Origin of the sequence: Microbacterium sp. NFH-22A-Y, assembly GCF_021401375.1 — a bacterium.
GTDB lineage: Bacteria > Actinomycetota > Actinomycetes > Actinomycetales > Microbacteriaceae > Microbacterium > Microbacterium hominis.
Genome location: NZ_JACBGF010000003.1, coordinates 1 through 56120, shown reverse-complemented (window position 1 = coordinate 56120; position 56120 = coordinate 1). Strand labels below are relative to the sequence as shown.

At 71.4% G+C, this 56120-nt stretch carries 56 protein-coding genes and 1 riboswitch (1 of these 57 running past the window's edge); of the genes, 26 read left to right on the top strand and 30 right to left on the bottom strand.

Annotation, left to right across the window (positions count from 1 at the left end; all coding sequences use genetic code 11):
- A protein-coding gene (locus tag L0965_RS11240; RefSeq protein ID WP_101306071.1) for a PHP domain-containing protein crosses the window boundary here: on the bottom strand, positions 1–679 show its 5' portion. It extends 203 nt beyond the left edge of the window; the window shows 679 of its 882 coding nt (coding positions 1–679); the start codon lies at positions 677–679; the stop codon falls past the left edge of the window.
- Positions 680–788: 109 nt separating this feature from the next.
- On the opposite strand from L0965_RS11240, the gene L0965_RS11235 reads away from it, so the two are divergent.
- Together L0965_RS11235 and L0965_RS11230 are read left to right on the top strand one after the other, a co-directional pair.
- Positions 789–1841, top strand: coding sequence for an endonuclease/exonuclease/phosphatase family protein (locus tag L0965_RS11235; protein WP_061782243.1), 1053 nt, complete (start codon positions 789–791; stop codon positions 1839–1841).
- Positions 1842–1864: 23 nt separating this feature from the next.
- On the top strand, positions 1865–3286 hold the full coding sequence (locus L0965_RS11230) for an aminopeptidase P family protein (protein WP_101306070.1): 1422 nt from the start codon (positions 1865–1867) through the stop codon (positions 3284–3286).
- Here L0965_RS11230 and L0965_RS11225 read toward each other — a convergent pair.
- A complete protein-coding gene (locus tag L0965_RS11225; RefSeq protein WP_101306069.1) occupies positions 3276–3950 on the bottom strand; it encodes an alpha/beta family hydrolase in 675 nt (224 codons plus the stop codon). The two genes, L0965_RS11230 and L0965_RS11225, sit on opposite strands and share 11 nt — an antisense overlap.
- Positions 3950–4603, bottom strand: coding sequence for a general stress protein (locus L0965_RS11220; protein WP_232784056.1), 654 nt, complete (start codon positions 4601–4603; stop codon positions 3950–3952). Before L0965_RS11220 ends, L0965_RS11225 begins: the two co-directional genes overlap by 1 nt.
- A gap of 73 nt (positions 4604–4676) precedes the next feature.
- On the opposite strand from L0965_RS11220, the gene L0965_RS11215 reads away from it, so the two are divergent.
- From L0965_RS11215 to L0965_RS11205, 3 genes are read left to right on the top strand one after another with little or no spacing between them, the layout of a single operon-like run.
- Positions 4677–5966, top strand: coding sequence for a magnesium transporter MgtE N-terminal domain-containing protein (locus L0965_RS11215; protein ID WP_060960164.1), 1290 nt, complete (start codon positions 4677–4679; stop codon positions 5964–5966).
- Positions 5966–6517 carry a DUF1003 domain-containing protein gene (locus L0965_RS11210; RefSeq protein ID WP_101306067.1) on the top strand — a complete coding sequence of 184 codons (552 nt, stop codon included), beginning with the start codon at positions 5966–5968 and terminating at the stop codon, positions 6515–6517. Before L0965_RS11215 ends, L0965_RS11210 begins: the two co-directional genes overlap by 1 nt.
- Entirely contained in the window at positions 6514–7689 is a 1176-nt protein-coding gene (locus L0965_RS11205) for an Mrp/NBP35 family ATP-binding protein (protein WP_101306066.1), read from the top strand. The genes L0965_RS11210 and L0965_RS11205 overlap by 4 nt, the downstream gene beginning before the upstream one ends.
- 12 nt (positions 7690–7701) lie before the next feature.
- Here L0965_RS11205 and L0965_RS11200 read toward each other — a convergent pair whose 3' ends face one another.
- Positions 7702–8079, bottom strand: a complete 378-nt coding sequence (locus L0965_RS11200; RefSeq protein WP_060960161.1) for a hypothetical protein — start codon at positions 8077–8079, stop codon at positions 7702–7704.
- A 71-nt stretch (positions 8080–8150) separates the two neighbouring features.
- On the opposite strand from L0965_RS11200, the gene L0965_RS11195 reads away from it, so the two are divergent.
- Positions 8151–8792, top strand: coding sequence for an O-methyltransferase (locus tag L0965_RS11195; RefSeq protein WP_060960160.1), 642 nt, complete (start codon positions 8151–8153; stop codon positions 8790–8792).
- A 72-nt stretch (positions 8793–8864) separates the two neighbouring features.
- On the opposite strand, the gene L0965_RS11190 is transcribed toward L0965_RS11195, so the two are convergent.
- From L0965_RS11190 to dapE, 3 genes are all read right to left on the bottom strand, one after another.
- Positions 8865–9038 (bottom strand): DUF3117 domain-containing protein, encoded by a 174-nt coding sequence (locus L0965_RS11190; protein WP_082734206.1) that lies wholly within the window; start codon positions 9036–9038, stop codon positions 8865–8867.
- 88 nt (positions 9039–9126) lie between these two features.
- Positions 9127–10371: a hypothetical protein gene (locus L0965_RS11185; RefSeq protein ID WP_101306065.1), complete on the bottom strand. Its 1245-nt coding sequence runs from the start codon at positions 10369–10371 to the stop codon at positions 9127–9129.
- The gene (dapE, locus tag L0965_RS11180; protein ID WP_060960202.1) at positions 10353–11429 is read right to left on the bottom strand and encodes a succinyl-diaminopimelate desuccinylase; all 1077 of its coding nucleotides are present in this window, start codon (positions 11427–11429) and stop codon (positions 10353–10355) included. Before dapE ends, L0965_RS11185 begins: the two co-directional genes overlap by 19 nt.
- A 43-nt stretch (positions 11430–11472) precedes the next feature.
- Between dapE and dapD the strand changes: the two genes are divergently transcribed.
- Positions 11473–12426 carry a 2,3,4,5-tetrahydropyridine-2,6-dicarboxylate N-succinyltransferase gene (dapD, locus tag L0965_RS11175; protein ID WP_101306064.1) on the top strand — a complete coding sequence of 318 codons (954 nt, stop codon included), beginning with the start codon at positions 11473–11475 and terminating at the stop codon, positions 12424–12426.
- 38 nt (positions 12427–12464) lie between these two features.
- Complete coding sequence (ppk2, locus tag L0965_RS11170) at positions 12465–13250, top strand: polyphosphate kinase 2 (protein WP_060960201.1); 786 nt, start codon at positions 12465–12467, stop codon at positions 13248–13250.
- Positions 13251–13335: 85 nt separating this feature from the next.
- Here ppk2 and ddaH read toward each other — a convergent pair whose 3' ends face one another.
- The 7 genes from ddaH to L0965_RS11135 all read right to left on the bottom strand — a co-directional run bounded on the left by ddaH (position 13336) and on the right by L0965_RS11135 (position 18413).
- Positions 13336–14097, bottom strand: a complete 762-nt coding sequence (gene ddaH / locus L0965_RS11165) for a dimethylargininase (RefSeq protein ID WP_101306063.1) — start codon at positions 14095–14097, stop codon at positions 13336–13338.
- A gap of 46 nt (positions 14098–14143) precedes the next feature.
- A complete protein-coding gene (locus L0965_RS11160) occupies positions 14144–15439 on the bottom strand; it encodes a citrate synthase (protein WP_060960156.1) in 1296 nt (431 codons plus the stop codon).
- A gap of 111 nt (positions 15440–15550) precedes the next feature.
- Positions 15551–16651, bottom strand: a complete 1101-nt coding sequence (dapC, locus tag L0965_RS11155; RefSeq protein ID WP_101306062.1) for a succinyldiaminopimelate transaminase — start codon at positions 16649–16651, stop codon at positions 15551–15553.
- Positions 16651–16971, bottom strand: a complete 321-nt coding sequence (gene fdxA / locus L0965_RS11150) for a ferredoxin (RefSeq protein ID WP_060960154.1) — start codon at positions 16969–16971, stop codon at positions 16651–16653. The genes dapC and fdxA overlap by 1 nt, the downstream gene beginning before the upstream one ends.
- 9 nt (positions 16972–16980) lie before the next feature.
- The gene (locus L0965_RS11145) at positions 16981–17391 is read right to left on the bottom strand and encodes a hypothetical protein (RefSeq protein ID WP_060960153.1); all 411 of its coding nucleotides are present in this window, start codon (positions 17389–17391) and stop codon (positions 16981–16983) included.
- Between the two features lie 9 nt (positions 17392–17400).
- Positions 17401–17715, bottom strand: coding sequence for an AzlD domain-containing protein (locus tag L0965_RS11140; RefSeq protein ID WP_101306061.1), 315 nt, complete (start codon positions 17713–17715; stop codon positions 17401–17403).
- Positions 17712–18413, bottom strand: coding sequence for an AzlC family ABC transporter permease (locus L0965_RS11135; RefSeq protein ID WP_101307210.1), 702 nt, complete (start codon positions 18411–18413; stop codon positions 17712–17714). Before L0965_RS11135 ends, L0965_RS11140 begins: the two co-directional genes overlap by 4 nt.
- A 66-nt stretch (positions 18414–18479) precedes the next feature.
- Between L0965_RS11135 and L0965_RS11130 the strand changes: the two genes are divergently transcribed.
- Positions 18480–19028 (top strand): helix-turn-helix domain-containing protein, encoded by a 549-nt coding sequence (locus L0965_RS11130; protein WP_198553692.1) that lies wholly within the window; start codon positions 18480–18482, stop codon positions 19026–19028.
- 104 nt (positions 19029–19132) lie between these two features.
- Here the strand turns inward: L0965_RS11130 and typA are convergent, their stop codons facing one another.
- Positions 19133–21046: a translational GTPase TypA gene (gene typA / locus L0965_RS11125; protein ID WP_061782245.1), complete on the bottom strand. Its 1914-nt coding sequence runs from the start codon at positions 21044–21046 to the stop codon at positions 19133–19135.
- A gap of 101 nt (positions 21047–21147) precedes the next feature.
- Positions 21148–22887 (bottom strand): ABC transporter ATP-binding protein, encoded by a 1740-nt coding sequence (locus L0965_RS11120; protein ID WP_060960150.1) that lies wholly within the window; start codon positions 22885–22887, stop codon positions 21148–21150.
- 62 nt (positions 22888–22949) lie between these two features.
- Here L0965_RS11120 and L0965_RS11115 point away from each other — a divergent pair, with 62 nt between their 5' ends.
- A complete protein-coding gene (locus L0965_RS11115; RefSeq protein ID WP_101306060.1) occupies positions 22950–23558 on the top strand; it encodes a hypothetical protein in 609 nt (202 codons plus the stop codon).
- 11 nt (positions 23559–23569) lie between these two features.
- Here L0965_RS11115 and L0965_RS11110 read toward each other — a convergent pair whose 3' ends face one another.
- The 3 genes from L0965_RS11110 to L0965_RS11100 form a co-directional block, all read right to left on the bottom strand.
- The gene (locus L0965_RS11110) at positions 23570–24631 is read right to left on the bottom strand and encodes an ABC transporter permease (protein WP_060960148.1); all 1062 of its coding nucleotides are present in this window, start codon (positions 24629–24631) and stop codon (positions 23570–23572) included.
- Positions 24631–26136 carry an ABC transporter permease gene (locus L0965_RS11105; RefSeq protein ID WP_101306059.1) on the bottom strand — a complete coding sequence of 502 codons (1506 nt, stop codon included), beginning with the start codon at positions 26134–26136 and terminating at the stop codon, positions 24631–24633. Before L0965_RS11105 ends, L0965_RS11110 begins: the two co-directional genes overlap by 1 nt.
- 157 nt (positions 26137–26293) lie before the next feature.
- On the bottom strand, positions 26294–28081 hold the full coding sequence (locus tag L0965_RS11100; protein ID WP_060960146.1) for an ABC transporter family substrate-binding protein: 1788 nt from the start codon (positions 28079–28081) through the stop codon (positions 26294–26296).
- A 155-nt stretch (positions 28082–28236) separates the two neighbouring features.
- Here L0965_RS11100 and L0965_RS11095 point away from each other — a divergent pair, with 155 nt between their 5' ends.
- Entirely contained in the window at positions 28237–29025 is a 789-nt protein-coding gene (locus L0965_RS11095; protein WP_101306058.1) for a CPBP family intramembrane glutamic endopeptidase, read from the top strand.
- 135 nt (positions 29026–29160) lie between these two features.
- Here the strand turns inward: L0965_RS11095 and gcvP are convergent, their stop codons facing one another.
- The 4 genes from gcvP to L0965_RS11075 form a co-directional block, all read right to left on the bottom strand.
- Positions 29161–31971 (bottom strand): aminomethyl-transferring glycine dehydrogenase, encoded by a 2811-nt coding sequence (gene gcvP / locus L0965_RS11090; RefSeq protein WP_232784054.1) that lies wholly within the window; start codon positions 31969–31971, stop codon positions 29161–29163.
- Between the two features lie 56 nt (positions 31972–32027).
- Complete coding sequence (gene gcvH / locus L0965_RS11085; RefSeq protein ID WP_060960143.1) at positions 32028–32411, bottom strand: glycine cleavage system protein GcvH; 384 nt, start codon at positions 32409–32411, stop codon at positions 32028–32030.
- A complete protein-coding gene (locus L0965_RS11080; RefSeq protein ID WP_101306056.1) occupies positions 32408–33586 on the bottom strand; it encodes a glycine cleavage system aminomethyltransferase GcvT in 1179 nt (392 codons plus the stop codon). Before L0965_RS11080 ends, gcvH begins: the two co-directional genes overlap by 4 nt.
- 157 nt (positions 33587–33743) lie before the next feature.
- Positions 33744–33850: riboswitch (glycine riboswitch) on the bottom strand.
- A 52-nt stretch (positions 33851–33902) separates the two neighbouring features.
- On the bottom strand, positions 33903–35087 hold the full coding sequence (locus tag L0965_RS11075) for a MarP family serine protease (RefSeq protein WP_101306055.1): 1185 nt from the start codon (positions 35085–35087) through the stop codon (positions 33903–33905).
- A gap of 142 nt (positions 35088–35229) precedes the next feature.
- On the opposite strand from L0965_RS11075, the gene L0965_RS11070 reads away from it, so the two are divergent.
- The 7 genes from L0965_RS11070 to L0965_RS11040 are packed head-to-tail and all read left to right on the top strand — an operon-like array spanning position 35230 to position 42200.
- Positions 35230–35955, top strand: a complete 726-nt coding sequence (locus L0965_RS11070) for an NUDIX domain-containing protein (RefSeq protein ID WP_101307208.1) — start codon at positions 35230–35232, stop codon at positions 35953–35955.
- Complete coding sequence (gene nadA / locus L0965_RS11065; protein ID WP_101306054.1) at positions 35952–37274, top strand: quinolinate synthase NadA; 1323 nt, start codon at positions 35952–35954, stop codon at positions 37272–37274. Before L0965_RS11070 ends, nadA begins: the two co-directional genes overlap by 4 nt.
- On the top strand, positions 37271–38920 hold the full coding sequence (gene nadB, locus L0965_RS11060) for an L-aspartate oxidase (RefSeq protein ID WP_232784027.1): 1650 nt from the start codon (positions 37271–37273) through the stop codon (positions 38918–38920). Before nadA ends, nadB begins: the two co-directional genes overlap by 4 nt.
- Entirely contained in the window at positions 38914–39822 is a 909-nt protein-coding gene (nadC, locus tag L0965_RS11055) for a carboxylating nicotinate-nucleotide diphosphorylase (RefSeq protein WP_101306053.1), read from the top strand. Before nadB ends, nadC begins: the two co-directional genes overlap by 7 nt.
- Before the next feature lie 13 nt (positions 39823–39835).
- On the top strand, positions 39836–41002 hold the full coding sequence (locus L0965_RS11050; RefSeq protein ID WP_101306052.1) for a cysteine desulfurase family protein: 1167 nt from the start codon (positions 39836–39838) through the stop codon (positions 41000–41002).
- A complete protein-coding gene (locus L0965_RS11045; RefSeq protein WP_101306051.1) occupies positions 40999–41961 on the top strand; it encodes a glycosyltransferase family 2 protein in 963 nt (320 codons plus the stop codon). Before L0965_RS11050 ends, L0965_RS11045 begins: the two co-directional genes overlap by 4 nt.
- Before the next feature lie 41 nt (positions 41962–42002).
- Positions 42003–42200, top strand: coding sequence for a hypothetical protein (locus L0965_RS11040; protein WP_060959141.1), 198 nt, complete (start codon positions 42003–42005; stop codon positions 42198–42200).
- A gap of 11 nt (positions 42201–42211) precedes the next feature.
- On the opposite strand, the gene L0965_RS11035 is transcribed toward L0965_RS11040, so the two are convergent.
- Both L0965_RS11035 and L0965_RS11030 read right to left on the bottom strand, forming a co-directional pair.
- Entirely contained in the window at positions 42212–44140 is a 1929-nt protein-coding gene (locus L0965_RS11035; RefSeq protein ID WP_101306050.1) for an ABC transporter ATP-binding protein, read from the bottom strand.
- A 50-nt stretch (positions 44141–44190) separates the two neighbouring features.
- Positions 44191–44844 carry a DUF1345 domain-containing protein gene (locus tag L0965_RS11030; RefSeq protein ID WP_060959134.1) on the bottom strand — a complete coding sequence of 218 codons (654 nt, stop codon included), beginning with the start codon at positions 44842–44844 and terminating at the stop codon, positions 44191–44193.
- A gap of 166 nt (positions 44845–45010) precedes the next feature.
- On the opposite strand from L0965_RS11030, the gene L0965_RS11025 reads away from it, so the two are divergent.
- Complete coding sequence (locus L0965_RS11025) at positions 45011–46489, top strand: DHA2 family efflux MFS transporter permease subunit (RefSeq protein ID WP_101306049.1); 1479 nt, start codon at positions 45011–45013, stop codon at positions 46487–46489.
- A gap of 8 nt (positions 46490–46497) precedes the next feature.
- On the opposite strand, the gene L0965_RS11020 is transcribed toward L0965_RS11025, so the two are convergent.
- Positions 46498–46644, bottom strand: coding sequence for a hypothetical protein (locus L0965_RS11020; RefSeq protein ID WP_167626529.1), 147 nt, complete (start codon positions 46642–46644; stop codon positions 46498–46500).
- Positions 46645–46709: 65 nt separating this feature from the next.
- Here L0965_RS11020 and L0965_RS11015 point away from each other — a divergent pair, with 65 nt between their 5' ends.
- Positions 46710–47258, top strand: coding sequence for a type 1 glutamine amidotransferase domain-containing protein (locus tag L0965_RS11015; protein WP_101306048.1), 549 nt, complete (start codon positions 46710–46712; stop codon positions 47256–47258).
- A gap of 22 nt (positions 47259–47280) precedes the next feature.
- Here L0965_RS11015 and L0965_RS11010 read toward each other — a convergent pair whose 3' ends face one another.
- Positions 47281–47967, bottom strand: coding sequence for an alpha/beta fold hydrolase (locus L0965_RS11010; protein WP_101306047.1), 687 nt, complete (start codon positions 47965–47967; stop codon positions 47281–47283).
- 123 nt (positions 47968–48090) lie between these two features.
- Between L0965_RS11010 and L0965_RS11005 the strand changes: the two genes are divergently transcribed.
- Genes L0965_RS11005 through L0965_RS10980 form a run of 6 tightly spaced genes read left to right on the top strand, consistent with a single transcriptional unit; the run spans position 48091 to position 53271 of the window.
- The gene (locus tag L0965_RS11005; RefSeq protein ID WP_101306046.1) at positions 48091–49017 is read left to right on the top strand and encodes an ABC transporter substrate-binding protein; all 927 of its coding nucleotides are present in this window, start codon (positions 48091–48093) and stop codon (positions 49015–49017) included.
- Positions 49014–50075: an iron chelate uptake ABC transporter family permease subunit gene (locus tag L0965_RS11000; protein WP_232784026.1), complete on the top strand. Its 1062-nt coding sequence runs from the start codon at positions 49014–49016 to the stop codon at positions 50073–50075. The genes L0965_RS11005 and L0965_RS11000 overlap by 4 nt, the downstream gene beginning before the upstream one ends.
- 8 nt (positions 50076–50083) lie before the next feature.
- The gene (locus L0965_RS10995) at positions 50084–51154 is read left to right on the top strand and encodes an iron chelate uptake ABC transporter family permease subunit (RefSeq protein WP_101307205.1); all 1071 of its coding nucleotides are present in this window, start codon (positions 50084–50086) and stop codon (positions 51152–51154) included.
- A complete protein-coding gene (locus tag L0965_RS10990) occupies positions 51147–51980 on the top strand; it encodes an ABC transporter ATP-binding protein (RefSeq protein ID WP_101306045.1) in 834 nt (277 codons plus the stop codon). Before L0965_RS10995 ends, L0965_RS10990 begins: the two co-directional genes overlap by 8 nt.
- A complete protein-coding gene (locus L0965_RS10985; protein ID WP_101306044.1) occupies positions 51977–52858 on the top strand; it encodes a siderophore-interacting protein in 882 nt (293 codons plus the stop codon). The genes L0965_RS10990 and L0965_RS10985 overlap by 4 nt, the downstream gene beginning before the upstream one ends.
- Before the next feature lie 56 nt (positions 52859–52914).
- Complete coding sequence (locus L0965_RS10980; protein WP_231735002.1) at positions 52915–53271, top strand: hypothetical protein; 357 nt, start codon at positions 52915–52917, stop codon at positions 53269–53271.
- A gap of 18 nt (positions 53272–53289) precedes the next feature.
- On the opposite strand, the gene L0965_RS10975 is transcribed toward L0965_RS10980, so the two are convergent.
- The 3 genes from L0965_RS10975 to L0965_RS10965 form a co-directional block, all read right to left on the bottom strand.
- Positions 53290–53499: a hypothetical protein gene (locus L0965_RS10975; RefSeq protein WP_060959125.1), complete on the bottom strand. Its 210-nt coding sequence runs from the start codon at positions 53497–53499 to the stop codon at positions 53290–53292.
- A 97-nt stretch (positions 53500–53596) separates the two neighbouring features.
- Complete coding sequence (locus L0965_RS10970; RefSeq protein WP_101306043.1) at positions 53597–54634, bottom strand: HAD-IIA family hydrolase; 1038 nt, start codon at positions 54632–54634, stop codon at positions 53597–53599.
- A complete protein-coding gene (locus L0965_RS10965) occupies positions 54634–56103 on the bottom strand; it encodes a primosomal protein (RefSeq protein ID WP_232784025.1) in 1470 nt (489 codons plus the stop codon). Before L0965_RS10965 ends, L0965_RS10970 begins: the two co-directional genes overlap by 1 nt.
- Positions 56104–56120: the final 17 nt, after the last annotated feature.

Below are 56120 nucleotides of genomic sequence, written 5' to 3'. Positions count from 1 at the left end.
AGCCGGCCAGGCCGGCCGCGAGCATCCGGTCCATGAGCGGCTCGGGCAGGAGCCCGCCGCGCCCCGCGGGGTGCGCGATCACGGGGACACCACCGGCATCCACCACCGTCGCGACCGCGGTCACGGGGTCGGGGGCGTAGAGGTCGACGTAGTAGTCGCTGCCCGGATGCAGGATGCCGGCGAAGGCCTCACCGCGGTCGCGCACGTAGCCGCGCGCGACGAGCGCATCGGCCAGGTGCGGACGCCCCACGGTGGCCCCCACGGCCGTCTGGGCGACGATGTCGTCCCAGGTCAGCTCGTAGTCGCGGCCGATGCGCTCCGCCATCGTCTGCGCCCGCGTCAGGCGCGAGTGGCGGATGCGGTCGGTGAGGGCGCGCAGGCCGGGGTGCTCGGGGTCGAACAGGTAGGCCAGCACATGGATGCTGCGCCACTCGTGCCGTGCCGACAGCTCCATGCCGGGGAGGAACGTCATCCCGAGCGAGCCGGCCGCCTCGGCCGCCTCGGTCCAGCCGGAGGTCGTGTCGTGATCGGTCAGCGCCACGGTATGCAGTCCGGCGGCGTGCGCGGCGGCCATCACCCGGGCCGGCGGCTCCGTGCCGTCGGAGTGGTCCGAGTGCAGGTGGAGGTCGCTCGGCCCGCGGAATCGGAGCGCCCGATGCTCCCCCTGCGACACGACCATGCCACGAGCGTACCGTCGGCGCGGACACGAGGCCGGGACGAAGCGGCGCGTAGCCAGAGTCGAGGCGACGGTCCGGGAACTCTCAGGGGCACTGTCGTAGAGTCCTGACGTGCTGCGCCTGTTCGGAATCCTGATCACCGTGGCCGCGGCGATCGCCGCGGCCGTCGTCACCTGGCCGCAGTTCTTCCGCCTCGAGCAGACCTTCCCGTTCGCGCAGATCGTCTCCCTGCGCGGGGTCGTCGTCATCGTCTTCGGCGTCGTCTTCGTGCTCGGGCTGCTGCTGGCCCTCGCGCGGCCGCTGCGGGCGTTCGCCGGGACGATCGCGATCATCGCCCTCGTCGCCGGCCTCGTGAACGGCGGCATCCTGCTGTCGCGGGGCCTCGGGTCGGGCACGCTCCCCGAGCCCACCGACACGTCCATCCGCGTGATGACCTGGAACACCGCCGGCGCCGCGACCGACGCGCAGCTGATCGCCCAGACGGCCGTCGCGATGCGCGCCGACATCGTGGCCCTCCCCGAGACGACGATCGAGACGGGCGAGGCGGTCGCCATCGCGATGCGCGAGATGGGCTCGCCCATGTGGGCCCACCACGAGAACTACGGGGAGCGTCCCGGCTACCCCGACTGGGCCGCCAACTCGACGACGCTGCTCATCTCGCCCACGCTCGGCGACTACGCCGTCGTCGCGTCCACCTCCGACGGCGCGACCAACACCTCCGCGGTGCCCAGCGTGGTGGCGATGCCGGTCGACGGCAGCGGGCCGACGATCGTCGCCGTGCACGCGGTCGCTCCGCGCCAGGACCGCATGGAGGACTGGCGGGGCGACCTGGAGTGGGTCGCGAACCAGTGCGCCAGCGACGACGTGATCATGGCGGGCGACTTCAATGCGACGGTCGATCACATGGCGCGACTGGGCGTCGACGGGGGCGACCTCGGACGCTGCACGGATGCCGCGGCGCAGACCGGCTCGGGCGGGGTCGGCACCTGGTCGACGGCGTGGCCCGCCCTCCTCGGCACGCCGATCGATCACATCATGGCGACCGACCGCTGGGAGGCGACCGGATCGGTCGTGCTCGGCTCCCTCGACGCGAGCGGCAGCGACCACCGCCCCCTGATCGTGCAATACGACGTGCGCGACGCCACACAGCCCGCCGACGGGTGAGCGGAGGTGCGAGACTGGAGGGCATGAGCACGAGCGAGAGCGCCACGACCGACACCGCCGTCACCTCCACCGAGAACACCAACCGCAAGCAGCCGTTCCCGCGGGGCTTCCTCGAGACGATCTCGACCGGGTGGGCGGATCGCCCCGACCTCACTCCCCCGCCGCGCGAGCAGGCGCCCTACACCGCCGCACGCCGCGCGGCCGTGTCCGCCGCGTTCCCCGGGCGCCGCCTCGTGCTGCCCGCCGGCACCTACAAGCAGCGGTCGAACGACACCGACTACCCGTTCCGCGCCCATTCGGCCTTCACGCACCTGACCGGCTGGGCGAGCGACAGCGTGCCCGAGTCGGTGCTCGTCTTCGACCCGCGGGCCGATGGCTCGGGCCACGATGTCACCCTCTACCTGCGCGAGCGCGCCGACCGCACCACCGCGGAGTTCTACGGCGATGCGACGATCGGCGAGTTCTGGATCGGGCCGCGGCCGGCGCTGGACGGCGTCGCGAGCGACCTCGGCATCGCGACCGCCCACATCGACGCGTTCGCGCCCGGGGAGGGCGACCTCGTCCTGGACGAGGACGACGAGCTGACCCGCTTCGTGTCCGAGCTGAGACTCATCAAGGACGAGTACGAGATCGCCCAGCTGCGCCTCGCGGTGGAGGTGACCGCCCGCGGATTCGACGACATCGTCGCCGACCTGCCGCGCATCATCGCCACGCCGCGCGGAGAGCGCGCCGTCGAGGGCGTGTTCCACCACCGCGCACGCGTCGACGGCAACGGCGAGGGCTACGACACGATCGCCGCGTCCGGCCCGCACGCCTGCTACCTGCACTGGACGCGCAACGACGGCGCCGTCGTGCCCGGCGATCTCATCCTCATCGACGCCGGCGTCGAGGTCGACAGCCTCTACACGGCCGACATCACCCGCACGCTTCCCGTGAACGGCACCTTCTCCCCCATCCAGCGCACGATCTACGAGACCGTCCGTGAAGCCGCCGACGCCGCCTTCGCGGCGGCCCGACCCGGCGTGAAGTTCCGCGCGGTGCACGAGGCCGCGATGCGCGTGATCGCCGCGCGCGTCGCCGAGTGGGGTCTGCTTCCCGTCACCGCCGAGGAAGCCCTCGACGCCGACGCCGGTGGGCAGCACCGCCGCTACATGGTGCACGGCACGAGCCACCACCTCGGTCTCGACGTGCACGACTGCGCGCAGGCACGCCGCGAGATGTACTACGACGGCGTGCTCGAGCCGGGGATGGTGTTCACCATCGAACCGGGCCTGTACTTCCAGATCGACGACCTCACCGTTCCGGAGGAGTACCGCGGCATCGGCGTGCGCATCGAGGACGACGTCCTCATGACCGCGGACGGCCCCGTGAACCTCTCGGCCGCGATCCCGCGCACGGCGGACGAGGTCGAGGCCTGGATCGCGGGACGCGCCGTCACGAGCTGATCGCGGCATCCCGCGCCTGCGCGCGCAGCCACGGCACCACCGACGCCGCGAGGCCGGCGCCCACCTCGGCGGCCGGACGTCGGCGTCCCTTCACCTCGAAGGAGTGCCCGCCGCCGTCTACCCACACGACCGAGGCGTCGCGGCACGTCGCGACGACCTCCTCGAACTGCGCCCGCGGCTGGATGAACGGGTCGACCGTCCCCTCGACGAACAGCTGCGGCGCCGCGACGGACGGCAGGTGCGCCGCCCGCAGCTTCTCCGGGGCGCCCGGCGGATGCAGCGGGTAGCCGAGGTAGACGAGTCCGGCGGGCGAGATCACGCCGTCGGCGGCCGCCATCGACGCCATGCGCCCCCCGTAGGACTTTCCCGCCGCGAACAGCGGGACCCCGGCGACCGCCGCGCCGGCGGCGGCGACGGCCGCGGTCCACGCGGCGACGGCATGAGCGGCCGGTCCCGGCATCCGCCGCCCCGCCTGCGCATACGGGAACGCGAAGCGGAGGACGCCGACCCCCTCCGCGGCCAGCGCATCGGCGAACCCGATCAGGAACGGATGGTCCATGCCCGCGCCCGCGCCGTGAGCCAGGGCCATGACCGCCCAGGGGCTCTCCGCCGCCGACAGCGCGGTCGAGACGGTGACGACGCCCGCGGGCAGCGCGACCTCCATCACCGCTCCGCGGCGGCCGACCCCGTGTCGCGGTCCTCGTCGGAAGGGGGTGCGTCCGGCGCGGCGGCCGGACGGCCCTCGCCGTCGATGCGCTCGCCATACTGCGGCGGATCGATCCGTTCTCCGTACTGGGGAGGTGCGGCCGGCCCGGGTGCGGGCGCGGCCGGCGAGGGGTGCACGGGGTGCGCCGGCGCGGGCGCGACCGTCCGGCCCACGACCTCACGCGCACGATGGATGCTGCGTGGCAGCACGGTGACCTCGTACCGGTCGGCGAGCACCTGCGTGACGGAGGTGTAGTCGCGACGGCGGCGCACGATCGAGTAGGTGACGATGCTCATCAGCATCCCGAGGGCGATGCCGACGAGCATGACGCCCACGAAGAGCTGGATCGCGGCGTTCGGCGTGCCCAGCACGAAGATCGCGGAGAAGAGGAGACCGAGCAGGATGCCGTTGATGGCGCCCGATCGCGCGGCGGCGGCGTAGCCGAGGCGGCCGGTGACGGTCTCCACCGATCGCAGGCCATGGCCGACGATCGCGATGTCGCGCGCCGGGATGTCTGCTTCGACGAGCTGCGAGACGGCCTTCTGCGCGGCGGGATACGTCGCGTAGTCGGCGATCTTCTCGCCCTGCTCCTGGGGGATTCCGCCCAACATGCTCACCCGACCATCTTGTCATGCGCACGCTGCGCGTCGGCCTCGCGGAGGGCGCGCGGACTACGCTGGTCGAGTGAGTACGCAGAGGGTTTTCGTGGCACGGCTGGTGGGCTGCACCGTCTTCGACCCCGCGGGCGATCGTCTCGGCAAGGTCCGGGACGTCGTCGTCATCTACCGAAAAGACGACCCGCCGCGTGTCGTGGGGCTCGTCGTCGAGATCCCCGGGCGTCGGCACGTCTTCCTCTCGATCGGACGCGTCACCTCGATCCAGTCCGGACAGGTCATCACGACGGGCCTCATCAACGTGCGCCGCTTCCAGCAGCGCGGCGGCGAGGTGCGCGTGATGAGCGAGATGCTCGGGCGCAAGGTGTACTTCACCGACGGCTCCGGCCACGCCGTCATCGAGGACGCGGCGATCGAGCGCAACCGCCTCGGCGAGTGGGACATCGGGCAGCTCTTCCTGCGCAAGCCCCGGACGAGCGCCTCCCCGTTCGCGAAGGGTCCGACGACCTTCGCCAACTGGGGCGACGTCCGCGAGCAGGCCGTGCCCGGCGAAGCGCAGTCCGCCGAGCAGCTCGTCGCGACGTTCTCGGAGCTCAAGCCCGCCGACCTCGCCAACACACTCCTCGACCTTCCCGAGGAACGGCTGCTCGAGGTCGCCGAGGAGTTGTCTGACGACCGTCTCGCGGACGCGCTGGAGGAGATGCCGGAGGACGAGCAGGTCCACATCCTCGAGGCGCTCGGCGATGAGCGCGCCGCGGACATCCTCGATCAGATGGAGCCGGACGACGCCGCCGATGTCCTCGCGCAGCTGCCCGAGGACCAGCGTGAGGAGCTCCTCGAGCTGATGGAGCCCGAGGAGGCGGAAGACGTCCGCGCCCTGCTCAAGTACGGGCCCGACACCGCCGGCGGTCTGATGACGAGCGAGCCGATCGTGCTGTCGGCCGATGCGACCGTGGCCGAGGCGCTCGCGCTCATCCGCCGCCACGAGCTGCACCCCGCCCTCGCGGCGGCCGTCTTCGTCACCCTTCCGCCGTACGAGACACCGACCGGCCGGCTGCTGGGAACCGTCCATTTCCAGCGGATGCTGCGCTATCCCCCGCACGAACGGCTCGGCGCCATCATCGACGACACGCTCGATCCCGTGCCGGTGACCGCCTCCGCCGCCGAGGTCGCGCGCCTGCTCGCGAGCTACAACCTCGTCTCCCTGCCGGTGGTCGACCCGGCGCATCGGCTCGTCGGCGCCGTGAGCGTCGACGACGTGCTCGACTACCTGCTGCCGGAGGACTGGCGTTCCCATGACGGCACCGACGATCCGCTCGTCGTCCCCGCCACCACCGCGACGATCCCGAGGAGGCCCTGATGGCCAAGGCGAAAGACCGCCGCATCCCCTCGCTGGACGCGCCGCGCGGGCGCGCCGGCATGCTCAACCGCACGCCCCAGCCCTCGCGCGACCGGTTCGGCCGGTTCTCGGAGGCGTTCGCGCGGGCGATGGGCACCTCCGGCTTCCTCATCGGCATGTCGGTGTTCGTCATCGTGTGGCTGTGGTGGAACTCGGTGATGCCGCGCGACATCCAATTCGACGCGGCGGAGAACAACTTCACGCTGCTGACGCTCATCCTGTCGCTGCAGGCCTCCTACGCGGCCCCGCTGATCCTTCTCGCGCAGAACCGGCAGGACGACCGCGACCGCGTCCAGATCGAGCAGGACCGCCAGCGCGCCGAGCGCAATCTCGCCGACACGGAGTACCTGGCGCGCGAGGTCGTCGCGTTGCGGATGGCGATGACGGACGTCTCGGAGCACGTGGTCACCCGCGACGTGCTGCGTCAGGAGCTCAAGGCGCTGCTCGAGTCGCTCGAGGAGTCGCGCGAGACGTCGCCGTCGACCCCGGGCACGGCCCCCGAGCCCTCATGACGGCGCCGCAGGCGCACGACGATCCGGACGCGCTCCGCCGCGACGCCGTGCAGCGCGCGGTCGGGGCGGTCATGGACCCCGAGCTGCGCCGTCCGCTCTCGGAGCTCGACATGGTGCGAGATGTGCGCGTCGTCGGCGACCGCGCCGACGTCGGGATCGCGCTGACGATCGTCGGCTGCCCCGCCGCCGACCGGATCGAGCGCGAGGTGCGATCCGCCGCGGCGAGCGTGCCGGGCATCGCGACCGTCGAGATCGCGGTCGGGGTCATGACGCCCGCGGAGCGCCAGGAGCTCACGGCGCGCCTGCGCGGAGGCCGCGCGGCGCGCACCATGCCGTTCGGCCCCGACTCGCTGACCCGCGTCATCGCGGTCACCAGCGGCAAGGGCGGCGTGGGAAAGTCGAGTCTCACGGCGAACCTCGCCGTCGGCCTGGCCGCCCGCGGTCTCGCCGTCGGTCTCATCGATGCGGACGTGCACGGCTTCTCGATCCCGGCGCTGCTGGGTCTCGTGGATGCCGAGGGTCGCCCGCCCGCGCCGACCCGGATCGACGACCTCATGCTCCCGCCGGTGGCCTTCGGCGTGAAGGCCATCTCCATCGGGATGTTCCTGCCGCGCGACCAACCGGTCTCGGCGGCGGTCGCGTGGCGCGGGCCGATGCTCCATCGCACCGTGCAGCAGTTCCTCACCGACGTCTACTTCGGCGACCTCGACATCCTCCTCATCGACATGCCCCCGGGAACGGGAGACGTGGCCATCTCGGTGGGCCAGCTGCTCCCCCACGCCGAGGTCCTCGTCGTCACGACGCCGCAGACCGCCGCCTCCGACGTCGCGGTGCGCAGCGGACTCGTCGCGGCGCAGACCGGGCAGCGCGTCATCGGCGTCGTCGAGAACATGGCCGCGATGACGCTCCCCGACGGCAGCGTGCTCGACCTGTTCGGCGCCGGCGGCGGCGCGGCGGTCGCGGCATCCCTGTCGGGCGGCGGACACGACGTGCCGCTGCTCGCCTCCGTTCCGCTGAGCGTGGGGCTGCGCCGCGGCGGCGACGAGGGCGTGCCGATCGTGGTCGCCGATCCGGACGATCCCGCCGCGCGGGCCATCACGGCGGTGGCCGACGCTCTGGCGCGCGCTCCGCGAGGCCTCGCCGGCAGATCGTTGCCGCTCACCCTGCGCTGAGCGGCCGGCCGGTCAGGTGGCCTCGTCGTCGTAGGGGACGTCGAGCTCGGGATCGAAGGCGGGGGTGAGCGGCGTCGGCGAGGTGGCGGCGATCGCCGTGCCGACGGCGGCCGCGCGGACGGCGGGAACCGGAGCGTCGTCGAGGAGCGCGTCGCGGATGATGCGGCGCGGGTCGTACTGGCGGGGATCGAGCTTGCGCCACTCGACGTCGTCGAAGTCCTCGCCCAGCTCGTCCTTGACGCGCGTCTTCGCACCGCTCAGCCACTCGCGGGCGCGCACGGTCAGCTTGGCGAGCGTCTCGGCGTAATGCGGCAGCCGCTCGGGTCCGACCAGGAGGGCGGCCACGATCAGGATCAGGACGAGCTTGTCCCAGTCGAGGCCGAAGAACATGACTCCAGGTTACCCGTGCGCCTGCCCGCCGCGACGCGACCGGCACCGTACGCTGGGGGCGGAGGATGAACATGGCCGATCAGGACGCGATCCGCAGGTACGTCGACGAGATCACCGTCGAACCCGAGGCGATCGAGCGCGCCCGTGCACACGCGCTCGAGCTCGGCGCCGATCCGATCAGCCCCGCCGTCGGCGCGCAGATCGCCGTCATCGCCGCCACGACCGCCGCCCTCAACATCGTCGAGATCGGCACGGGGGCCGGCGTCTCCGGCCTCTGGCTGCTGCACGGCGCCCCCCGGGCGACGCTGACGACGATCGACAAGGAGCCGGAGCATCTCGCCGCCGCCCGCGTCGCCTTCGCGGATGCGAAGGTCCCGCCAGCACGCGCGCGCTTCATCGCCGGACGGGCGACGGAGGTCCTCCCCCGCATGAACGAGGCGTCCTACGACATCGTGCTCGTGGATGCCGATCCGGAAGGCGTCATCGACCACGTCGAGCACGGCCTGCGCCTCGTGCGGGCCGGGGGCACCGTGCTGATCCCGCGCGTGCTCGCCGGCGGAGCGGTCGCCGACCCCGTGCGTCGCGACCCGGTGACGACCGCGTTCCGCACCCTCATCCAGGAGACCCAGTCCTCCCCCGCCGTGCTGGGCGCGCTGTCGATCGTGGGCGAGGGGCTCCTGCAGCTGACGACCGTCGCCGCCGACGCGCGCTGAGCGCGCGGTCCGGCACCGGGGGACGGAAAAGGGTCGGTCCGAAGACCGACCCTTCTCTCGTATCGGAGGAACTCAGGCCGCGCCGACCACGCCGCCGAGCACGCCGTGCAGTTCCTTGGCCTCTTCGTCATTGACCGAGACGACGAGTCGACCGCCGCCCTCGAGGGGAACGCGCACGATGATCAGGCGCCCCTCCTTCACGGCCTCCATCGGTCCGTCACCGGTTCGCGGCTTCATGGCTGCCATCGCGGGCTCCTTTTCGTCATCGGACTACCTGTCAAGTTTATCGGTAAGCCGAGACAGTGGCCGAACGCGGCGTGCCGCGGCGTCATTCTCACGGGATCTGTGTGTACGTGTTCCCGAGTGCGAGCATCTGGTAGATCCACCACCACTGGCCGACGAGACCGAGCACCAGCATCCCCACACGCCAGAGCCGGTGCGGCGGCAGCGCCAGCGCTCCGTAGAGCGGTGCGAGCGGCAGGAGCAGTCGGAAGATGCTCGACTGCGGGAAGAACACGAGCAGCAGGTACAGCAGATACGCGCCGGACCACAGCCGCACCTCGACGCCCAGACGGCGCACGTGCGGCTCGAACAGCAGCAGCGCCGCGACGGCCACGACCGCCACGACGAGTGCGATGTAGCCGAGCAGCTCGGGCAGGCCCCACAGCCGGAACCACAGGGCCGCCGCCTGGACGAACCCGTCGAAGGGGACGAAGCCGCCCTCGCCGATCCAGCCGCGCCGCCACGACAGCTCCGTCTCCATGTACGCACTCGGGTCACCGGTGACGACGCCGGCGATGAACTGCCAGGAGAAGCCGACCGCGACGGCGAGAAGACCCAGCAGCACGATGTGCACGACCTCGACGGCGGCGAGCGGGTCGGTGCGCCGCCGCACCCACCGGTACACCCCGTAGGCGCCCAGCAGGAGGGCGAACGCGAGCACCCCCGGGCGGGTGTAGCCCATCGCCGGGATCAGCAGGTACAGCCATCCGAACCGCCGCAGCTGCAGGCACCGCAGAGCCAGGAACAGCCAGAGCAGGAAGAGCGACTCGGCATAGCCCATCTGAAAGAGGGCCGCCAGCGGGGATGCCGCCAGCAGCGCGACCGCCCACAGCGCCGCCGCCGCGTCGATCCGTGCGCGGAGCAGGTGGAAGAGCACCAGGCAGGCGAGGTAGCCGGCGACGATCGCGAGGACGACGGCGGCGAGCGGGTAGTTGCCGCCCAGCACGACCGACAGGGCGCGCGTGAGCGCGGGGTACAGCGGCATGAACGCCCACGCGTTCTGCATGACGTGCCCGGTTCCATCGACCGGGAGCTGATCGGGATAGCCCGCCGTGCCGACGACCCAGTACCACTGGGCGTCCCACCCCATCGACAGCGTGCCGATGTTCGCGTCGGCCCCGAACCGCGAGGTCGGACCCGACAGCTCCGCCGCGATCGCCAGGAACACCGTCGTGACGACCCGCGCCGCGACGTACACCACGGCCACCGCCAGAGCGGGCCGGAGCCTGCCGAGACGGTCGACGGGCGACCATCCGCGCGCCGGTACCCCGGCGTCGGTCAGGGCGCGCTCAGCCACGCGCGCAGCCCACGTTCGACGTCCTCGATCTGCGCGTAGGAGACACGCTCCTCGTCATGGTGCGCGAGGCTCGGATCGCCCGGGCCGTAGTTGACGGCCGGCACGCCCAGCGCCGCGAAGCGCGCCACGTCGGTCCAGCCGTACTTGGGCCGGGCCTCGGCGCCGACGGCCGCCAGGAACTCCTGAGCGAGCGGCGCATCCAGCCCGGGCCGCGCGCCGGCGGCGGCATCGACGATCTCGACGTCGAAGCCCTCCAGCACGCGGCGCACGTGCGCCTCCGCATCCGCGACGCTCCGGCTCGGGGCGAAGCGGAAGTTCACCTCGACCTCGCACAGGTCGGGGATGACGTTGCCCGCGACGCCGCCCGAGATGCGGACGGCGTTGAGCCCTTCGCGGTACACGAGCCCGTCGACCGCGATCTCCCGCGGACGGTACTCGGCAAGGCGCGCGAGGATCGGCGCCGCACGGTGGATGGCGTTCTCCCCCATCCAGGCGCGGGCGCTGTGGGCGCGCACCCCGTGGGTGCGGGCGATGGCGCGGAGCGTGCCGTTGCAGCCGCCCTCGACCTGGCCGTTGGACGGCTCGCCCAGGATGGCGAAGTCGGCGGCGAAGAGATCGGGGCGGGTGCGGGCGAGACGGGTGAGGCCGTTGCGGTCGGAATCGACCTCCTCGTTGTCGTACCAGAGCCACGTGATGTCCACGCGCGGCGCGATCAGCTCGGCGGCGAGTTTGAGCTGCACCGCGGTGCCGCCCTTCATGTCCACCGTGCCGCGGCCCCAGAGATGGGGCCGCCCGTCGACCTCGATGTCGCGGGTCGGCAGGTTGGCGTTGATCGGCACGGTGTCGATGTGCCCGGCGATCGCGACCCGACGGTCGCGTCCGAGATCGGTGCGCGCGACGATCGTGTCGCCGTCGCGATACACCTCCAGGTGCGCGAGGGGCGAGATCGCCGCGAAGATGGCGTCGGCGAGCGTGGCCTCGTCGCCGGAGACGCTCGGGATGTCGCAGATCGTGCGCGTGAGGTCGACGGACGAGGCGGACAGATCGAGCACGGGCATGGGCCGAGTCTATCGAGGCCCGCCGCTTCGATAGCCTGGACGCATGAGTGAGCAGCGGACGGTATGGGGCATCGGCCTGGCGACGACGAGCGGCGACGGGACGGTGCTGGACACCTGGTTCCCGGAGGTGCGCCTCGGCGCTCCCACCGACGCCGACGTCGCGGCGGCCGCCGCGACGTGGGGTTCCTTCGCCGAGCCCGACGAGCGCCGCGCGGTCGGGGTCGAGCTCGTCACCATCGCGGTGGACCTCGATGCGGCGCCCGCCTCGACGCCCGATGCGTACCTGCGCCTGCACGCACTGTCGCACCGCGTCGTCGCGCCCAACGACCTCAACCTCGACGGCATCTTCGGGCACCTGCCGATCGTCGCGTGGACCACCGCGGGTCCCATGCATCCGGGCGATGCGGAGCGGCTCCGGCCGGCCCTGCAGCGCGCCGGCATCCAGGTGCACGGCCTCGACAAGTTCCCGCGCCTGCTCGACTACGTCACGCCGCCGGGCGTACGCATCGCGGACGCCTCCCGGGTGCGCCTCGGCGCGTACCTCTCCCCCGGCACCACGGTCATGCACGAGGGATTCGTCAACTTCAACGCCGGCACCCTCGGCGCGTCCATGGTGGAGGGCCGCATCTCGCAGGGCGTCGTCGTGGGCGACGGCTCGGACATCGGCGGCGGCGCGTCGATCATGGGCACCCTGTCCGGCGGCGGGACCCACCGGGTGTCCATCGGCGCGCGGACGCTCCTGGGCGCCAACGCGGGCATCGGCATCTCCCTCGGCGACGACTGCATCGTCGAGGCCGGCCTCTACGTGACGGCGGGCACCAAGATCGTGCTCTCGAACGAGGCGCCGCTGCACGACGGGTCGCGCCCGGTCGTCAAGGGCGGGCAGCTGTCGGGGCAGAACAGCCTGCTCTTCCGGCGGAACTCGCTCACGGGCGCCGTCGAGGCCGTGCGCCGCGAGGGCGTGGGGGTCACCCTCAACGAGGCGCTGCACGCCTGAGAGCCGGCGGCGGCTACGATCTGGTCATGAGCGACCGGATGCCGAAGAAGCCGTACGAACGCGAACTGAAGCGGCTGCAGGCGCAGCTGGTCGACATGCAGGCGTGGGTCCAGTCCACGGGCGCGCGCATCGTCGTCATCTTCGAGGGGCGTGACGCGGCCGGCAAGGGATCCACGATCAGTCGCGTCTCCCAATACCTCAATCCGCGCGTCACCCGCGTGGTCGCCCTGCCGACGCCGACCGAGCGCGAGAAGTCGGAGTGGTACTTCCAGCGCTACATCGCCCACCTCCCGGCCGCCGGCGAGATCGTCCTGATGGACCGCTCCTGGTACAACCGCGCGGGCGTCGAGCACGTGATGGGGTACTGCACCAACGCCGAATACCATCGCTTCCTGCACCAGGTGCCGATCTTCGAGCGGATGCTGGTGGAAGACGGCATCCTGCTGAAGAAGTACTGGTTCAGCGTCTCCGACGTGGAGCAGGAGAAGCGGTTCCGCTCGCGCAACGACGACCCGATGCGACGGTGGAAGCTCTCGCCCAACGACGTCCTGTCCATCACGAAGTGGGAGGACTACTCGCGCGCGAAGGACACGATGTTCGTCCACACCGACATCCCCGAGTCGCCGTGGTTCGAGGTCGACAACGAGGACAAGCGCCGCGGACGGATCAACATGATCCACCACCTGCTGACGCAGATCCCCTACGAGGACGTCGAGCGGGCTCCCATCGACATCCCGCCGCGCCCCGCCTCCGGCGGCTATGAGCGGCCCCCGCGCGAACTGCAGAACTACGTGCCGGATTACGCCGCGACGATCGCGCACTGACCCGCGTCGCAGAATCGGAGTTCGACGACAGCATCGGATGCCGCGGCTCGCGCCGACCGCATCCGTTGCGCGGCTCCGATTCCGTTCAGTCGCGGATGCGGACCGAGAGGCACGTCACGCAGCCCTCGAGCTTCTCGAACTCGGTGATCGGCGTCGCGACCACCGTCAGCCCGCGCGCGGCGTAGCGCTCGGCGGTCTCCGGGGCGTCCGCCGACATCAGCACCTCCGTCGGGCCGAGCACGACCACCGCCGTGCCGTGCTCCTCCGGCACCGCCTCGAAGACGGGGAACGCCGACGGATCGTCGACGAGCGGCTCGTACCCCACCACCGTGCCGTCGGGCAGCGCCGTCACACCGCTCTTGAGGTGCAGCACGCGCTCGACCGGCACCGCGACCACCGACCACCCGCGCGGGGCGAGCAGCGCGGTCAGCTGGGCGATGCCGTCCGCGTTCGTGCGGGCGGACGCGCCGACGTACACGGTCCGGCCGACCTTCAGGACGTCACCGCCGTCGAGGGTGCCCGGCGCCACGATCTCGGCCGTCTGCAGTCCGGTGTCCGCCAGGGCATCCCGCACCGACGCCGCCTCACCGCGGCGCGACGGCGCGCCGGCCCGGCACAGCACCGCGAGGTCGTCGAAGACGACCACCGCATCCTCGACGAAGACCCCGTCGGGCTGGTCGTCCGCGGGTGCGATCTCCTGGATCTGCCAACCGCGCGAACGGAAGACGTCGACGTACGCCTCCCACTGCCGCTGGGCGAGGCCGGCGTCGACCGACGTGCGACCGATGTGCGTGACCTCGCCGTCGGCGAGGCGGGGCGAGGGACGGCGGACCAGCAGACGCGACATGGCTCGACCCTAGTGGATCCCGCCGAGGCGTCCGCCGGCTGCCGCGTCAGCGTGCGCCGGGATAGTCCCGCTCGGCCGCGCCGACGTACAGCTGCTGCGGACGGCCGATCTTCGTCTGCGGATCGTGCTGCATCTCGCGCCAGTGCGCGAGCCATCCCGGGAGCCGCCCGATCGCGAACAGCGGCGTGAACATGCGCGTGGGAAAGCCCATCGCCTTGTAGATGACGCCGGTGTAGAAGTCCACGTTCGGGTACAGCCGGCGCTCCTTGAAGTAGTCGTCCTCCAGGGCGACCTGCTCCAGCTCCTGCGCGAGATCGAGCAGCGGGTCGTGCACGCCCAGCTCGGCGAGGATCTCGTCCGCCGACTCCTTGACGAGCTTCGCGCGCGGGTCGTAGTTCTTGTAGACGCGGTGTCCGAAGCCCATGAGCTTGACGCCGTCTTCCTTGTTCTTGACCCGCTCGACGAAGCGCTGCACGCTCTCGCCGGACTCCTGGATGCGCGCGAGCATGTCGAGCACGGCCTCGTTGGCGCCGCCGTGCAGCGGGCCGTAGAGGGCGTTGATGCCCGCCGAGATCGACGAGAACTGGTTGGCCCCTGTCGAGCCGACCAGTCGCACCGTCGAGGTCGACGCATTCTGCTCGTGGTCTTCGTGCAGGATCAGCAGCCGCTCGAGCGCGCGGGAGGTCACCGGGTTCACCTGGTACACCTCGGCGAGGTTGCCGAAGTTCAGCTTCAGGAAGTTGTCGACGAAGCTCAGCGAGTTGTCGGGGTAGAGGAAGGCCTGTCCGATGCTCTTCTTGTGCGCATAGGCGGCGATGACCGGGAGCTTCGCGAGCAGGCGGATCGTGTTGAGCTCGACGTGCTCGGGGTTGTTGGGGTCGGACTGCCCCTCGTAGTAGGTCGAGAGCGCGGCCGTGGCGGCCGAGAGCACCGACATCGGGTGCGCGGTGTGCGGAAGCGACGAGAAGAAGCGCTTGAGATCCTCGTGCAGCAGCGTGTGGTGGCGGATCTTGTCGTCCCAGTCGGCGAGCTCGTCGGCGGTCGGCAGCTCGCCGTAGAGCAGGAGCCACGCCACCTCGAGGTAGGTGCTGTTCTTCGCCAGCTGCTCGATCGGATACCCGCGGTAGCGCAGGATGCCCTCGTCGCCGTCGATGAAGGTGATGGCCGACTTCGTCGCCGCCGTGTTGACGAAGCCGTAGTCCAGGCTCGTATGTCCGGTCTGCTTCGTGAAGGTCGAGAAGTCGACGCTCGGCACGCCTTCGGTGCCGGTGAGGATCGGCAGTTCTGCGGTGCGGTCACCGACGGTGACCGTGGCCTTCTGGGGGTTTCCCGCGTCGCTCACGAAGCCTCCTTGCGGTCGTTGGGGGATCCTTTACAGCCTACTGGGCGCGCGGGCCTACTCAGATCCACCGCAAAGGAATCGGGAATCCGTAGGAGGAAAGCTACGAAGGTCTCAGCGCAGACGCGCAGCCGCGGCGCGGATGCGCTCGTCGCTCGCCGTCAGCGAGAAGCGGACGTGCTGCGGGAAGTGGGCCCCGTAGAAGTGTCCCGGCCCGGCGAGGATGCCGAGCTCCGCCAGGCGGCTCATCGACTCCCACGCATCCACCCCCTCGGTCGCCCACAGGTACAGGCCGCCCTCGGAGTGGTCGATGCGGAAGCCCGCCGCTTCCAGCGCGGGACGGAGGATGTCGCGCCGGACGCGGTAGCGCTCGCGCTGCGCCGCGACGTGGGCGTCATCGCCGAGCGCGACGGTCATCGCCGCCTGCACGGGCGCCGGCAGCATGAGCCCCAGGTGCTTGCGCGCCGTCAGCAGCCGCGCGACGAGCGCGTCGTCGCCGGCGAGGAAAGCGGCGCGGTATCCGGCCAGGTTCGACTGCTTGCTGAGGGAGTACACCGACAGGATGCCGCGGCGGTCTGACCCGACCACGCGGGGATCGAGGATGCTCGGCACCGGCTGCGTGGCCCACGGGCCGTCCCATCCGAGCTCGGCGTAGCACTCGTCGCTCACGACGATGGCACCGATCGCACGGCCGCGCTCGACCGCCGCGCGCAGCGCGTCGACGTCCAGGACGCGTCCGTCGGGGTTGCCGGGCGTGTTGAGCCAGACCAGCCGCGTGCCCTCGGGCCACTCGTCCGGGTCGTCGGCGGCGACCGGCGAGGCGCCGACGAGCTTCGCTCCCACCTCGTACGTCGGGTAGGCCGCGCGGGGGTGGACCACGACGTCGCCGGGCCCCAGGTCGAGCAGCAGCGGCAGCAGCGCCACCAGCTCCTTCGACCCGACGGTCGGCAGGACCTCCTGCGTGGTGAGGCCGGGAACGCCGCGGCGACGCGCGTACCAGTCGACGATCGCCTCGCGCAGCGCGGGCGACCCGACCGTCAACGGGTAGGAGTGCGCGTCGGTCGCTGCGCGCAGCGCGTCGGCCACGATCTCCGGGGTCGGATCGACGGGCGATCCGATGGAGAGGTCGACGATCCCGTCGGGGTGCGCCTTCGCGCGCGCGGCATAGGGTGCGACGGCATCCCACGGGTAGTCGTCGAGATCGCGGACGGCCATCAGTGCGTCTGCGGGGGAAGGGCCGAGATCACGGGATGGTCCTTCGCGATCACGCCGACCTTGGCCGCGCCGCCGGGCGAGCCGATGTCCTCGAAGAACTCGACGTTCGCCGTGTAGTAGTCCTGCCACTCCTCGGGCAGATCGTCTTCGTAGTAGATCGCCTCGACGGGGCAGACCGGCTCGCACGCGCCGCAGTCGACGCACTCGTCGGGGTGGATGTAGAGCGAACGCTCGCCTTCGTAGATGCAGTCGACGGGGCATTCGTCGATACAGGCACGATCCTTCACATCCACGCACGGCAGGGCGATCACATATGTCACGTCTTGAGTCTAGTTCGTGCCCGTGGTGTCGTCGTGAAGCGGGGCCGTCCGCCGAGCGGATGCCGGCAGCTGCGGCCAGGCGACGACGATCGCCGCCATCACGGGCACCGCGAAGGTCCAGATCAGCCCCGTCGACAGCTGCCCGTCGGCGGGGGCGGGCACGACGACCGATCCGCCCGGTCCCCGACCCGACAGCGCCAGGGTCGTCAGCAGCACGCCGAGCCCCGTGGCCAGGCCCGCCCACCGGTCGCCGGTGAGCAGACGGACGGCGAGAAGGAGCGCGCCCGTGCCGATGACGGCGACGACGAGCCCGACGGGAAGGGCGCCCCAGGAGGCGGCTTGCCCGATCGTCCCCGCGGCGCCGTAGACGAGTCCGATGACGGCGGCGACCGCCCACGTGCCGATCCGTGCGATTCTCACCCGGCGAGTCTACGTCGCCAGTCCCCACGCCCGCAGGAGCGCGGCGACGACCGCCGCGGCCACCACGACCACCAGGAACGGCGCGCGCAGGATCAGCAGTCCCGCCGCGATCACGACCGCCGGGACCCGGGCGTCGGCGACGATCTGCTGGCCGACGCCGAGCGTCTGCACCGCCACCAGCGCAGCCAGCAGGGCCACGGTGAGCAGATCGATCGATCGCTGCGCACGCGGAGCCTCGAACCATCGCGCGGGGATGACGTAGCCCAGCGCTTTGAGGGCGAGGCACAGCAGGGCCGCGACGAGCACCGCGGTCCAGAGCGTCATGTCCTCGCCCTCTCGCCGAACGCGTTGGTCCATCCCACGGCGATCGCCACGACGGCGGCGACCAGCACGGGAATCCCCGGCATGAGCACCGGCGTCAGGGCGGTCGCGACGACCGCCGCGGCGACGCCCACGGCGATCGCCTGCCGACGGCGCAGGCGCGGCCACAGCAACGCCAGGAAGGCGGCGGCCGCGGCCGCATCGAGACCGTACGCCCGGGGGTCACCGAGAACGTCGCCCAGCAGGCCGCCGGCGAGCGTGGAGAGGTTCCAGCCGATGTAGATGCCGATACCGGTCACCCAGAACCCGATGCGACGAGCCCGCGGCTCGGAGTGGGCGAGCGCGACGGCGGTCGACTCGTCGATCGTCAGATGCGGCGCGAAGAGGCGCCGCCAGCCGGAGCCGACGACCGGCGCCATCCGCAGACCGTACGCGATGTTGCGCGCCCCCAGCAGCACGGCCGAGGCGATCGCCGCCGGGGCCGCGGCGACTCCCCCGGCGCCGATGACGCCGACGAACGCGAACTGGGATCCTCCCGTGAACATCACGAGGCTGAGCAGGCACGTCTGCCACACGTCCAGCCCGGAGGCCACGGACAGGGCGCCGAACGACACGCCGTAGGCGCTCGTGGCGACCGCGACGCCGACGCCTTCGCGCCACGCACGGCGCTCGGCGGCAGTGCGCGCGCTCCCGGCATCCATGGACACCATCATCACGAGCCGACGCGCGTTCGTCAAACCGAACGAATGTTTGCCATACTGAACGACATGGATGCCCTCGGCCCTCGGATCTCGCACGCCCTCCGCCGCGAACGCGACCGCGCCGGGCTGAGCGTGTCGGAGCTCGCCCGTCGGGCCGGTGTCGGCAAGGCCACCGTGTCGCAGCTCGAATCCGGCAGGGCCAACCCCAGTGTCGAGACCTTGTGGGCGATCGCGACGGCGCTGGACGTGCCGTTCGCCGTGTTCGTGGCGGAGCCCGACGAGGCTCCCACGCTCATCCGCGCCCGCGACGGCAGCGGCATCCGCGCGTCGGACGCGCCGTACGAGGCGCTGCTGCTGGCGGCGGGGGCTCCGCAGTCGCGCAGCGACCTGTACCTCCTGCGTGCCGAGCCCGGCTCACCCCGCTCGTCGCAGCCGCACTCCCCCGGCACGACGGAGCACGTCGTCATCGTCACGGGCTCCGCGCTCGTCGGGCCCACGGACGCACCGGTGGAGCTCGGCCCCGGAGACTATCTGCGCTACCGCGGAGATGCTCCGCACGTGTTCGAGGCCCGCCGCCCCGGCACCACCGCCGTCCTCGTCTCCGAGGTGCGCTGACCCCCGCCGCGAGCCGCTATCCCCCGGCCGAACCGCCACGCTCCGGCCGCGCCGCCGGATGGCGGCTCGGCCGGAGCGTGGCGGTTCGGCGACGGGCGGCGCGCTTACGCGCCGGCGTCCTGGCGCTTCGCGCGGGAGGCGGCGCGACCGCGCTCGGTTGCGTCGAGCACGACCTTGCGGATGCGCACCTTCTCGGGGGTGACCTCGACGCATTCGTCGTCGCGCGCGAACTCGAGCGACTCCTCGAGCGTGAGCACGCGCGGCGGCGTCATCGACTCGAAGGAGTCGGAGGTCGACGAGCGCATGTTCGTCAGCTTCTTCTCCTTCGTGATGTTGACGTCCATGTCGTCGGCGCGTGAGTTCTCGCCGATGACCATGCCCTCGTAGACCTCTTCGGTCGGCTGCACGAAGAAGCTCATGCGCTCCTGCAGCGCGATCATCGCGAACGGCGTGACGACGCCCTGGCGGTCCGCGACGATCGAGCCGTTCTGGCGCGTCGTGATCTGACCGGCCCAGTCGTCGTACCCGTGCGAGATCGCGTTGGCGATGCCGGTGCCGCGCGTGATCGTGAGGAACTCGCTGCGGAAGCCGATGAGACCGCGCGAGGGCACGACGAACTCCATGCGCACCCAGCCGGTGCCGTGGTTGGTCATCGTGTCCATGCGACCCTTGCGGGCGGCCATGAGCTGGGTGATCGCGCCGAGGTGCTCCTCGGGGGCGTCGATCGTCAGGTGCTCGAACGGCTCCTTGAGCTTGCCGTCCTCGCCGCGGCGGGTGACCACCTGCGGCTTGCCGACCGTCAGCTCGAAGCCCTCGCGACGCATGTTCTCGACGAGGATGGCGAGGGCCAGCTCGCCGCGGCCCTGCACCTCCCAGGCGTCGGGGCGTCCGATGTCGACGACCTTGAGCGAGACGTTGCCGATGAGCTCACGGTCGAGGCGGTCCTTCACCATGCGCGCCGTCAGCTTGTGTCCCTTGACCTTGCCCATCAGCGGCGACGTGTTCGTGCCGATGGTCATCGAGATCGCGGGGTCGTCGACCGTGATGGCCGGCAGCGGCCGCACGTCCTCGGGGTCGGCGATCGTCTCGCCGATCGTGATGTCCTCGATGCCGGCGATGGCGACGATGTCGCCGGGGCCGGCGGACTCGGCCGGGTAGCGCTCGAGCGCACGGGTCTTCAGCAGCTCGGTGATCCGTGCGTTGGAGTGCGTGCCGTCGTGGCGCACCCACGCCACGGTCTGGCCCTTCTTCAGGGTGCCGTTGAAGACGCGCAGCAGCGCCAGGCGGCCGAGGAACGGCGAGGAGTCGAGGTTGGTGACCCAGGCCTGCAGGGGCGCCTCGTCGTCGTACGCGGGAGCCGGGACGTGCTCGAGGATCGCCTCGAACAGCGGCTCGAGGTCGTCGTTGTCGGGCAGCTCGCCGTTGGCGGGACGGTTGCGCGAGGCGGCGCCGGCACGGCCGGACGCGTAGACGACGGGAACGTCCAGCAGGGCGTCGACGTCGAGGTCGGGCACGTCGTCGACGAGGTCGCCGGCGAGACCCAGCAGAAGGTCGTGCGCCTCCTCCTCGACCTCGGCGATGCGCGCGTCGGGGCGGTCGGTCTTGTTGACCAGCAGGATCACCGGCAGCTTCGCCTCCAGCGCCTTACGCAGGACGAAGCGCGTCTGCGGCAGAGGGCCCTCCGAGGCATCCACCAGCAGAACGACGCCGTCGACCATCGACAGACCGCGCTCGACCTCGCCGCCGAAGTCGGCGTGGCCGGGGGTGTCGATCACGTTGATCGTGACCGGCACCTCGGTGTGCAGGCCGTTGTAGGTGATCGCCGTGTTCTTGGCGAGGATCGTGATGCCCTTCTCGCGCTCGAGGTCGTTCGAGTCCATCGCCCGCTCCTCCATGTGCTCGTGAGAGCCGAACGAGCCGGTCTGACGGAGCATGGCATCCACGAGCGTCGTCTTGCCGTGGTCGACGTGCGCGACGATCGCGACGTTGCGGAGATCCGGACGGAGGGCGTGCGCCATGGAGATGACCTAACGAGAAAGGGAGACGCTCCGAGCAGAGCGCCTCCCATTCTACAAGCCGGATGCCGCGGCGTCCCCCGCGGCATCGCCGGTGCCGACCGTCACGCCGGAGCGGCGTCTCCGGGAACCTCGTCGGCGTCGACGCCGGCGGCCAGATCGGCCAGGCGCCGGTCGCGACGCTCGCGCTGGATCTCCGGGTCGGGGACGGGGACGGCGGCCAGCAGCCGCTTGGTGTACGCCTGCTGCGGGCGGCGCATGATCTGGTCGCGGCTGCCCACCTCGACGAGCGCGCCGTGGCGCATCACGGCGATGCGGTCGGCGAGCTCGTCGATGACGGCGAGGTCGTGGCTGATGAACAGGCACGCGAACCCGCGCTCGCGCTGGAGGTCCTTCAGCAGCTCGAGCACCGTCGCCTGCACCGAGACGTCCAGCGCGCTGGTGGGCTCGTCGGCCACGAGCACCTTCGGGTTCAGCGCGAGCGCGCGGGCGATGCCGACACGCTGCTTCTGGCCGCCGGAGAGCTCGTGCGGGTAGCGCGAGGCGTACTCGCGCGGCAGGCGCACCGAGTCCAGCAGCGCGCGGACGCGCTTGTCGAGCGGGGCGCCCTTGATCTTCTCCGACAGCAGGATCGGCTCGGCGATGGAGTCGCCGATGGTCATGCGCGGGTTCAGCGAGCTGGAGGGGTCCTGGAAGACGATGCCCACCTCGTGGTGCAGCGCGTGCAACTGATCGCGGCCGGCCTTCGAGATGTCCATCCCGGCCACCTCGAGACGTCCGGAGTGGATCGGCAGCAGGCCGATCGTCGCGCGTCCGATCGTCGTCTTGCCCGACCCCGACTCGCCGACGAGGCCCAGCACTTCGCCCTGATAGATCTTCAGGTCGATGTGGTCCGCCGCGCGGAAAGCCGGCACGCGGCCGCGCTTGGGGTACTCGATCGCGACGTCGTCGAAGGAGACGACGACCGGAGCGGTCGGATGGGCCGCCTCGGGAGCCTGCAGGTCCTCGGTGGTGATCCGCGGCACGGCCGCCAGGAGCGCACGCGTGTACGGATGCTGCGGATCGGCGAACACCTCGGCCACGGCGCCCGTCTCGACGATGTCGCCCTGACGCATGACCACGATGCGGTCGGCCATGTCGGCGACGACGCCCATATCGTGCGTGATGAGCAGGATCGCGGAGCCGAGCCGGTCCTGCAGCTTGCGCATCAGCTCGAGGATCTCGGCCTGGACCGTCACGTCGAGGGCCGTGGTGGGCTCGTCGGCGACCAGCAGCAGCGGGTCGCAGGACAGCGACTGCGCGATCATCGCGCGCTGGCGCTGACCGCCGGACAGCTGGTGGGGGTAGGAGTCGAACGCCTTCACCGGGTCGGGCAGCTCGACGAGGGTCAGCAGCTCGATCGCTCGCGCCTTGGCCTCCGCCGGGGAGACGCCGAAGTGCTGACGCAGGGTCTCCACGATCTGGAACCCGACGGTCAGCACCGGGTTCAGCGCGGTCATCGGCTCCTGGAAGATCATCGAGATCTGGTTGCCGCGGATCTCCTGCATGTCGCGCGGCTTCATCCCGATCAGCTCGCGGCCGTCGAGCTTCGCACTGCCGCTCACCCGCGAGTTCTTCGGGAGGAGCCCGAGCAGCGACATCGACGAGACGCTCTTGCCCGAGCCGGACTCGCCGACGATGGCGAGCACCTCCCCCGAGGCGATCGAGTACGACACGTGCCGCGCCGCGGGCACCCAATAGCCGTCGACGCCGAAGTCGACATTGAGGTCCGTGACCTCGAGCACCGGGCCGCGATCGGGCTGGTGCGCCTCAGTGGTGGGCAGCATGCCGCGGGACGTTCTCATCGGCGGGTTCCTTCTGTTGTGCGTGCGAACGGACTCGTGATCCGGGATGCGACGATGGGGGGATGACGGAAGATGTGCGCCAGTACCGGTCGACCACCAACACCGTGATCTCGATCGGCGCGTGGGCGGCGATCGCCGTGGGGGCGATGCTCGTCGTGCTGGTGGGCGCGGCGCGGACGTCGGCGTACCTGTGGGGCCTGGTGCCGCTGGCTCTGCTGGCCGTGCTGGTCGCCGAGCTGTTCTGGCGTCCGCGCATCCACTGGGATGACGCCGCCATCACGCTCGTCAACCCGTACGCGACCGTCGAGATCCCGTGGACGATCGTGGTCGACATCGACACGCGCTTCGCCCTGACCGTCGTCACGCCGGGCCGGCGGTACCGGTCGTCTGCGGCTCCGGCCGCCGGCGCGCTCACGCGACCCCGCGGCGGGCGCGACAGCCTCGGACCGCATCAGGAGGGCGGCGTCCTGCGCAAGTCCGACGCGCTGGGCACCGACTCGGGCGACGCCGCCTACATCGTGCGCGGCGTCTGGAGCGCACTGGTCGAACAGGAGCGCATCCCTCTCGGACGCGCGGCCAGCGACCGCGCCCACACCCGCGTGCACGTCGGCGCCATCGCGCTCACCGTGCTGCTGGCCGGCGCGACGTTCCCGGCGCTGCTGAACCTCTGACCGCATCCGGCTTACTCCGGATCCTGCAGGGTCGGCGTTCCGGTCCGGGGGTTCTGCGCACCGGCATCCATCAGCGACGTCGGCGGCGCGACATCCGGCTCGACGCCGTTCGCACGGTCCTTCGTGCGACGGCGGGAGAACCGGCGGCTGCGCGGGTCGAACGCCTCGCGCAGCGCGTCGCCGAAGATGTTCGCCGACAGCGCCAGCACGACGATGAACAGGGCGGGCCACCAGAACAGCCACGGACGCACGGTGAACGCCGACTGGTTCACGCCGATGAGCAGACCCAGCGACACATCAGGAGAGCGGATGCCGTAGCCCAGCAGCGAGATCGCCGCCTCGAGCAGGATCGCGCCGGCCGCCAGGAGCGAGCCCGAGACGATGATGACGCCGGTCGCGTTGGGCAGGATGTGGCGGAAGATGATCCGGGCGTCGGAGGCGCCGGCCACGCGCGCGGCCTCCACGAACTCGCGCTCGCGCAGCGAGAGGAACTCGCCGCGCACCAGGCGGGCGATGACCATCCAGCTGAAGAAGCCGAGCATGATGCCGAGCACCCACACGCCGACGGCGCCGGCCCAGTTTCCGACGACCGCCGCGATGACGATGGCCGGGATCACGATGAACACGTCCGTCAAGCGCATGAGGACGGCATCCACCCACCCGCGGAAGTAGCCGGCGATGGCGCCGACGGTCACACCCACCACGAGCGCGATGCCCGTGATGAGCACCATGGCGACGAACGAGTTCTGGATGCCGCGCATCGTCATCGCGAAGTAGTCGCGACCGATGCGGTCCTGGCCGAAGGGGTGGTCGCCGAGCGAGAACGGGATCAGCGTCAGCGTCGGCTCGCCGCCGTTCACGCTGTTCGACAGGTCGTACCAGTTGTACTTCCACCAGCCCGGGATGGGGCCCACGCCGACGGCGCTCGTCGCGAACGCGACGACGGCCAGCAGCACGATGGCGGCGATGAGGCCGACCTTCTGCGAGAGGAAGCGACGCCAGATGATGCGGCTCTGGCTGACCGAGCGCGTCTCCTCGACGTCACCGGGGGCTTCGGAGATGGTGCTGGACATCAGCGGACCCTCACTCTCGGGTCGAGTGCCGCATACGCGAGATCGGCAAGGAAGTTGAACAGGATGGCCATGAAGGCGATGACGATGAAGTAGCCCATCACGGGGTACAGGTCACCCGGCCCCAGGGATCTCTGGAACAGGGCGCCCATGCCGGGGATCGCGAAGATGAACTCGGTGATGATCGCACCGCCCAACAAGCCGCCGAGGTCCGTCGCGACCAGCGTCGTGATGGGGATCAGCACGTTGCGGAACGCGTGACGGACGACGACGACGCGCTCAGGCATGCCCTTGGCGCGGGCGGTGCGCACGTAGTCCTGGCTGAGCACCTCGATCATGCCCGCGCGCGCGTAGCGCGTGTAGCCGGCGAACGAGATCGTGAGCAGCGACACCGTGGGAAGCAGCAGGTGGAAGAAGACGTCGAGACCGACGCGCCACATGTTGTCCGGGGCGTAGCCGGGGGTGGACGAGCCGACGGTCGCGATCGGGCGACCGTTCATGTCGTCCATGTACCCGGGGAAGGACTGCATGAAGCGGTCGATCAGGATGATGACGCTGACCAGGATCGCGACGAGCACCCCGATGCGCATGTTCTGCGCGCGGTCGTCGCCGCCCACGAAGAAGCCGGTGGCGAGTCCGACCGCGAGGGCGATCACGAACAGGATGACGAGCGTCCAGAAGGTCGACACGTCGAACAGGCCCTGGAGCGCGAAGTAGCAGACGATGCCGACGACGGCGACGATGCCGGCGGTCAGCAGCGCGCGGCGCTGGCGCAGCCCCGCGATGAGGAGGGTCACGCCGAGCGCGGCTCCCGCGCTCAGCACGATCACGCCGATGGGTCCGAACCCGGGGGTGAGGAACCAGCCGGTGGCGCTCATGTACAGCAGCAGGCCCGCGGTGAGCACGAAGCTCGTTCCCCCGGAGGTCAGCCGCCGGCGGCCGTCCCCGCCCACCACGGCTTGGACGATGAGGGCGACCACGAGTCCGATGACGATCGAGACCACGATGGGGATCACCGGATCCTGCAGGAAGTCGTTGAAGCCGATCGCGACGAAGTTCTTCAGCAGCGCGGCCGCGAGGAACGACGGCAGCGAGTACAGGAACAGGCTCAGCACCGTGAAGGACACGTCGAAGCCGCTGTTCTCGCGAAGGGCGGAGAGGATGCCGGTGGAGATACCGAAAAGGATGGCCAGCAGCAGCGCCGCTGTGACCATCTGAACCGTGGAGACCATGGCGATCGGCAGGACGTCCGTCACGGGCGCGCCCTGGAACGTGGTGCCGAGGTCGCAGGCGTTGGCGAACGGGATGAGGCACTTGGCGGCTCCCCCGACCCACATCGCCCACCGCAGCGGCGGCGCCACATCGAGGTTGGCGAGCTGGATGCGCGCCTCGATGAGCTGCTGCTTGTTGGGGTTGTTCGACGCGCGCAGATCCTCGAGCGGATCCGTGGACAACGCGACGAGGTTGAACATCACGAAGGATGCCGCAAGAAGGATGAGGATCGACACACCGACCCTACGGAGAATGAAACCGACCAAAGGTCACTCACTTCGACGTGCGACGGGACGGCGGCATCGGGTTGCGATCGCCCGTCCCATCGGTTGACAGACAGGGGCCAGGGTGGCGCCTTCGGGATCTACCGTAGACGCCACCCTGGCGTGGGTACTACTTGGTGTTGGTGCTCTTCTTGACGGACCACTCCCAGTTGTTCCAGATCGGACCGGTCTGGTTGCCCATGTACTTCACGCCGTCCAGCTTGCTGGAGACGCCGTAGATGCCGGGTGCCTGGAAGAGGGGCAGGCCGTAGCCCTCGGTGAAGGCGGTCTTGTCGATCGCCAGCATGAGGTCGGTCAGCTTGTCCTTGTCGACGGTGGTCTGCGTGGCCACGGCGTCGTCGTTGGCCGCGGTGAAGCGGTTGTAGTTACCGCCGCCGTCCGAGGCGAACAGCTGCGGGATCTGCGCCGTGCCGATGCCGGCCGAGATCCAGCCGAACAGCGACGCGTCGTAGTTGCCGCCGGCGAGGAGCGTCGACCACTTGGGGTCTCCGCCGTCGACGACCTGGAAGCCGGCCTTCGCCGCCGAGGACTGGATCGCCTGGAACTCGTCCACGCGGTTCGGGTTCTTGGTGTTGTAGAGGATCTTCACGGTCGGCGTCTTGCCGGCGAGGAGCTCCTTGGCCTTGGCGATGTTCTCGTCGAGCTTCGACGGGTCGTACTTGTCCGAACCGTTCTGCTTGACCGTGGTCGCGTACTCCGACTGGCTCGGCAGCCACAGCTGCGAGTCGAGGACCTTGGCGTCGGGGTTGACCGGCGTCACGATCGCGTCGAGGATCTGCTGGCGCGGGATCGTGAGCAGGAACGCCTCACGGACCGTGGCGTCGCTGAAGACCTCGGAGCCGAAGTTCAGGTCGAGGTGGTCGTAGGAGACCTGGTCACCGGTGATGACCTGGGCGCCGGAGACGGCCTCGAGCGACTTCTTGGTGTCGGCGGACGCCTGCGGGTAGACGAGGTCGACCTCGCCGTTCTGCAGGGCGGTCACCTGGGCGGCCGCGTCACCGATGATGCGCATGACGAGCTTGTCGATCTTCGGGGCGAGGTTGCCCGTGTAGTTCGGGTTGTGCTCGAACGTGAGCGACTGGCCGGGCGTCCACGCCGACAGGACCCACGGGCCCGACGTGACGAGGAGGTCCTTGTCGGTCGGGAACGACGTGATGTCGTAGCCGGTGTTGACGAAGTCGGCAGCCTTCTTCAGCGTGTCGTTGACGGCGACGGGAGCGGCCGGGTCGCCCTTGGGCAGGCCCTCGAGCAGCTTCGTCAGGTCGGCGGCCGTCGACAGGCCAGCCTTCTTCGCCACGACGTGCGCGGGCTGGGCGATCGGGTTGAAGATGTCCCAGTCCACGTAGGGCTCGGAGTACTTCAGGGTGATCGACGTGTTGTCGTCGCCGACCTCGGGGAAGTCGGTCGAGTTGATGCCCGCGGTCGAGCCGGCGATCTGGAAGTACTGCGTGCCGCCGGTGACGTTGCCGTCCGCGTCGGTGGTCGCGTCGTCGTAGTGGCCCGAGGCGATCGCCCAGGCGAGGACCATGTCGTCGGCGGTGATGGGCTCACCGTCGGACCACTTGAGGTCCTTCTTCAGCGTGTACTTGACGGTCAGCGGGTCGTCCGAGGTCTTCTCGTACGTGCCGAACGACTCGTCCTTGACGACGTTGAAGCTGTTGTCCGGGTAGAAGAACCCGCCCGTGGTCAGGTAGACGTACTGGCCGTTGGTGTCCAGGTTGCCCTGCGGCGTGTTGCTGTTCAGCGACGTCAGGTCGTTCACGATGGCCATCGTGACGGTGCCACCGGTCGGCGCAGCGTCGGTGGCGTTGCCACCACCGCTGGCCGTGCAGCCCGTCAGGGCGAGGGCGCCGGCCGCGGTGACCGCGGCAAGTGCTCCCCAGCGTGACTTCTTCAATTTTCCTCCTGGGTAAGGGATGGATGCGCAGGCGGGTGAAACACCCACGGCGCGGATACCGAAACCATAAGTTCTGATCAGCGTTGATCAAAACCGTTAGGGAAAACGTTACAGACCCTTAACTCAGTTCCGGGCACATCTGGCAATCTGACAAGATGAGCGATTCTCTCACCGGCGAACTGCCAAGAACGAGGAGGCTGCACACCCGACTCTGGTGGGAGATCGGAATCGTGCTCGCCCTGTCGGTCGGACGCTCCGCCGTGTTCTCGGTGCTCTCCCTCGTTCAGGCGCTGACGAGGGAGCAGGCGCTGGGCGACCAGTCGACCTCGCTCAACCCGGGCGCCAACGCGGCGCAGTTCTGGGACGTGCTGAACCAGCTCGTCAGCCAGCTCTTCGCGTTCGCTCCGATCGCCCTCGCGATCTACCTGCTGTGGGAGCCGGGAGTCTCGGCGTTCCGCCGCATCGGGCTGGACTTCCACGTGTTCGGCAAGGACCTCGGCGCGGGCGCGCTGCTGGTCGCCGTCATCGGCATCCCGGGGCTCGGGCTCTACGTGGCCGGCCGGGCGCTCGGCATCACCGTCCAGGTGGATGCCGCGCCGCTGGACGCGTCGTGGTGGACGATCCCCCTCCTGCTGCTCGCGGCGGTCCGTGCGGGGCTGACGGAGGAGGTCATCTTCATCGGCTATCTGTTCGACCGCCTGCGACGCCTGGGCTGGGGCACGTGGACCATCATCCTGTCGACGGCCGCGCTGCGCGGCGCGTACCACGCGTACCAGGGGTGGGGTCCGATCGCGGGCAACGTCGCGATGGGCATCGTGTTCGGCTGGGTCTACCACCGCTGGGGGCGGGTCATGCCGCTCGTCATCGCCCACACCCTCATCGACGTGATCGCGTTCGTGGGGTACCCGCTCGCCGCCGCCTGGTGGCCCGGCATCTTCTCCTGATCCGCCACCCGCGCCCCGCGCGGGACGCCACACCCGCGCCGAGACATCACCTCCGCGCCGAGACACACGATCTGCAGTGGTTTCTCGGCGCGAGAGGTGTGTCTCACACGGCGGGCAGCGCGGGCCGCGCGGGCGTCAGGCGAAGGCCTCCGGCGGCGGGCAGGCGCAGACCAGGTTGCGGTCGCCGTACGCGTTGTCGATCCGTCGCACGGGCGGCCAGTACTTGGTGCGCACGAGGCTGTGCACGGGGTACACGGCGAGCTCGCGGGTGTACGGATGCGTCCACTCCCCCACGGCGATCGACTCCGCGGTGTGCGGCGCGTTCGCGAGCGGGTTGTCGTCGGCGGGCCAGGTGCCGGATGCCACGGCATCCGCTTCGGCCCGGATCGCGATCATGGCCTCGATGAAGCGCTCGATCTCGCCCAGGTCCTCGGACTCCGTCGGCTCGACCATCAGCGTGCCCGCGACCGGGAACGACATCGTCGGCGCGTGGAAGCCGTAGTCGATCAGCCGCTTGGCGACGTCGTCGACGCTCACGCCGGTCGCCTCCTTGAGGGGCCGCAGGTCGAGGATGCACTCGTGCGCGACGAGGCCGCCCTCACCCGCGTACAGCACCGGGTAGTGATCGCGCAGACGCACGGCGATGTAGTTGGCCGCCAGCACGGCGGCCCCCGTCGCCTCCCGCAGCCCGTCGGCTCCCATCATCCGGATGTACGCCCACGAGATCGGCAGGATGGATGCCGAGCCGTACGGCGCCGCCGAGATCGGTCCGCCGTCGAAGACGAAGCCGCCCGCGTGCTCAGCGCGCTGCGCCAGCGGGTGCGACGGCAGGAACGGCGCGAGGTGCGCCTTCGCCGCGACCGGTCCGACGCCGGGCCCGCCGCCGCCGTGCGGGATCGCGAACGTCTTGTGCAGGTTCAGGTGCGACACGTCGCCGCCGAGGTCGCCGAAGCGGGCGAAGCCGACGAGCGCGTTCATGTTGGCGCCGTCGACGTACACCTGTCCCCCGGCCTCGTGCACCGCGGCGGTGATGTCCACGACGTCCTGCTCGTAGACGCCGTGGGTCGACGGGTAGGTGATCATGAGTGCCGCCAGGGCGTCGGCGTGCGTCGCGATCTTCGCGCGGAGGTCGGCGAGGTCGACGTTGCCGGCCTCGTCGCAGGCGACCACGACGACCCGCATCCCGGCGAGCACGGCGGATGCCGCGTTGGTGCCGTGGGCCGACGACGGGATGAGACAGACGTCGCGCTGCACGTCGCCCCGGGAGTGGTGGTAGCCGCGGATCGCCAGCAGGCCCGCCAGCTCCCCCTGCGAACCGGCGTTCGGCTGGAGGGAGACCGCGTCGTACCCGGTGATCTCGGCCAGCCACGACTCGAGCTGCTCGATGAGCACGAGGTAGCCCGCGACGTCGTCCGCCGGGGCGAACGGGTGCACGCGCGCGAACTCGGGCCACGACACCGCCGCCATCTCGGTGGCGGCGTTGAGCTTCATCGTGCACGAGCCCAGCGGGATCATGCCGCGATCGAGCGCGTAGTCGCGGTCGGCGAGCTGCTTGAGGTAGCGCATCATCGCCGTCTCGGAGTGGTGCGCCTGGAACACGGGGTGCGTCAGGAACTCGTCGACCCGCCACAGCGACGACGGCACCGACGCGGGAAGCGGCCCGCTGACGAATCCGAACGCGCGCTGCTCGGGTCCGCCGAAGACCTGCACGAGGGCGTGGATGTCCGCGGGCGTCGTGGTCTCGTCGACCGAGATGCCGACCGAGTCGGTGTCGCGGAACCACAGCTGGAAGCCGCGCTCGCGCGCCGCGTCGACGACGGCGCCCGCGCGCCCGGGGACCTTCACGACCACGGTGTCGAAGAAGCTCTCGTGGAGCACCTCGTTTCCCGCGTCGACGAGCCAGTCGCGAAGCAGCGCCGCGGTCGCGGCGACCTCGGCGGCGATGCGGCGCAGTCCGTCGGGGCCGTGGTACACGGCGTACATCGAGGCCATCACGGCCAGGAGAACCTGCGCGGTGCAGATGTTCGAGGTCGCCTTCTCGCGGCGGATGTGCTGCTCACGGGTCTGCAGCGACAGCCGGTAGGCGGGGCGACCCGCGGCATCCACCGAGACGCCCACGAGGCGTCCGGGCAGCTGCCGCTCGAGGCCGGAACGGACCGCCATGTAGCCCGCGTGCGGGCCGCCGAAGCCCATCGGCACGCCGAAGCGCTGCGTGGTGCCGACCGCGATGTCCGCGCCGAGCGAGCCCGGCGACCGCAGCAGGGTGAGCGCGAGCAGGTCGGCCGCGACGACGACGAGACCGCCCTGCGCCTGCACCGCCGCGATGACGTCGCTGGGATCCCAGATGCGTCCCGTCGCGCCGGGGTACTGGACGAACGCCCCGAACACGTCGAGATCGGCGGGCAGGAGGCTCTCCCCGTAGGAGGTCTCCCGCATCTCGATGCCGAGCGCGGCCGCGCGGTGCGCGAGCAGCGCCTTGGTCTGCGGGAGCGCGTCGGCGTCGACCAGGAAGACGGTGCTCTTCGACCTCGATGCGCGGCGGGCGACGAGCATGCCCTCCACGACGGCGGTCGACTCGTCCAGCATCGACGCATTGGCGGTCGCCAGGCCCGTCAGATCGGTGACCATCGTCTGGAAGTTGATGAGGGCTTCGAGCCGACCCTGCGAGATCTCCGGCTGGTAGGGCGTGTACGCGGTGTACCAGGACGGGTTCTCGAAGACGTTGCGCGCGATCACCGACGGGGTCAGCGTGTCGTAGTAGCCCAGCCCGATCATCGACCTCGCCGGCCGGTTCTGCGACGCGAGCTCGCGCAGCTCCGCGAGCGCCTGCGCCTCGGTCGCCGCCGGGGGGATGGCGCTGTCGGCGACGGGGGCGGCATGGATGGATGCCGGGACGGCGCGGTCCACGAGCGCGCCGACGCTGTCGTAGCCGAGCGCGCTGAGCATCTCGGCCTGGGCGGCGGCGTCGGTGCCGATGTGCCGGTCGCGGAAGGGCGCCGTGTTCACTCCTCGCCGCCCGTGAGCGCGACGTAGGCGGCCCGGTCCAGGAGCGCGTCGACATCGCTCGGGTCGACCTGGATCTTCACGAGCCAGCCGCCGTCGAAGGCGCCGCTGTTCACGAGGGAGGGGTCGTCGACCACGGCGTCGTTGATCGCGACGACCTCGCCGGACAGCGGTGCGTAGAGCTCGCCGACCGACTTGGTCGACTCGATCTCGCCGCAGACCGTGTTCGCGGTGACGGTGGAGCCGACCGCGGGGAGGTCGACGTAGACGACGTCGCCGAGCTTGTCGGCCGCGTAGTCGGTGATGCCGACGGTGGCGACGTCGCCGTCGAGGGCGACCCACTCGTGTTCTTCGGTGTACTTGAGGGCGGTCAGGTCGGTCATGCGGTCCTCCGGTAGAAAGGCAGGGCGGTCACGGTCGCGGGGATGAGCGTTCCCCGCACGTCGATGAAGAGCGAGGTGCCGGCTTCGGCGAGCGCCGGCGGGACGAAGGCCATGGCGACGGGGTGCCCGAGCGTCGGGCTGAGCGCCCCGCTGGTGATCTCGCCGACGGGGGTGCCCGCGGCATCCACCACGGCGTAGCCGGCGCGGCCGGCGCGACGTCCCTCGGCCACGAGACCGACCAGCACGGGCAGATCGTCGGATGCCGCCGCGAGCGCGTCCTTGCCGACGAACTCGTCCTTGTCGCCGGCGACGACGCGGCCGAGCCCCGCCTGGGCCGGCAGGATCGCCGTCGACAGTTCGTGTCCGTGCAGCGGCATGCCGGCTTCGAGCCGGAGGGTGTCGCGCGCGGCGAGGCCGGCGGGGACGAGGCCGAGCGGCTCCCCCGCCTCGAGCAGGGCGTCCCACAGCGCCGGAGCGAGGGCGTTCGGCACCATCAGTTCGAAGCCGTCCTCCCCGGTGTACCCGGTGCGCGCGATGAACAGGTTCTCGTCCTGGAACCGCCCCGCGGACCAGGCGTAGTAGCCGAGGTCGGCGAGCGCCGGCTGCACGTCCGCGACGCCGGTCGTCGCTTCCACGATCTCGCGGGCGCGCGGGCCCTGCACGGCGATCAGCGAGGTCTGGTCGGAGATGTCCTCGATGCGCGCACGCTCGGTGCCGACGACGAACCCGACGGCGCCGTCTGCGGGAACCTCCCTGCCGGACCGCACGATCTCCGCCGCGCGGTCGACTCGCGCCGAGAACGCGTCGGCGACGAGGGCGCGGTTGCCGGCGTTGGAGATCACCAGGAAGTACTCGTCGCCGGTGCGGTAGACGATGACGTCGTCGATCACGCCGCCCTGATCGTCGAGCAGCAGCGAGTACTTGGCCTTCCCGACCTTCATCGTGGAGATGCGGCCGGCGAGCGCGTAGTCGAGGAAGGCGGCCGCGCCCGAGCCGGTCACGAGGAACTCCGCCATGTGCGAGATGTCGAACAGGCCCGCGGCCGTGCGGACGGCGTGATGCTCGGCCAGGTCGGAGGTGTAGCGCACCGGCATGTCCCACCCGCCGAAGTCGGTGAAGGAGGCTCCGAGCGCGGCGTGGCGATCGGCGAGTGCGGTGGTGCGGAGGTCTGGCATGAGTTCTCCCCGAGATCGGGCGGGCGGATGCCGGGACCGGCAGCCGGGAACTCCCCCTCTGTCATGGGCCTGAGAGTTTCACCGGCTCCGTCTGCACGGGTGCCGGCTTTCACCGTCGGCGGATCCCCCCACAGCGGGGATCGCTTTCCAGAGCGGCCGGACGCGAGCGGTACGCGGACCTGAGAGATTGGCGGGGAGGCTTGCTCCTTCGGTGTCCGGGCCCCGTCGAGAACGTGGATGCCGGAGCTCTCCCGCACACGTCATGCGGCCTGTCTTCAGTTGCCCTGTCAGCATAGCGCCCACGCCGGGTGTGCGTTCAGCCCGTGCAGCGGCCGGATCCGACCGTGGGCGACGCGGAGGTCACCGAGGCGAGGTCGGGGCGCAGCACCGAGGTCGTCATCGCGTACCCGCGCCCTTCGCCGTCCGCGCCGCGCGCGAAGACCACGCCCACGACTTCGCCGTCGCCGGTCAGCAGCGGCCCACCGGAGTTGCCGGGCTGCACGTCGGCGTCGAGGGCGTAGATCTCGCGGGGCGCCGCGGAGGCGTCGTAGATGTCGGGCACGGGGACGGAGGCGACCGACAGCACGCCGGCGGAGATGCTCGTGAACGGTCCGCCGTGCGGGTAGCCCTGCACGGCGGCCTGCGTTCCGGGCGCGGCCGGGTCGGCGAGGGGAAGCGGCGTGGCGGCGAGGTCTCCGATCGAGATGACCGCGAGGTCGTCCACGGCATCGAACAGGACGATGCGCCCTTCCGTGGCGCGCCCGCCGGGAAGCTCGACGACGGGGGTGTCGACTCCCGCGACGACGTGCGCGTTGGTCACGACGAGTCCCGGCGCGGCGACGAACCCCGAGCCCGTCATCGACACGCCGCAGGCGTACGCGGTACCGCTGACGCGGGCGACCGATGCCGACGCGGCCTGCAGCTCGGGGTCGTCGAGGGTGATGGGCGGATCGGTCGGTGCCACCACCGCACCGATGGCCGCTTCGAGCCGCGGGAGGCCGTCGGACAGCAGCGCGCCGCGCGCCGTCGCCAGGGCTTCGTCCAGGGGCGCCGGGGTGAGGGCGTCGATCGCGCCGAGCACCCGCGACGAGGCGACGGCCGACGAGACGTACGGGATGCCGGCGGTCGCGAGCCCGGAGGAGACGAGCAGGAGTGCCAGCGCCGTCGCGACGGTCGTCAGCACGCCCCCGAGGAAGCGCTCGAGCCCGCGGAGCCGGCTGCGGTCGACGCCCCGGCGCACCGCCCTGCCGATCGCGGCGCCGGCCGCCGTGCCGATCACGACCAGGCCGATCGCGGCGGCGGCGAGCGCCGCGGTGCGCGCGCCGCCGGACGGGATCACGGTCGAGAGCCAGGGCGTCGCGAGGGGAAGCAGCCAGAGGGCGGCGGCGGCGCCGACGATCATGCCGATGACGCTGCCCAGGCTCGCGAAGAACCCACGGGCGATGCCCGCCGCGAACGCGATGAGCAGGGCCGCGGCGGCGATGATGTCGACGATGAGCACGGGGTGACCTCCGCCGACACCGTACCCGGCCGTCCTCGGTGCTTCCTGCACGATCGCCGCGGGCGCCCGATCTGATCCGGCGAGGTCGGTTTGACCTTCGTGTCGGGATGACTCTAAGATCGTGGCCGAGGTTATGGTCACCATGACAAGAACAGACTCCGCTGTCGACGGCATCCGTGTCGCCGTGTCGACGGTCATCTTCAGCCTGCGGCGCGACGCCGACGGGCGGCTGGCGGTCGTCCTCCCGCTCGTGCGGCGCACGCGGGATCCCCACGAGGGACGCTGGGCGCTGCCCGGCGGCTGGCTGGACAGCACGGAGGAGCTCGAAGCGGCGGCCTCGCGCACGCTGGCCGAGACGACCGGCCTCGCGCCCAGCTACCTCGAGCAGCTCTACGCCTTCGGCGACATCGGCCGCTCCCCCGGCCGCGTCGTGTCCATCGTCTACTGGGCGCTGCTGCGCGAGGGCGCCCAGCTGCCCGCCGACGCCGAGAACGTCGCCTGGTTCGACGCCTCCCGACCGCCGGAGCTGGCCTTCGACCATCGCCACATCGTCGAATACGCGCTGTGGCGGCTGCGCAACAAGGTCGGCTACAGCCGCATCGCGCACGGGCTGCTGCCGGACCTGTTCACCCTCTCGGACCTGCGCGAGGTCTACGAGGCGATCCTCGAACGCGAGCTCGACCCCGCCAACTTCCGACGCCAGGTCGAGAACTCGGGGACGCTCATCCCCACGGAGCGCTTCCGCACGGGCAGCCACCGTCCGGCCCGCCTGTACCGCTACAACCACGACGTCGAGCTGGCCGATCGCGGCCCGCTGCCCACCGACACCCCCGCACCACCCGTCCTTCCCGAAGAGGTCACGATATGAGCGCCACCATCCCCACCCTCACGCCGCCGCCGGCCGACCCCGTCGACCCGAGCGTCGACCACGGCATCCAGGCCATCGTCGCCGGCGCCTCGACGGCCGAGACCTGCAACACGGAGCTCGCCGCGGGCCCGTGGGACTTCGACCGACGTCCCGGCTACGGTCCCGGCTCGTCGATGGGCGATGTGATCCCCGTGGGCTCGCCGCGTCAGGGAGAGCTGCCCGCCGAGTACCGCACCGCCGGCGAGGACGAGCTGCACGCCCGCATCCGCGCCGCGAAGCAGACGCTCGGCTCGCGCGTCGTGGTGCTCGGTCACTTCTACCAGCGCGAAGAGGTCGTCACCCACGCGGACTACGTGGGCGACTCCTTCCAGCTCGCCAACGCGGCGCTCGAGCACCCGGATGCCGAAGCGATCGTCTTCTGCGGCGTGCACTTCATGGCGGAGACCGCCGATCTGCTGTCGCGCCCGGAGCAGGCGGTCATCCTTCCGAACCTCGCGGCGGGATGCTCGATGGCCGACATGGCCTCCATCGACGAGGTCGAGGAGTGCTGGGAGCAGCTGGCGGACGTGTACGGAGACCTCGAGGCCCCGGACGCCGACGGTCGCGTGCCGGTGATCCCGGTCACGTACATGAACTCGTCGGCGGCGATCAAGGGCTTCGTCGGGCGCCACGGCGGCATCGTCTGCACCTCGTCGAACGCCCGCACCGTGCTGGAGTGGGCCTTCGCCCGCGGGCGCCGCGTCCTCTTCTTCCCCGACCAGCACCTCGGCCGCAACACCGCGAAGGCGATGGGCGTGCCGATCGCGCAGATGCCGATGTGGAACCCGCGCAAGCCGCTCGGCGGCTCCACCCCGGCCGAGCTCGCGGACGCGCGGGTGATCCTGTGGCACGGGTTCTGCTCCGTGCACCGCCGGTTCACGGTCGACCAGATCGACAAGGCGCGCGCCGAGCACCCGGGGGTGCGGGTGATCGTCCACCCCGAGTGCCCGATGGCGGTGGTGGATGCCGCCGACGAGGCGGGGTCCACGGACTACATCCGCAAGGCGATCGCCGCGGCCACCGAGCCGACGACCTTCGCGATCGGCACCGAGATCAACCTCGTCCAGCGGCTCGCGGCGCAGTACCCCCAGCACCGCATCTTCTGCCTGGACCCGGTGGTCTGCCCGTGCTCGACGATGTATCGCATCCACCCCGGGTATCTCGCCTGGGTGCTGGAGCGGCTCGTCGCCGGCGAGGTCGTCAACCGCATCACGGTGCCCGCCGACGTCGCCGATCCGGCGCGGGTCGCGCTCGAGCGGATGCTGGCGGCCAAGCCGTGACCGCGACCGACGCCGCCCCGCGGGTGCCGCCGGCGCGGCGGGACGCGCCGCACGTGGTCGTCGCGGGCTCCGGGATCGCCGGGCTCACCGCGGCCCTGCACGCCACGGCATCCGGATGCCGGGTCACGCTCGTGACGAAAGACGTGCTGGAGCACGCGAACACGCGGTACGCGCAGGGCGGGATCGCCGGCGTCATGTTCGACGACGACAGCGCGGCGGCGCACGAGCGCGACACGCTGGTGGCGGGGGCCGGCCTCAGCGACGCCGACGCGGTGCGCGTGCTCGTCGAGGAGGGGCCCGCCCGCATCCGCGAGCTCATCGCACGGGGCGTGGAGTTCGACCGTGGAGCCGACGGCACCCTCGTCAAGGGACTGGAAGCCGCCCACTCCTACCCCCGTGTGCTGCACGCGGGGGGCGATGCGACCGGCAGCGCGATCGAGAAGGCGCTCGTCGGGCGGCTTCGGGTCAGCGGCGTCGACGTCCTCGAGCACGCCTTCCTCGTCGACGTGCTCCTCGACGGCGACGGGCGCGCCCGCGGCGTGGACCTGCTCGTCGACGACGAGCGTCGCGTGTCGCTCGACGCCGACGCCGTCGTCCTCGCCACCGGCGGTGCCGGGCAGCTGTACGCGCACACGACCAACCCGCCCGTCGCCACCGGAGACGGCATCGCCGCCGCGGTGCGCGCCGGCGCCGCGGTCCGCGACCTGGAGTTCGTCCAGTTCCACCCGACCGTGCTCACCTCGCGGCCGGGAGAGGCGTTCCTCGTGTCCGAGGCCGTGCGGGGCGAGGGCGGCGTCCTGAGAGACGAACAGGGTCGCCGATTCATGCTCGACGTCCATCCCGACGCCGAGCTCGCGCCGCGCGACGTGGTCGCGCGCGCCATCGCCGCCGTGATGGAGGAGCAGTCGGGTCGCCCCGTGCTGCTGGACGCGACGGGACTCGGACACGACGGCTCCGGCCCCGCGCGCAAGCAGACGGCGGCCTTCCTCGCGCGTCGGTTCCCGACGATCGACGCGGCCGTCCGGGAGCGGGGGTTCGACTGGTCGCAGGAGCCGATCCCCGTCACTCCCGCCGCGCATTACCTGATGGGCGGCGTCGCCACCGACCTGGCCGGCCGGACCAGCGTCCCGAGGCTCTACGCGGTGGGCGAGGTCGCCCGCACCGGCGTCCACGGCGCGAACCGGCTCGCCTCCAACTCGCTGCTGGAAGGCGCGGTGTTCGGTGCGCGCGCCGGCGACGCCGTCGCCGCCGACCTTGCCTCCGGACTCTGGCCGTTCCCCGCGCCGCTCGCGGCCGCCGACGACGACAGCGCCGCGGCGGTCCCGGCCGGCTCGACCGCCGGCATCCCGTCGCCCGCGCCCTTCACGCGACGCGCCCTCCAGCAGGTGATGTGGGAGGACGCCGGCCTCGTCCGCGACGCCGCGGGTCTGGATCGCGCGAGCCGGATGATCGCGGGCTGGCGCGCACAGCCGCAGACACCGCGCACCGAGGCCGAGTTCGAGGACGAGAACCTGCTCGTCGTCGCGGCCCAGGTGGTCGGCGCCGCGGCGGCGCGCACCGCATCCGTCGGCGCGCACACCCGGCGCGACGACACCGGGGCCTCGAACGACCGGGCGTCCCGCGAGCTGGAGGGCGCATCATGCTGACCCGGCGCCACATCGACCGCGTCGTCGCCGCCGCGCTCGACGAGGATGCACCGTGGGGCGACCTCACGAGTCGGTACCTGATCCCCGAGGATGCCGTCGCCACCGCCGACCTCGTCGCGCGCGAGCCCGGCGTCTTCAGTGGCGGCGAGGTCTTCGCCGCCGCGTTCGCGCTGACCGATCACGCCGTCGCGGTGCGGCTCCACCGGCGCGACGGTGAGAGCTTCGCGGCCGGGGACGTGCTCGCCACCGTGGCCGGCCCGGCCCGCGCCGTGCTGACCGCCGAGCGCGTCGGACTCAATTTCGTGCAGCGGATGAGCGGCATCGCGACGCTGACGGCGCGCTACGTCGCCGCGGTGGCGGGCACGCGGGCGCGGATCGCCGACACGCGCAAGACCACGCCGGGCCTACGCGCCCTCGAGCGCCACGCCGTGCGCAGCGGCGGGGGACGCAACCACCGCTACTCGCTGTCGGACGCGGTCATGGCCAAGGACAACCACCTCGCAGTCCTCACCGCGGGCGGCGCCGACGTGACGGCGGCGCTGCGCACGGCACTCGCGGAGCTGCCTCATACGGCGCACATCGAGGTGGAGGTCGACCGACTCGACCAGATCGAGCCCGTCCTCGCGGCGAGCACCGCGGCGGCGCGGATCGGCACGATCATGCTCGACAACTTCTCCCTCGACGACCTCCGCGCCGGCGTCGCGCAGGTCGCGGGCCGCGCCACCGTGGAAGCCTCGGGAGGCGTCAGCCTGGAGACCGTCGCGGCCATCGCGGCCACCGGCGTCGACGTGATCTCGGTCGGCGCGCTCACCCACTCGGCACGGGCGCTCGATCTCGGTCTCGACGCCCGCATCGCGCGCGGCGACGGGGGCGCGGCCACCGCGTCGACGCCGGCGGGCTGACGGGAGATCGGGCGTGTTGTACCTGGACCATGCCGCGACGACGCCGGTGCGCCCGGACGTGCTCGACGCCATGCTGCCCTACCTCCGCGGGGCGTACGGGAACCCCTCCAGCCACCACACCGTCGGAGAGGCCGCGGCCGCCGCGCTGGCCGACGCCCGACGCCGTGTCGCCGCGGTCGTCGGGATGAGACCGGCGGACATCGTCTTCACCTCGGGGGGCACCGAGGCCGACAACCTCGCCGTCAAGGGCATCGCCATCGGCACCGCACTGCGGCGCGGAGAGGCCGTGCACGTGGTCACGACGCCCATCGAGCACGAGGCCGTGCTCGCCTCGTGCGACTACCTCGAGCGCGTCCACGGCGTCGCGGTGACCCGCGTGCCGGTCGACGAGACGGGCCGCGTCGACCCCGCGCACGTCGCCGCCGCGCTCCGACCGGAGTCGGCTCTCGTGTCGGTCGGCTACGCCAACAACGAGATCGGCACGGTGCAGGACGTCGCCGGGCTCGCCGAGGTCACGGCGGCGGCGGGAGTGCCCCTGCACCTCGACGCCGTGCAGGCGGCCGGGTGGCTGCCGCTGGCCGGCACGGGTGCCGACGCCCTGTCGATCGCGGGCCACAAGATCGGTGCCCCCGCCGGCATCGGCGTCCTCGCGGTGCGGGGGCGGCTGCCGCTGGAGCCGGTCCTGCACGGCGGCGGCCAGGAACGCGATCGCCGCAGCGGCACCGAGAACCTCGCCGGCGCCGTCGCGATGGCCACCGCGCTCGAGCTCGCCGAAGCCGAGCGCGTGGAGGCGTCCGCGCGCGTGAGCGCCCTGCGCGACCGCTTCATCGCGTCGGTGCTCGGGCTCGTCCCGACCGCGCGCCTGACCGGGCATCCGCGGTATCGCCTTCCGGGCACGGCGAGCTTCACGTTCACGGGCACCAGCGGCGAGGCGGTCCTGCTGGAGCTCGAGCGCCGCGGGATCGTGTCCTCGAGCGGGTCGGCGTGCGCCGCGGGCAGCGACGAGCCGTCCCACGTGCTGCTGGCGCTGGGCATCGACCCCGAGGTGGCGCAGACAGCGGTGCGCATCACCTTCGCTCACGACCTGGGCCGCACCGACCCGGCGCAGGCCGCCTTCGAGCTGGACCTCGTCGCGGACGCCGTCGCGTCTTCGGTGGCGGCGGTACGATCGGGGCCGTGAGCACTCCGGTCGTCACCGTCATCGTCCCGGGCCGGGACGTCGCCGCCTTCGCCGAGGAGGCCCTGGCATCGCTGCGCGCGCAGACGCTCACGAACTGGTGCGCGGTCCTCGTCGACGACGGCTCCGTGGACGCCACCGGCGCGGTCTTCGCTGCCGCGGCCGCTGCCGACCCGCGCTTCCGCGTGATCACCCATCGCGTCGCGCGCGGGCTCTCAGCCGCCCGCAACGCCGGTCTCGACAGCGTCGAGACTCCGTTCGTCGCCTTCCTCGACGCCGACGACGTCCTGACCCCGACCGCGCTGCAACGGTTCGTGGAGACCCTCACCCGCACCGGCAGCGATGTCGTCGTCGGGGCCTACGTGCGACTGCGCGCCGACGCCGAGGGACGCTACTCCCCCGGTCCCGTGCAGCCGTGGGTGCGGGCGGCGACCGAGCCGGAACGGCTCGGCACGACACTGGACGAGCACCCCGAGCTGTCGGGCAACATCGTGGCCTGGTCGAAGCTGAGCCGGGTGGAGCTCTGGCGCCGGAGCGGACTGCGCTTCCCCGAGGGCAAGCTCTACGAGGATCAGATCGTCACGCAGCGGCTCTATACCGCGGCGCGTGCGGTGGACGTCATCCCCGACGTCGTCGTCCACTGGCGAGAACGCGCCGACGGAACGTCGATCACGCAGAACAAGGACCTGCTGCCCGTGCTGGTCGACTACCTCGAGGCGCTCCGCGGCGGCATCGCCGTGCTGGATGCCGCGGGCCAGCGCGCCGCCTCCCGTGCCCGTGTGCGCCTCATCCTCGACATGGACGTCCCCCCGCTGGTGCGCATCGCGCAGACGAGCCCCGAGGACGCGTATCGACGTGCGCTCGGGGAGTTCGTGCGCGGCCTGCTCGACCGTGCCCGCGCCGACGGCATCGCCCTCGATCCCGCGACGGCCGACCTGCGCAGCGCGGCCGAGCTCTGGTGAGCTCCGACGCCCGGTACCGGCGCGACGGCTATCCTGAGCCCATGAACGGTTCCGACACCCCCGCCTCCGACCAGCCCACCGGGCCCGACCTCGCGGAGATCCGCGCCGAGATCGACGAGCTCGCCGCGCTGTCGACGGAGGAGCTGGTCAATCCGACGCCCGAGCTCATCGCGGAGAACGAGCCCACCCCGCACCCGACGGACGCCATCGGTTCCGAGGACTGGAACACGCCGGCCTGATCCGCCGCCGCTCACCCGCGCGGGGCGGAGACGTCCGGGCGGGGCTCCTCCGCCCGCAGCTCCATGCCCGCGATCGTCGCGGCCGCCATCTGCTCGACCGCCAGTTCCGCGTAGAGTCCGCCGCGGGCCAGCAGCTCGGCATGGGTGCCGGACTCGACAATGCGTCCCGCCTCGACGACGTGGATGACGTCCGCCCCGACCACCGTCGAGAGCCGGTGGGCGATCGAGAGCGTGGTCCGTCCGCGAGCGACGTTGTCCAACGCCTCCTGGACGACGCGTTCGGACACCGTGTCCAGGGCGGAGGTCGCCTCGTCGAGCAGAAGCACGGGCGGGTCCTTCAGGAGAACGCGCGCGATCGCGATGCGCTGCTTCTCCCCGCCGGAGAGCCGATAGCCGCGTTCGCCCACGATCGTTTCGTACCCGTGCTCGAAGCCCACGATGGCGTGATGGATGTTGGCGGCCGTGCAGGCGGCGACGAGTTCGTCGTCGGTCGCGTCCGGCTTCGCGTAGCGCAGGTTCTCCGCGATCGAGGCGTGGAACAGGTACGTCTCCTGTGAGACGATCCCCACGTTCTCGACGATCGACTGCTGGGTGAGGGAGCGCACGTCCTCACCGCCGAACAGGACCGCGCCCGACGAGGCCTCGTACAGCCGCGGCGCGAGGTAGATGATCGTGGTCTTGCCGGCGCCGGACGGACCGACGAAGGCGACGTGCCGGCCGGGCTCGGCGACGAACGAGACGCCGTCCAGCGTCGGGCGGCCCTCGCTCGCGGCATCCGGATAGCGGAAGACCACGTCGCGGAACTCGACGCGTCCGATCGGGCCGGGCGCCGCGGCGACGTCGATGGCGTCGGGCGCGTCGACGATCGCGGGCGTCAGGTCGAGGTACTCGAAGATCCGCGCGAACAGCGCGCGCGACGTCTGCAGGTCCAGCGCCACGCGCATCAGCCCCATGAGCGGCTGGAGCAGCCGCGCCTGCACGGTGGTGAACGCCACGACGGTGCCCGCGGTGATCGCCCCGGTGCCGCCGGCGATGAGATAACCCGACACGAGGTAGATGATGGCGGGCACCGACGCCATGATCACCTGGACGACGGCGAAGAACCCCTGGCCGCTCATGGCGCGACGCACCTGCAGGCGCACCTGGTTGCGGTTCTCGTCGCGATAACGCTCCGACTCGGCCCGTTGCCGGTTGAACGCCTTCGACAGAAGGATGCCGCTCACCGACAGCGTCTCCTGCGTGATGCTCGTCAGCTCACTCAGCGACTCCTGCGTCTGTCCGGCGATGCGCGCCCGCACCTGGCCTACGCGCCGCTGCACCAGCACGAGCGCCGGCATCATCACCACGGCGATGATCGTCAGACGCCAGTCGATGAGGATCATCGCGACCAGGGCCGAGATCACCGTCACCGTGTTGCCGAGGATGCTCGTGACGGTGTTCGTCAGCACGTCGGACACCCCGCCGACGTCGTTCTGCAGTCGCGACTGGATGACGCCGGTCTTCGTGCGGGTGAAGAAACCCAGCTCCATCGCCTGCAGGTGGTCGAACAGCCGCACGCGCAGGTCGCCCGTCACGCGGTTGCCGACGGTCGAGGTCAGCCAGGTCTGGGCGACGCCGAGCACGGCGGAGAACAGGAAGAGCCCGATCATGGTGAGCACCAGGCGCACCAGCAGCGCCAGGTCGGGCGGACCGCCGGCGGTCGGGAACAGGGCGTCGTCGAAGATGCTCTGCACGATCAGCGGAGGGACGACGCCGATCGCCGCGCCGACGACCACCAGCACGGCGGTCAGGACGATGCGTCCGCGATACGGGCGGAACAGGCCGACCACACGGGCCCCGAGATCCGCGACCTCCGGCGCCTGCGCGTTCAGCCGCCGCTGGGCGCTCTCGTCCACGCCGCGGAAGGCCGCCGCGCGCCCGCCGGGTCCCATCCCGCCCATCCCCATGCTCACCGGGTCACTCTAACCCCGCGCCGGAAGGGGGTGGCCGGTCAGCCGAGTCCCGCCACGAGATTGATGACCGAGGCGAGGATGACCGCTCCGAACAGGTACGCGATGAGCGTCTGCCCCACCACGATGCGTCGGATCTCGTTGGCCGACACGTCGTTGTCGGAGACCTGGTAGGTCAGGCCGAGGCCGACGGCGAAGTAGCCGAAGTCCGAGTACATCGGCTCCTCGTCCTGGTTGAAGTCGATCCCGGCGCGCTGGCCGGCGGCGAGCCGGCCGTAGTACACCCGCGCGTACCGCAGCATGTAGTCGACCTGGATCAGCGCCCAGGAGCTCACGACCGCCGCGATCGCGACGCCGGCCACGACGAAGGCGTGCAGCCGACTGCCGTGACCGCCGCCGACGAGCACGGCGACGACGCCGCCGAGACTCGCCACGCTGCCCACGAGAGCGATGAGGCGGGCGACGGGACGCCCCGGGTCGACGGCGCTCGTGTGCGACCGGGTGGCCTCGGCATCCATGGGCCACACCACCGACAGCAGCCAGACGACGTTGACGGAGGCGACGACCGCCCAGCCGGCGAGCAGCCCCACGGCCACCCCGGCCAGCGCCGAGACCGTCGCCGCGACGACCGCTCCGACCGCGAGGGACAGAGGACCGCGCACGGCGACGCGGGAGGGATGCCGCGTGGGTGCCATGCTGCGATCGTCCCACCCGGCGGGGGAATACGACGTCAGACCCGGCCGTTATGGTGGAGAGTCGTCCCCGGCCTCCGGGCACGCCGCGCCCTCGTGCGCCCCGTCGCCGCTCCCTCCGCCCCGTGCACCGCGTCCCGTACGCCGCCCCGATGACTCGAGGAACCTCATGACCTCCCCTGAGACCGACTCCCTTCCGGACACGACCGCCGTCGTCGGCGCGAAGGAGAACCGCGTCATCTGGCTGCTGCTCGCGGCGGCGTTCGTGGCGATTCTCAACGAGACCACGATGGGCGTGGCGATCCCGCACCTGATCGGCGACCTCGGGATCACGGCGGTCGCCGCCCAATGGCTGACCACCGCGTTCATGCTGACCATGGCCGTCGTGATCCCCACGACGGGCTTCCTCCTGCGTCGGTTCACGACCCGCGCCATGTTCGGCACCGCCATGGGCCTGTTCTCGGCCGGTACGCTGATCGCCCTCGTGGCGCCGGGGTTCGAGATGCTCCTCGTCGGTCGCGTCGTCCAGGCCTCCGGCACGGCCATCATGATGCCGCTGCTGATGACGACGCTCATGACCGTCGTCCCGCCGCACCTGCGCGGGCGCATGATGGGGCGCGTGAGCGTGGTCATCTCGCTCGCTCCGGCCATCGGGCCGACGATGGCGGGCGTCATCCTCGACAACCTGACGTGGCGGTGGATCTTCGCGATCGTCCTGCCCATCTCCGTCGTCGCCCTGATCATCGGCGTGCGGTGGATCCACAACCTGGGCGAGCGTTCGCACGCCCCCATCGACATCCCCTCGGTGATCCTCTCCGCCCTCGGCTTCGGCGGGATCGTCTTCGGATTGAGCCAGATCGGCGGCCACGGCACCGACGTCGCGGCCGCGGAGACGGCCACCGTGACCCTCGTCGTCGCCCTCGCGATCGGCGTCACGACGCTCGGGTTCTTCCTCTGGCGTCAGGTGGCCCTGCAGAAGAAGGACGACGCGCTGCTGGACCTCCGGATCTTCCGCTCGGGCAACTTCTCACTGTCCGTCGCCCACTTCGCGGTGATGTCCCTCGCGTTCTTCGGCACGCTCACGGCGCTGCCGCTGTACCTGCAGAACACCCTCGGGCTCTCGGCCAGCGTGTCGGGCCTGGTCGTCCTCCCCGGCGCGCTCGCGATGGGTCTGCTCGGACCCGTCATCGGACGCATCTACGACCGGTGGGGCACGCGCGTGCTCCTGCTTCCCGGCACGATCGTCGTGCTGGCGATCCTGTGGAGCTTCACGATGCTCACCGAGTCCACTCCGGTGTGGATGCTGGTCGTGACGCAGACCCTGCTGTCGGTGGGTCTCGCGATGTCGTTCACGCCGCTGTTCACGGCGTCACTGGGCTCGCTCGAGCCGAGGTTCTACTCGTACGGCAGCGCCACGGTCTCGACGGTGCAGCAGGTGGCCGGCGCGGCCGGCATCGCCCTGTTGATCTCGGTGATGTCGTCCGTGTCTGCGGCGGCCTCGGCGTCCGGTGCGGCGGATGCCGCGGCCGGGGCGGCCGGCGCACGCGCCGCGTTCCTGCTCGCCGCCGTGATCGGCACGCCGCTGCTGATCAGCGCGTTCCTCATCCGCAAGCCGGCCGACACACCTGCCGGACCCGCCGCGCACTGACCGGGTGGTCAGCCGATGCTGCAGGATCCCCCACCGCAGCACGCGCCGGCATCGATGCCGCCGTCCACCAGCGGCAAGAGGTTCTTCACGCCCGGCAGCTCCGATGCCTCCGTCGAGGAGGCGAGCTGGGGGGTGGGAAGGTTCGACGTAGCCATGAGTCGATGATACGTCCGTGTCAACCCCCGGGCGCGCTGCCGATGCCATCCGTAACGTCGAGGGCATGAGCACACTCTCAGGGAAGACCGTGGCCTTCGTGGCCACCGACGGATTCGAGGACAGCGAGCTGACATCGCCGTGGGACGCGGTGACCGCCGCGGGCGCCACCGCGGTGCTGATCTCCCCCGCGACGGACAGCATCGAAGGCAAGAACGGACACCGACAGGCCGTCGACGTCGCCGCCTCCGCCGCGGAGGCCGCGGACTACGACGCGCTCGTGCTGCCGGGCGGCGTCGTCAACGCGGACGATCTGCGGCTGGACGCGGCCTCCGTGGCGCTCGCCCGCGAGTTCTTCGCGCAGCACAAGCCCGTCGCCGCGATCTGCCACGCCGCCTGGCTGCTCATCGAGGCGGATGTCGTCGACGGCCGCACGCTCACCAGCTACCCCAGCCTGAAGACCGATCTCGTCAACGCGGGCGCCACCTGGGTGGACGAGGAGGTCGTCGTCGACGAGGGCCTCGTGTCGAGCCGCACCCCGGACGACCTTCCCGCCTTCAACGCGAAGGTCGTCGAGGAGATCGCCGAGGGCGCGCACGCCGGCCAGACCGTGTGACGGTCCGGGCGGATCGGTCGCCTCAGTCCCAGTCCAGGTAGTCCTCGATGAACCACGAGGTCTCGCCGGGGTGAGTGAGCGGGAAGAAGTGCCCGGCGGTCTCCACCGCCTTGACGCTCACGAGCCCCGGCGCGGACGCGCGCAGCGCCTCCCCCGCGTCGGCGGGGTTCACCCGGTCGCCGCCGCCCTGGATGACAAGCACGGGCGTCGCCTCGGCGACGGGCTGCCATGCCGCGGCATCCGTGGCGGCCAGCGCGGCGGCCTGCAGCGCGCGCACATCGGCCTGCGGCGAGAACGAGTCGCCGAAGACCGCACGCAGCTCCGCGTCGAAGTCGTCACCGGCGGGGGCGGCGCTCGCGACGCCGAGCAGCAGCACGCCGTTGACGCGGTCGTGGTGGTCGATCGCGATCGTGCGGGCGACGGCGCCGCCGAAACCGTGACCGCCGATCCACGCCTCCGAGATCTGCAGATGGTCGAGGACGTCGATGACGTCGGCGGCGAGGTCGTGCATCGTCGCCGCGCCCGAGCGGCGGGCCGCCACGCGGACGACCCGGAAGTCCTCTTCGACCAGGATGCTGGCGAGCGCGCCGAAGTAGGCGAAGTCGAGCCCGGCCTCCGGAAGCAGGACGATGGCCGGGCCGGCACCCTCGTCGAGATAGCCGATATCGCGAACGTCGGCGTCGAAAGTCTGTCGCTGGTTCTCGGTCACGATCCCCCATCCTAGAGCGCACCGAGTTTGCGCACGGCATCCGCGTCTGTCCATAGTTAGGTAAGCCATACCTACTCACCGTCCCGCTGCGTGCGGGTGCGGCCGGACGAAAGCGATGCCCCCATGCGCCCCCACACTCGACGATCCCTGCCTCTGCTCGCCGCCGCCGTGGTGACCGCGCTCGCCCTCGCCGGGTGCGCGGCGACGGGCACGACGCCGGGCTCCTCGTCGTCGGCGAGCGGAACGCACGCCGTGTCGCATGCCCGCGGAACCACCGAGGTGCCGAACGATCCGCAGCGGGTCGTTGTGCTCGAGCCGGTCGAGCTCGACACCGCCGTCGCGCTCGGCGTCACGCCGGTGGGGGCCGCCGTCGCGAGCAACGTCGCCGGTGTGCCCGCCTACCTCGACGTCGAGGGCGTCTCCCCGGTCGGCACCGTCCCGGAACCGGATCTCGAGGCCATCGCGGCGCTCCGCCCCGATCTCATCCTGGGCACCGAGTCGCGTCACTCGAAGCTCTACGACCAGCTCAGCGCCATCGCCCCCACGGTGTTCATGGCGTCGCAGTCCGACCCGTGGCAGCAGAACGCGCTGCTCGTCGGCGACGCGCTGGGCAGGGCGGCGAAGACCCAGGAGCTGCTGACGGCGTTCACCGACCGCTGCGCCGCCATCAAGGACGACTTCGCCCTGGACGGCAAGACGGCGAACATGATCCGGCCCCGCGACGAGACGACGCTCAGCCTGTACGGCCCCACCTCGTTCGCCGGCAGCGCGCTCGAGTGCGTGGGCCTGACCATCCCCGCCCAGGACTGGAAGGACGGCATCCAGGCGGACATCTCCCCGGAGAACGTGCGCAGTGCCGCCGCGGACTACGTGTTCGTGACGACGACGGACGTCGACGACCCGAGCACGATTCCGGCGGCGATCACCCAGAACGCCGACGCCTTCGGATCGGTCACCCTCGTCGACACGAGCTACTGGGTCTCCGGCGTCGGCCCCAAGGGCGGGATGCGGGTGCTCGACGACATCGAGCGCTTCCTCTCCGCGCGGTGACGGTCGCTGCCGATCGGGGGGCGCCGGCCGCCGCGCTCCCCCCGGCCCTGCCCGACGCCCGTCGCGGCGCGGTTCGGGCACTCGCTGTCGTCGCGATCGCGGTGATGCTCGCCGTCGCGGTGACGCTGTCGCTCATGATCGGATCCAACCCGATCGGCGCGCGGGACGTGCTGGCCGTCCTGAGCGGCGGCGGCTCTCCCGACATCCGATACGTCGTCGCGGAGCTACGGGTGCCCCGCACCGTCGCCGGCCTCGTCGTGGGCGTCGCGCTCGGCGCGGCGGGCGCGCTCATCCAGGGGTTCACCCGCAATCCCCTCGCCGATCCCGGCATCCTCGGAGTCAACGCCGGGGCGGCCTTCGCGGTCGCGATCGGGATCGCCGTGTTCGGGCTGCGCGACATGTCCGTCCTCGTCTGGCTGTCGTTCGCGGGCGCCCTGGTCGTCACCGTGGGCGTGACCGTCATCGGATCGTCCGGCCGCGGCCCCGCCGACCCCCTGCGGCTCACGCTGGCGGGAGTCGCACTCGGAGCCGTCTTCGCGGGCGCGACGACCGGGATGACCCTGAGCGATCCCGACGCCTTCGATCGCATGAGGGCGTGGCATGCCGGATCGTTGCTCGGGCGCGGCTTCGAGGTCCTGGGACCGGTCCTGCCCTTCGTCGCGGTCGCGGCCGTCGCCGCGCTCGCCCTCGCGCGGGGGTTGAACGCCCTCGCGCTCGGCGACGACGTCGCTCGCGCGCAGGGGGCACACGTAGGCGGCATCCGCGTAGGAGTGGTCGCCGCGGTCACGGTGCTCGCGGGCACCGCCACGGCGATCGCCGGCCCGGTCTCGTTCGTCGGCCTCATGGTGCCGCACGTCGCACGCTGGATGTTCGGCGTAGACCAGAGGCGCATCCTGCTCGCATCGATCGCTCTGGCGCCCACGCTCATCCTGCTCTCCGACGTGCTGGGCCGCGTGCTGATCGCACCGGCGGAGATCCCGGTGGGCGTCGTCACGGCGTTCGTGGGCGCCCCGGTGCTGATCGCCCTGGCGCGCCGACGACGGGCGACGGCGCTGTGAGCGTCGGCATGGCGCGACCCCGCGACGCGGCGACGGCGACCATCGACCGGGGCTATCGCCGGCTCGCGATCGGCCGGGGCGCGCGGCGACGTCACCTGCGGCTGCGCAGCGTCGTGGTCGCGGCCGGACTCGGCGTCGTCATCGTCGCCGCGGCGGTCGTCGCCCTCGGCCTCGGCTCGTACCCGCTGTCGCCCGCGGCCGTCGTGGACGTCATCGGCGGCGGCGGCCTCCCTCTTGATCGCACCGTCGTGTTCGAATGGCGCCTGCCGCGCACGCTGGCGGCCATCCTCCTCGGCGCGTATCTCGCCGTCGCCGGCACCCTGTTCCAGACCGTCACCGGCAACCCGCTCGCCAGTCCCGACATCCTCGGCCTGTCGAACGGCGCCTTCACCGGGATGCTGCTCACGGTCGTCTTCGTCTCCACCTCGTGGCCTGCGCTGACGGCCGGCGCCGTCGCCGGCGGACTGGTCACGGCCGCCGCCATCGCCGTGTTGGGGGGCCGCGTGCGGCAGCAGGGGTTCGGACTCATCGTGATCGGCATCGGCGTCGCGGCCATGCTGGCCTCGGCGAACACCTGGATGCTGCTGCAGGTCGAGCTCGAGACCGCGATGTTCGCCTCCGCGTGGGGCGCCGGCACGCTCAACGGCGTGACGGGCGCCGCGGTGGCGGGCGCGGCGCTGTGCGGCATCCCGCTGCTGATCGCCCTCGGTGCTCTCGCGCCGCGACTGCGGCAGCTGGATCTCGGCGACGACGTCGCCGTCACCACCGGCGCACGTCCGATGCGGGCACGACGCGGCGCCCTCCTGATCGGCGTCCTGCTGGTGTCGATCGCGACGGCCGTCATCGGTCCGATCGCGTTCATCGCGCTCGCGGCGCCCCAGATCGCGCGACGCCTGGCGCGCACGCCGTTCCTGTCTCTCACCCTGTCCGCCTTCGTCGGCGCCGCGCTGCTGCTGGCATCGGACATGATCGCCCAGCACGCGCTGCCCGTCGCGCTCCCCGCGGGCGTCGTCACGGTGTCCGTCGGCGGCCTCTACCTCGTCTTCACCCTCGTCCAGGAGATCCGCCGCCGTGTCTGACCCCGCCGCCCTCGCCCCGCGCACCCCGCCGCGCCTGTCCGCCGAGACGATCTCTCTCGGCTACGACGGTGCGCCGATCCTCAGCGCGCTGACCACCCGCATTCCGGACGGCTCGTTCACCGTCATCATCGGGCCGAACGCCTGCGGCAAGTCGACGCTGCTGCGCGGGCTGTCGCGTCTGCTGCGCCCCTCGGCGGGCGCCGTGGTGCTCGACGGCACCGACATCTCCCGTCTGCCCGTGAAGGAGGTGGCGCGCCGCCTCGGCCTTCTGCCGCAGACCGCGTCGGCGCCCGAGGGGATCACCGTCGCCGATCTCGTGGGGCGCGGTCGCTACCCGCACCTCGGGCTGTGGCGCCAGTGGACGGAGGCCGACGAGGACGCGATCCGCGAGGCGATGACGGAGACGGGTGTCGACGCGCTGTCGGGGCGTCGCGTCGAGGAGCTCTCCGGCGGCCAGCGCCAACGCGTATGGGTGGCGATGGTCCTCGCGCAGCAGACCGATCTGCTGGTGCTCGACGAGCCGACGACGTTCCTCGACATCGCGCACCAGATCGAGCTCATGGAGTTGTTCTCCGCGCTCAACCGGGCGGGCCGCACGATCGTCGCCGTGCTGCACGACCTCAACCATGCCGCTCGCTACGCCGACCACGTCATCGCGATGAAGCAGGGACGGATCGTGGCGGAGGGTGCGCCCGCCGACGTGATCACGACCGAACGGGTGGAGGAGATCTTCGATCTTCCCAACGTCGTGATCCCCGATCCGGTCACGGGCGGCCCTCTCGTCGTGCCATTGGGCGGTCGGCACACCGGAGCGGAGGCAAAATGAGCCGTTCGAACGGCGGAGACGAGCGTCCGTGGGAGTACAGCGCCTTCCCGGTGACCGTGGCACGCGTGCGTGACGTGTCCCCGAACTTCCGGCGCGTCACGATCTCCGGCGCGGCGGTGCGGCACTTCGCCCCGTGGGGACTCGACCAGCGCATCAAGCTGGTACTGCCCCTGGCGGGCATCGGGTTCGTCGACGTCGGTCTCACCCGGGAGCCCACACCGCATCCTCGCGACTGGTACACCCGGTGGAAGTCCCTTCCCGAGGAGCGCCGCAATCCGCTGCGCACGTACACGCCGTCGGCGATCCGGCCGGAGGACGGCGAGATCGACGTCGACGTCTTCCTCCACCAGCCGGCGGGACCGGCGTCGCACTGGGCGCGGACGTGCCGCCCCGGAGACGAGCTCATCGTCACGGGTCCGGATGCGCGCTGCGGCTACACCGGGTACGGCATCCACTTCACTCCCCCGGTCCCCCCGTCCCGGCTCCTGCTGGTCGGCGACGAGTCGGCCGTACCGGCGATCAGGAACATCGTGCGCGCGCAGCCGCCGGAGGTGAGCATCGAGGTGCTGGCCGACGTCGCGGATGCCGCCGATCTCCTCGACGACGACCTGAGGGCGATCACGACGCTGGCGCGCCCCGTGCCGGCCGCGGTGACGGGCGGGGTGACGGGCGGTGCGCTCGAGGGGCTCGTGCGCGAATGGGCGGATGCCGAGTCCGCCGCGTTCGGCGGCGCGGACGACGGCGGTTACGTCTGGATCGCCGGTGAGACCGCGGCGGTCGCCCGCATCCGCCGGCACCTCACCGCGACGGCGGGCATCGCACCGACGCAGATCTCGTTCCTCGGGTACTGGAAGCAGGGCGGCCCGCTCGTCGGCTGAGCGGATGCCGCGGCGCCGCGCCGCCACGCCGTCATGGGGGTGCCTATGCTGGGCGCGTGAGCTTTCCCACGGCACGGTGGTGCCGCAGTCGGCGTGGCACGGCGTTGTGCACGCGACCGACCGGTCACGCGGGGCTGCACAATCGGGTCGGGACGTCGCAGATGTGGTCCGACGCGCAGGCGGACGCGCCGGCGTGCCCGGGCTCGGGCCTCGCCGGCGTGCCCGCACCGCAGCTGCCGGACGAGGCGGCGGCCGCGGGCTTTCCCGAGGGACGCTCGCGGTGCCCCGAGTGCGACGGGTTCGTGCCGCTCGTGGCGGGCCGACGCGCGCCGCACGACCGGTTCCGCGGCACCGATGATCAGCGCGAATCCGCCGGCCGCGCCGAGTGGTTCAACACCTTCGGCTGGCAGTGAGGCACCGCGCGTCTGCGCTCAGGCGCCGAGCTTCTTCGCCGCCTTCTTGGCTGCCTTGTCGACGACCTTACGGGAGCGTGCGCGAGCCTTCTTCAGCGACGGGTCGTCCCACAGGTGCTTCGCAGCGGCACTGATCTCGCGATAGCGCGCTCGTCCGGCACGCGCGCCGAGCACATAGCCGGCACCGCCGGCGATCACGACGGTCAGCCAGAACTTCACTCCGGACATAGGTCCTCCTCGATCGACGAATGCCCCCAGGCTAGGCCCGGTCGGCATTCATCCCCCAGGGGTTGACAACCTCGACGCCGGCAGCGCGCAGATCTCCTCAGGGACGGTGGAAGGGATCGGCGTACAGCCGCTCCGGCACGCGGAATCCGTAGATCGCACGCCCGGACGCCCAGATCGCCGCCGCGCCGGCGCGGACGAGGTCGATCGGTCGCGATCCTTCCGACACGATGTGGATGTCCGCCCCGTCGATCCGCACGGCGGCATCGCGCACGGCCGTCGTGTCGCCGCGCACGATCGTCTCCGGGTACTCCTCGTGGAGTTCGCGCAGGTCGCCGAGGATGTAGGTGGGGCGCGAGGTGGCCGGCGCCGCGAGCACGTGCTTGGGACGATCGATACCCGTCAGCACCAGCACCGAGTCGAGACCGGCCGCCTGGGCGCCGGCGATGTCGGTGTCGAGCCGGTCGCCGATGAACAGCGCCTTCTGCGCGCCGAATCGCGCGACGGCCTCATCGAAGATTGCGCGCTCCGGCTTTCCGGCGACGACGGCGAGTCGGCCCACCGCCGTGTGCACCGCCGAGACGAGCGTCCCGTTCCCCGGCGCGATGCCCCGCGCCTGAGGGATGGTCCAGTCCGTGTTCGTGGCGATCCAGGGGATGCCGCCGGCATCCTCGGGCGTCGCCAGCGCGTACGCGGCCTCCGCCAGCTGCTCCCAACCCACGTGGGGGGCGAACCCCTGCACGACCGCGGCAGGTGCGTCCTCCGCGCTGCGTGTGACGACGTATCCGGCCTTCTCCGTCTCGAAGACGAGCCCGTCGCCGCCGACGATGAGGATCGTCGCACCCGGGGCGACGCGTTCGCGCAGCAGCCGCATCGCCGCCTGCGGGCTGGTGACGACGTCTTCGGCGCGCGTCGACGTCAGACCCAGCTCGCGCAGGTGTTCGGCGACGACCGCGTCGCGACGAGACGCGTTGTTGGTGATGTACCCGAGCCGCCGCGACGCACCGGCGGCGTTGAGGCTGTCCACGGCGTACGGAAGCGCGCCCGGGCCGGCGTACACCACGCCGTCGAGATCGGCCAGCACGGCGTCCACGCCGTCCAGGGGCGTGGACGCCGTGCGCTTCGAGAACAGCGCCATCAGTCGTCGGCCGCCTCTGCAGACGTCGCATCCGGGTCGACGGCGTCGATGACGTCGGAATCGTCGACGTCGGAATCGTCGACGTCGACGTGCTGCTCATCCTCGTCGAGCGGCAGGGCGATCTCCTCGACCTCGTCGATCTCGATCACCTCGAGGTCCGCGTCCACGGCGCCGAGAGCCTCGGCGGCGACCTCGGCACGACGCTGCCACTGCTGGGCCTCGTCGAGACGACCGAGCTCCTCCAGCACCGCCGCTCGCGCAGCGAAGAGGCCCGGACTCCACGTGAACGCACGATCCGGGTCGAGCTCCGGGATGTCGAGCTCCTGCAGCGCTCGCTCGGTCTCGCCGAGATCGAGCCGGGCGCCCGACATCGCGATCGCGAGCTCGACGCGCGCCTCGGTGGTGAGCGCAGACCGGTCGACCGCGCGTCCCACTTCGAGAGCACGGTCAGCGCGACCGACGCCCCGCTCGCTGTCGACGAGCAGAGCGATCTGGTCGTCACGACCGGAGATACGGCGGTAGGTGCGCAGCTCCCGCACCGCGAGGGCGAAGTCGCCGAGCGCGTAGGCCGTGATCGCCACGGTCTCCCGGACGATCGCGATGCGGCCCGCGCTGCGGGAGGCGGCGAGAGCGTGCTCGTGCGCCAGCGCGGGGTCGTCGTCGATCAGACGCGCGGCCATCGCCAGGTGACGGGCGACCTGCTCGGCGTTCTCCTTCGAGAGGGTCTTGAGCTCGTTACGAGCCGATGTCGGCAGATCCTGAGGGGTGACGTCGTCGGGCAGCTGCGGACCGACGGGGCCGGTGCGGCGCTCCGACCCCTGCGGCGGACGCGACGTCCGCTCGCCGTCGCGCTTCGCGTAGGGCTTGCGCTCACCGTCGCGCGAGGCATAGGGCTTACGCTCCCCATCGCGGGACGCATACGGCTTACGGTCGCCGTCGCGCTTCGGGTACGGCTTCCGCTCCCCATCACGGGACGCATACGGTTTCCGGTCACCGTCGCGCTTCGGGTAGGGCTTCCGCTCCCCATCGCGCGAGGCGTACGGCTTACGCTCACCGTCGCGCGAGGCGTACGGCTTCCGCTCCCCATCAAGGGGCGCATACGGCTTCCGCTCACCGTCGCGCTTCGGGTAGGGCTTGCGCTCACCGTCGCGCGAGGCGTGCGGCTTCCGCTCACCGTCGCGCGGCGCATACGGCTTACGCTCACCGTCACGAGACGCATACGGCTTACGCTCACCGTCACGAGACGCGTACGGCTTACGCTCACCGTCACGAGACGCATGCGGCTTACGCTCACCGTCGCGCTTCGGGTACGGCTTCCGCTCCCCATCACGCGAGGCATACGGCTTGCGCTCGCCCTCCCGCGGTGGGCGCGACGAAGAGGGACGCTGCCCTCCGCGCTGCGGGTCCGAGTTCCTCCCACGGCGCTCAGCGTTCGCATCCTTGTTCTCGGGATCGCGCTCCTGTGCCATCGAAGGGGTTCCTCTCG

Coding starts and splice junctions, on each gene's coding strand:
- L0965_RS11230 (WP_101306070.1), top strand. CDS start 1,865: ATGAGCACGAGCGAGAGCGCCACGACCGACACCGCCGTCACCTCCACC.
- L0965_RS11225 (WP_101306069.1), bottom strand. CDS start 3,950: ATGGAGGTCGCGCTGCCCGCGGGCGTCGTCACCGTCTCGACCGCGCTG.
- L0965_RS11220 (WP_232784056.1), bottom strand. CDS start 4,603: ATGTTGGGCGGAATCCCCCAGGAGCAGGGCGAGAAGATCGCCGACTAC.
- L0965_RS11210 (WP_101306067.1), top strand. CDS start 5,966: ATGGCCAAGGCGAAAGACCGCCGCATCCCCTCGCTGGACGCGCCGCGC.
- L0965_RS11205 (WP_101306066.1), top strand. CDS start 6,514: ATGACGGCGCCGCAGGCGCACGACGATCCGGACGCGCTCCGCCGCGAC.
- L0965_RS11200 (WP_060960161.1), bottom strand. CDS start 8,079: ATGTTCTTCGGCCTCGACTGGGACAAGCTCGTCCTGATCCTGATCGTG.
- L0965_RS11195 (WP_060960160.1), top strand. CDS start 8,151: ATGGCCGATCAGGACGCGATCCGCAGGTACGTCGACGAGATCACCGTC.
- L0965_RS11190 (WP_082734206.1), bottom strand. CDS start 9,038: ATGGCAGCCATGAAGCCGCGAACCGGTGACGGACCGATGGAGGCCGTG.
- dapE (WP_060960202.1), bottom strand. CDS start 11,429: ATGCCCGTGCTCGATCTGTCCGCCTCGTCCGTCGACCTCACGCGCACG.
- dapD (WP_101306064.1), top strand. CDS start 11,473: ATGAGTGAGCAGCGGACGGTATGGGGCATCGGCCTGGCGACGACGAGC.
- ppk2 (WP_060960201.1), top strand. CDS start 12,465: ATGCCGAAGAAGCCGTACGAACGCGAACTGAAGCGGCTGCAGGCGCAG.
- ddaH (WP_101306063.1), bottom strand. CDS start 14,097: ATGTCGCGTCTGCTGGTCCGCCGTCCCTCGCCCCGCCTCGCCGACGGC.
- dapC (WP_101306062.1), bottom strand. CDS start 16,651: ATGGCCGTCCGCGATCTCGACGACTACCCGTGGGATGCCGTCGCACCC.
- L0965_RS11140 (WP_101306061.1), bottom strand. CDS start 17,715: ATGACGCTCTGGACCGCGGTGCTCGTCGCGGCCCTGCTGTGCCTCGCC.
- L0965_RS11135 (WP_101307210.1), bottom strand. CDS start 18,413: ATGGATGCCGGGAGCGCGCGCACTGCCGCCGAGCGCCGTGCGTGGCGC.
- L0965_RS11130 (WP_198553692.1), top strand. CDS start 18,480: ATGGATGCCCTCGGCCCTCGGATCTCGCACGCCCTCCGCCGCGAACGC.
- typA (WP_061782245.1), bottom strand. CDS start 21,046: ATGGCGCACGCCCTCCGTCCGGATCTCCGCAACGTCGCGATCGTCGCG.
- L0965_RS11120 (WP_060960150.1), bottom strand. CDS start 22,887: ATGAGAACGTCCCGCGGCATGCTGCCCACCACTGAGGCGCACCAGCCC.
- L0965_RS11115 (WP_101306060.1), top strand. CDS start 22,950: ATGACGGAAGATGTGCGCCAGTACCGGTCGACCACCAACACCGTGATC.
- L0965_RS11110 (WP_060960148.1), bottom strand. CDS start 24,631: ATGTCCAGCACCATCTCCGAAGCCCCCGGTGACGTCGAGGAGACGCGC.
- L0965_RS11095 (WP_101306058.1), top strand. CDS start 28,237: ATGAGCGATTCTCTCACCGGCGAACTGCCAAGAACGAGGAGGCTGCAC.
- gcvP (WP_232784054.1), bottom strand. CDS start 31,971: ATGCTCAGCGCGCTCGGCTACGACAGCGTCGGCGCGCTCGTGGACCGC.
- gcvH (WP_060960143.1), bottom strand. CDS start 32,411: ATGACCGACCTGACCGCCCTCAAGTACACCGAAGAACACGAGTGGGTC.
- L0965_RS11080 (WP_101306056.1), bottom strand. CDS start 33,586: ATGCCAGACCTCCGCACCACCGCACTCGCCGATCGCCACGCCGCGCTC.
- L0965_RS11070 (WP_101307208.1), top strand. CDS start 35,230: ATGACAAGAACAGACTCCGCTGTCGACGGCATCCGTGTCGCCGTGTCG.
- nadA (WP_101306054.1), top strand. CDS start 35,952: ATGAGCGCCACCATCCCCACCCTCACGCCGCCGCCGGCCGACCCCGTC.
- nadC (WP_101306053.1), top strand. CDS start 38,914: ATGCTGACCCGGCGCCACATCGACCGCGTCGTCGCCGCCGCGCTCGAC.
- L0965_RS11040 (WP_060959141.1), top strand. CDS start 42,003: ATGAACGGTTCCGACACCCCCGCCTCCGACCAGCCCACCGGGCCCGAC.
- L0965_RS11035 (WP_101306050.1), bottom strand. CDS start 44,140: ATGGGCGGGATGGGACCCGGCGGGCGCGCGGCGGCCTTCCGCGGCGTG.
- L0965_RS11030 (WP_060959134.1), bottom strand. CDS start 44,844: ATGGCACCCACGCGGCATCCCTCCCGCGTCGCCGTGCGCGGTCCTCTG.
- L0965_RS11025 (WP_101306049.1), top strand. CDS start 45,011: ATGACCTCCCCTGAGACCGACTCCCTTCCGGACACGACCGCCGTCGTC.
- L0965_RS11020 (WP_167626529.1), bottom strand. CDS start 46,644: ATGGCTACGTCGAACCTTCCCACCCCCCAGCTCGCCTCCTCGACGGAG.
- L0965_RS11015 (WP_101306048.1), top strand. CDS start 46,710: ATGAGCACACTCTCAGGGAAGACCGTGGCCTTCGTGGCCACCGACGGA.
- L0965_RS11005 (WP_101306046.1), top strand. CDS start 48,091: ATGCGCCCCCACACTCGACGATCCCTGCCTCTGCTCGCCGCCGCCGTG.
- L0965_RS10995 (WP_101307205.1), top strand. CDS start 50,084: ATGGCGCGACCCCGCGACGCGGCGACGGCGACCATCGACCGGGGCTAT.
- L0965_RS10985 (WP_101306044.1), top strand. CDS start 51,977: ATGAGCCGTTCGAACGGCGGAGACGAGCGTCCGTGGGAGTACAGCGCC.
- L0965_RS10975 (WP_060959125.1), bottom strand. CDS start 53,499: ATGTCCGGAGTGAAGTTCTGGCTGACCGTCGTGATCGCCGGCGGTGCC.
- L0965_RS10970 (WP_101306043.1), bottom strand. CDS start 54,634: ATGGCGCTGTTCTCGAAGCGCACGGCGTCCACGCCCCTGGACGGCGTG.
- L0965_RS10965 (WP_232784025.1), bottom strand. CDS start 56,103: ATGGCACAGGAGCGCGATCCCGAGAACAAGGATGCGAACGCTGAGCGC.